A 55,984-nucleotide genomic window follows, 5' to 3' on the forward strand; every position below is an offset into this window, starting at 1 on the left:
CGAGCTCGCCTGGCTACTCGCTGCCCATCTGAGGCTCTTAACTCGCCGCTTGGCCAGACCTTGAAGACGTCTACGCTTTTTGAGTCAGGCTCTCAGGATGAGGAGTTAAAGCCGTTACCGCTTCGAGGGCATCGCCACGTTCCGACCGATCCCCTCGGGCCGCGGCACGACGCTATGAGCTTTGACCACCGCCGCGATGCGCTCGCTTATGTCTGGCGGAAAAGCCGCCACCTTTCGTGAGCCCATGTCGATATGCAGCGACATGTTCTCCGACGTGGCGGACACCCACCCCTCGGTGGCGTGTCGCAGCTCCTGGAACGTGTGGAGGCGCCTGTCGTCGGCCTCCAGCAGCCAGACCGAGACCTGCACGGGATCGCCGAGGTGGATTTCGCGCAAATACCGCACGTGGCATTCGGCGGTGAAGGTCGAGCCGCCCCGCTCCTTCATGTAGCCCGGCCCGATCCCGAGCGTCAGCCACATCTGGTCGACCGCGCGGTCGAACATCACGTTGTAATAGGCCATGTTGAGGTGGCCGTTGTAGTCGATCCATTGCGGCTCGATCTGCATGATCGAGGCGCTGAATGGCACGGCGTTGGTCGCTGTGGCGGCAGTGTCCGGCATGTATCCTTCCCCAGCTATGCGCCCGGTCGCTTGACTTGACCGGTGAGATGTCCTTTGCCACGGTTCGTCTCGTCGGGAGGACTATCCGTGGGTACGACCATCACCAATAATCCGCCGCGGCCGGCGCCGAAAGCCCTCGCGAGCGCGCTGGAGCAGCTTGCCGCGCGGTTCGGCAACCGCCTCATCACCTCGCAGGCCGTCCGCGAGCAGCACGGCCATACCACCACATGGATCGTCAACCAGCCGCCGGACGGCGTGGTGATGGCGCAGGAGACCGCCGACATCCAGGACGTGGTGCGGATCTGCGCGAAAAACGGCGTGCCCGTCATCGCCTTCGGCACCGGCACCTCGCTCGAGGGCCAGGTCAACGCACCCGCGGGCGGCATCTGCATCGACCTGCGCGACATGAACAAGGTGCTCGCGGTGCATTCCGAGGATCTCGACTGCGTGATCCAGCCCGGGGTCACCCGCAAGGCGCTCAACGAGCATCTGCGCGACCAGGGCCTGTTCTTCCCGATCGACCCCGGCGCGGACGCCTCCCTCGGTGGCATGGCCTCGACCCGCGCCTCCGGCACCAACGCGGTGCGCTACGGCACCATGCGTGACAGTGTGCTGGCGCTGAAAGTGGTCCGCGGCGACGGCGAGATCATCACGACCGGCACGCGTGCGAAGAAATCATCCGCCGGCTACGACCTGACGCATCTGTTCGTCGGCGCCGAGGGCACGCTCGGCATCATCTCGGAACTGACCATCCGCCTGCGCGGCATCCCCGATACGATCGCGGCCGGCGCGGTGTCGTTCGAGACCGTGCATGGGGCGTGTCAGGCCGTGATCCTGGCGATCCAGACCGGCATTCCCGTGGCGCGCATCGAACTGCTCAACGCTGCGCAGGTGCGGGCCTGCAACGCCTATTCGAAGCTGACGCTGCCGGAAACGCCGCTCCTGCTGATGGAATTCCACGGCAGCGAGATCGAGGTCGCCGAGCAGTCCAAGGCCTTCGGCGAGATCGCAAAGGACTGCGGCGGCGGCGATTTCTCCTGGACCACCAAGCCGGAAGATCGCACAAAACTGTGGCAGGCGCGGCACGACGCTTATTGGTCGGTGAAGGCGCTGCGGCCCGGTGATAGCATCGGCGTGGTCGCGACCGACGTCTGCGTGCCGATCTCGCGGCTTGCCGAATGCGTCAGCGAGACCGAGGAAGATCGCAAGCGCCTCAACCTGTTGTCGCCGATCGTCGGTCATGTCGGCGACGGCAATTTCCACTGCTCGCTGGTCTGCGACACCAACGATGCCGACGAGATGGCGCGCGGCGAGGAGTTCATGCATCGGCTGGTCGAGCGCGCGCAGGCGATGGACGGCACCTGCACCGGCGAGCACGGCATCGGCCAGGGCAAGCAGAAATACCTCAAGGCGGAACTCGGCCCCGAGGCGATCGACGCGATGCGGGCGCTGAAAAAGGCGCTCGATCCGCAGAACATCTTCAATCCCGGGAAGATCGTACCGGAGGCGTAGCGCGCGGCGTGGCCGCCGTTTATGCTCGCTCCCTCACCACGGAGCAGGCAATGCAGTGGTTCGCGCGCAAGACGCGCCAGGACATCTGGGACGAAGCGATCGAACGGCCGCTCGGCGACATCGAGGCCGCCGAGCGCATCCGTGCGATCTGTGAGGCCGCTGCGGCGAGTGCGGCAGGGTCCGCGCGCAACGATAAGCGCGACAGCGAGCGCTACGAGCGCGCGGCCAAGGTCGCAATGGAAATCGCGATGAAGATCTTGGATGGACTGATGCGCGATGACGCAGTCCGTCGCATCGTCGATCTCTGCATGACAGCGAACGACCTCAAGACGGCGCAGATCCTGTTTCGCGCGATCCATGCCAGCTGGATCCGCGAAACGATCCAGCGCGATCACCCGACATTGGCGCAGTGAAGGCGGTTCGCTCCCTCCCCCGCTTGCGGGGGAGGGCTGGGGAGAGGGTATCTCCGCAACGGGGCAATCCCCTAGAGGAAAGAACCCTCACCCGGTGCGCGGGACGATGCTTCGCATCGCCCGGGACGCGCCGACCTCTCCCGCAAGCGGGCGAGGTGCACCGAGACCGCGGCATGTCGGTTCAACTCAAAACCCGCATGACTCTATGTCGCCAGCTTGCGCACGGCCTCGTCGACGCTGTGGAAGACGTGCTCCTGGGGCAGCGCCTCGAACAGTTTGAACCGCTCGAACGCGTCCTGCGCGCGCACCGATTCCAGCCGGGCCAATGCGACCGTGACGCCCTGTTCGCTGCACGCCCTGAACATGTCGAGCAGGATCTGCGCGGCGGTGAAGTCGATCTCGACCATGCCGCTCGCCTCCAGCACCAGCAACTGCGGGGGCGTCGCGCCGAGCACCTTGGTCACGTCGCTGCGAAAGCCGGGCGCGTTGAGGAACGACAGCGGCGCCTGCAGCCCGATCACGGCGACGCCGGCGATGCGCTCGCCGGCGATGTGCGGATGCGCCGGCCACCAGATCGTGGTGCCCGGCACGCGCTCGAACTCGACCAGCCGTGCGCGCGTCGTGCTCCAGATGCCGTGCAGCAGCGACAGCACGATGCCGAGGAATGCACCCTGCTGGATCGGCAGCACGATGATCAGCGCGGCGGTGGCGGCGATCAGCAGGAATTCGCTCGGGGATTGGCGATAGATCGTGACGATCTGCTTCACGCGGATGATGCGCAGCGCGACGAACAGCAGGATGCCGCCGAGGGCTGCGTCCGGAACGTGCTGCAGCAACCCCGTTCCAAACGCGAGCAGCGCCAGCACGATTGTCCCCGCGGCGAGGCCCGCGAGCTGCGATTGTCCGCCGGTCTCGGCGACAATGCCCGTCCGCGGCGGGCTGGCATTGACCGGAAACGCGCCGAACAGGCCCGACAGCACGCTGCCGGCGCCCGCGCCGAGGAAATCGCGATCGACATCGGCCGGCTTGTCGGGATCCGACGGGAACGAGCGCGTCGTCGCCGCGGTCTGCACCATCACCACGACGGTGATGACAAAGGCGAGCGGCACGAGGCGGACCCATTGCTCCGGCGCAAGCTCGGGGAAGGTCGGCCGCGGCAGCGTGCCCGGCACGAGGCCTACGACATTGACGCCCTTGCTCTCGAGGCCGAGGGCGATCGTGGCCAGGGTCGCTGCGACGAGCCCGATCAGCGCGCCGGGAATTTTTGCGCTGACCTTCTCGGAGAGAAAGACCACGGCCAGCACACCGAAGCCGATGCACAGCGTGAAGGGATTGCTGCGGCCGAGCTCGCTTGCGAGCACACCGATGCGATCGAGCGTCGGTCCGCCCGGCGATTCCAGACCCAGCACGCCCGGCAATTGCGATACGATGATGTGGACGGAGATGCCGGCGAGGAAGCCGACCATGACGGGCACCGACAAGAGATTGGCGATGCCGCCGAGGCGAAAGGCGCCGCCGGCCAGCATCATTGCGCCGACCATCAGCGCCAGCGCGATCGCGAGCCCCTGATACTCAGGCGAGCCGGCGACGGCCAACGCCGCCAGTCCGCCGGCGAAGATCGGCGTGATCGTGGAATCGGCGCCGCAGGACAGGAAGCGGTTGCCGCCGAGCATCGCAAAGCCGAGCGACCCTGCCATGAAGGCGAAGAAGCCGATCTGCGGCGCGAAGCCCCCGAGCCGCGCCGTGGCCATCTGCTCGGGAATCGCGATTGCCGCCAGCGTCAGCCCCGCCATCAGGTCGCCCGGCAGCGAGTAGGAAGCGAGCGAGCGGAATAGCGGCCATGATGTTGCGGTGTGAGCGTCCTGCGCCATCAGCAGCGAATCCCCGAAGCGTTCCGTTGGCCGACCAGACCACAGCTGCCGGTCGTCGGCAAACATGCGGTTGCCGGCCTCGCCTGTATATCGTGCGACACCGCAGGGCTCGCAGGCACTTATCGCGTCTGCGAGCCCCACGCGCACTCTCGCGAGACTGCGCCCTATGGCTTCGACGCCTGCGCCTGTTTCAGCGCGCTCTTGCAGCCATCCGACAGCTGGTTGAAATGCTCGATCATGCACTGCTTGACGCGGCCGCCTCCCGGCATGATGCCGGAGCACAGCGCGCGCATGTCCGCGGTGCACGCTTGGCGTACCTCCTGTCGCGGTTGCTCGGCGGACGCGGCGCCCGCGGACGATACCGCGACCAACGCGGCGATGATGGCCGCGATCGCGCGTCGCAGCTCCCGCAGCTGTACAGGTCTCACCATGCGCAGACCCTCCGCGCGCCGAATGGCGTGCTGGTCCACCAACAGGCCCCCGGATAGGGAGGCGCCGCATAGGCATAGGGTGGATGGGCATAAGGCATGATGTTCCGCCGGCACAGGCCGTTGGCGGTCAGGTGCCAGCCGGGCCCGCAGCCGCCGCTGACTTCGGTGGGCCCGTCGGACATGGCGGGGTGAGGGCTGGGGGTGAAGGCTAGCGCGGCCGAACCTGCGGCCAGTGCGGCTGCCGCGGCCGACGCCAAGATCGTCAATCGTCGCATTCGAGATATCCATGTTTCAGGTTGGAGAGAAGGCAGTCCGCGCCACTGTTCTGACCCTGGGCCGGATTTCCACGGTCGCGCGGCGCGACGGTCAGTACCGGTATCCGTAATAGGGATGGGTCACGACCGTGCCGCTGCGCGTCACGCTATTGCCGTTTGGCCCCGTGGTGGTGCGCGTGTAGTCGAATGCATGCGGACCCACGCGCGTGATGCTGCCGCCGCGTGCGATCGTGCCGCCATAGGGCCCCGTCACCGAAGCCGAACGCGAGCAGGTACCGCCGGCGCATCCGCCGCTGGCGCTGCCGTAGTAGGTGCCGCGCCAAGTCGTGACGCTGCTGCTGCGAACCCAGGCGTTTGCATCGGAGGCGCTCGTGAGGGCCAGCACCGTTGCGAGTGATAGCGAAGCCAGAATGGGTTTCATCGGATACTCCCGTTTGCGAGGACGCTCCGGAACGAGACCGGTCGCCGCATGGGGGCCAATCTCGCCTCGATCTTTTGCCGTGATGTTGCCGGCGAGGCCGGATATGTAACGTTTTGTAACGAGTGATGGGCTCGCCACATTCCCGCCGGCGGGTTGCTCGATAGAGGCCGCGATGGACACTCGGACGATCATGATCGTGGAGGACGACCGCGAGATCCGCGCGCTCCTGGCGGACCTGCTGGCGCGGGAGGGCTATGCGCCGGTTTGCGTCGAGAGCGGCGCGGCGATGGACCGGGCGCTGACGCAGGCATGCCCGGATCTCATCGTGCTTGACATCATGCTGCCCGGCGAGGACGGACTGTCGATCTGCCGGCGCCTGCGCAGCAAGGGCCGCACGCCGATCCTGATGCTGACGGCCAAGGCCGACGATGTCGACCGCATCATCGGCCTGGAGCTCGGCGCCGACGATTATCTGCCGAAGCCCTTCAATCCCCGGGAATTACTGGCGCGCATCAAGGCCGTTTTGCGGCGTGTGGACGGCCCGCTGCAGATGCAGCCGTCGCGGCGCATTGCTTTCGGCAGGCTGGTGGCCGATCTCGACGGGCGCAGCCTGACCAACGACCAGGACTGCATCGTCGAGTTGACGTCAGCGGAGTTTGATCTGCTGGCATGTTTCCTCGAACGGCCCAAACGGGTGCTGTCACGCGACCAGTTGCTCGACTGGACGCGCGGCCGGACCGCGGATCCGTTCGACCGCGTCATCGACGTGTCGGTCAGCCGGCTGCGCCGCAAGCTCGTCGCCGCGGATCCCAAGGCTGAGCTCTCGATCAGGACCGTGCGCAATGGCGGCTATCTCTTCAGTGCTGACGTCCGCTCGCTCTGAGCACGGAGCCTGTGCGGGATGAGCAGGCTTCACATTGCCGCCCGCCTCGGCCTTATCGTCGTCGGCGCCATCATTCTCGTGCAGTTGCTGTCGGTCGCCATCTATTTCGTGGAGCAGCGCGGCCGCGGCGAGCCGTCCGGATTTACCGCTTTGTTCGCGCAGGTCGCGGCCTTGGCGGAGGCGATCGACAGGGTCCCGCGCGACGATCGTGACCTGGTGCTGCGCGCGGCCACGACGGCGCGATTCAAGCCGGTCGTGCGTCAGGACGTGCCGCCGAACCCGTTGCATGGCCGTTTCCTGGGCAGCGCGGAGCAACGGCTGCGCGCGCTGAGCGGTGTGCCGGCGGAGCGGCTGGTCGCATTGTCCTTCGTCAACGTCAGGGACGGCCAGCAGGTGGCCCGCTTGCGTGATCTCGTCACCTCGCGCCTGCAAGCCGTCATTGAACTTGCTGGCGGCGGCTATCTGGTGATCGAGACCGCAGGCGAGCTCAGCCTTCGCCTGCTCGGCATTCCTGTCGGCCTGCTGGCCGGAATTCTCGGCTTCGTGGTCGCTTTGGCGGCCTTGCTCGCGGTCCGCCACGAGACCAGGCCGCTGTCCGAGTTGACCGTCGCCATCGAGCGCTTCGGCGCTGCCATGGAGACCATGCCGGTCAGCGAGCGGGGTGCTCCCGACGTCCGGGCGCTGATCCGCGCCGTCAACGCCATGCAGGCGAACATCGCCGAACTGCTGCGCAGCCGCACCCTCGTGCTCGGCGCGATCAGCCATGATCTGCGCACCTATGTCACGCGGCTGCGGCTACGTCTCGAGCTGCTGCCCGAAAGCGTGCAGCGGGACAAGGCAACCGCCGATCTGGACGACATGCAATCGCTGATGGATGATGCGCTCGCCTTTGTCCGCGCCTCGTTCGCGGGCCCGTCAGCGGAGACCGTCGATCTAGCTCGTGTCGCGCGGACCGAGTACGAAGCGCGCAGGGGCGCCTGCGCAGCGGTGACGCTCACCTGCGAAGATCCGGCTCTCCTCATCCGCGGCTCGGCTGCGGGCATGGCTCGGGTCGTTGCCAATCTGGTCAACAACGCCATCCTCTATGGCGGCGCCGCGGACATCTCCTTGCATGCCGAGACCGGTGTGATCGAACTCCTGGTCGAGGACCGCGGGCCGGGAATCCCGGTCGACGAACGCACCCGCGTCTTCGATCCATTCTATCGGCGGGAGACCTCGCGCAGCCGCGACAGCGGCGGCGCAGGATTGGGACTCACAATCGTGAGGCAAGTTGTCGAAAGCAACGGCGGCACGGTCGCCATCGAGGATCGTCCCGGTGGCGGCACGCGTGTCCGCGTCCGGCTGCCACGCGAGCGGTCTCAGTAACGGCTGCGATAGCCGTCGCCGCGTCCCGGGCCGCCGTAGTTGCCGCCTCGGCCGCCCATGCCCATGCCAATTCCGATGCCTATTCCGACACCGACGGCTTCCGGCGGCGGGCCGGGGGGCGGCGCGCGCTCGTAGATCACTTCATCAGGCGGCGGCCGGCGCTGCCTGGGTGGCGTGTCGACCACTTTGCGCTTCGGCGGCGTGTCGTCGACGCGCTTCTTGATGACCGGAGCAACGATTGGCCTGACCGGTGTGGCCGGTGTCGACGGCGTCGAGCACGGGCAGGTTGGCGCCATCGCAACGGCGACCGGGGCGGGAGCGGCCGCGACCGCGGCAGGCAAGGCATAGTTGCGGTTCTGCACGCGGAGCAGCAGCCTGCGTGCGGTCGCAGCCAGATCGCTGTTGTCCCAGTTCGCCAGATAAGCCTCGAACGAGGCGCGGGTGTTGATCGCGGTGGCGCGCTCCCAGGCCAGCATCTGGCGCCGGCGCTCCAGCACCGTGCGAAGCCGCGGCGTACGGGTGTCCTGAGCGTACAACTCTATGTAAGCCTGATACGCCGGCACGGTGTCGTCGGTAATCACGATCTCATAGGCGACCATGGCCGGCTTGCCCTGCAAATCCTTGCGCCAGTCCTCGAGGCTGCGCGTGCCGCTCGCGAGTGCCATGGAGGATGCGCCAGGAAGCGCGGTCTGAGCGCTGCTGCTATCGCCGCCGAAGAACTTGAAGTCGGTCGTCAGCGACGAGCTTTCCCAGGGGATCTGGCGTCCGTCGGTCGATTGCGCCACGGCGACGCGAATGCGCTTGAAGACTTCCTCGATCGGCAGATTGGGCTGCTTGGCGACGGTCAAAGCTGCGGTGGTGTAGGGGCTGTCGATGCCGGTGCCGTCCTCGGCCTCCGCGCCGGGCGAGGTCGAATAGGAAATGAAGGTGCCCTGCGCGCCCGCCTTGGTGTCGACGATCGCAAGCCCGTGGCCGGTGCCGCTGAGCGCGGGGAAAGGATTGTTGCGGCAGGCATCGAGCATGAAGATGCGCGCCCGCGTCGGCAACGCGCCGAGCGTGTTGAGCAAATCGTTCAGCCGCACGCCCTGCAGCGGGATGTCGGCCTCGCGCTTGGGATCGAGATCGACCGGAACCAGATAGTTCTCGCCGTCGATCTGGAGGCCGTGGCCGGCATAGAACACCAGTGCGACGGTGTCGGCGCCGCTGGCGCTGACCTTGCCGGCGAAATCCGAGATCGCCTGACGCATGTCGTTCTGCGCCAGATTGGATGCCGTGGTGACGGTGAAGCCTGCATTGCCGAGCAGCTCCGTCATGCCCTTGGCGTCGTTGGCTGCGTTGGGAAGTTCCGGCACGGTGCGATAGGCCGATTGACCGATCACGAGCGCGAGCCGCGCTTCGGCCGCGGCCTCCGTCGGCATCGTCAATTGCGTGAGCGCTAGAAGACCGGATGCAAGAAACAAATTGCGAAGAACTGGACGGCGCATGGTGTCACCTCCATCGGCAATGCGCGCGATGATGTCACCTTTTCTAGGTGGTCGCCATGCGTCTGTCTGTGCACTGGATCACGTTGAGCTGCGGCAAAATGGGGCAGGGGGTCTGCCAGAGGTGGTGCAGCATAGTTCTGGCGCAATCCATGTGAATTGCGCATTGATCCATGCGCCAATTGGATTGATCCCCAATGCTGCGCGAAAGCATCTTCTCGCGCATCGGCCCCATGCCGATCTGAGCGAGAATCCCGCAAGAAACATGGCTGTTTCGCCGCGCGCTGATGCCCTCGATCTTCGCGACGCGCCGCTTTGCGACGACCGGCCGCAAGCCTTGCCTGCGCCGTCGCTTTGGCCATACAGTCCGCGCAACGGGCTGCGGCAACGTCCGCGGCGCGAAAAACAATAATCGGGGAGAGACCGCACCATGCCCATCGTGCCCGTGAACCGTCGCGCGTTCATCAAGTCGTCGACGGGACTTGCCGCCGGCCTCGTGTTCTCCCCCGCACTCATCGGCCGTGCCGAAGCCGCGACGCTGAAGCTGAAATGCTCCTCCTCGCTGCCGAACGACCCCAAATTCGCCAACGGCCGCGTCTATTACGACAATCTCGTCAAGAACCTGAAGGCGAACGGCCTCGGTGAGCAGGTCGAGGTCGCGTTCTTTCCCGACAACCAATTGGGTCAGGAAATCGATGTTATCAACTCCGTGAAGCTTGGCGTCATCGACCTCATGGTGTCGGGCTCGTCGATCTCGGCCAATCTGGTGCCGCTGGTCGGCACCTTTGATCTCGGCTTTCTGTTCTCGAGCTTCCCGCAGCAAACCAAGGCGTTCGACGCCGGAGCCGCCAAGCCGATCGAGGACGCGCTGCTCAAGGGTAGCAACATCCGCATCATCGCCTGGGCCTATAATTTCGGCTCGCGCAGCGTACTGGCGCGGAAGCCCGTGAAGACGCCGGAAGATCTCGCCGGTCTCAAGATCCGCACGCTGCCAAATCCGGTCATCACGGAATGCCTGCGCCTGATGGGCGCCGCCGCGACGCCGCTGGCGTTCGGCGAAATCTACACGGCATTGCAGGCCGGCGTGCTGGACGGGCTGGAGCACGATCCGCCGACCATCCTGGCCAGCAAGTTCTTCGAAACCGCCAAATTCTATGCGCTGACGCAGCACAATTTCTCGCCGCTCGCGATCTATTTCAGCGACATGACCTACAACCGCATGGATCCGAAGCTGCGCGAGGGCTTCCTCGATGCCGCGAAAAAGGCCGCGGCCGACACGCGCACCCACGGGCTCGCGGTCGAGAAGGAGGCGCTGTCGGCTTTGACCGAAAAGGGCGTGACGGTCGCCGAATGCGACCGCGAGGCGTTCAAAAAGCGCGTCGCGCCGCAGCACGAGAACTTCATCAAGGCGCGGCCGGACTCCAAGGCCGTCATCGACATCATCCGCGCCACGCAGGCCTGACGTGGCAATGACAGCTGCCGTATCTCTCTCGGGCGGCCGCCACGGGAGCATCGCCCTGCTGCTTCGCGTCAGCGACGCGATCGCGGCCTTCCTGCTGGCCGCGGATCTCGTCGTCGTCTGCGGTTCCGTGCTGCTGCGCTTCTGCTTCAACGCGCCGGTGGAGTGGTCCGACGACGTCGCGCGCGGCCTGATGGTCGGCTCGGCCTTCTTCGGCGCGGCGAGTGCGCTCGCGCGCGGCGAGAATGTCGGCGTCTCCTTCTTCCGCGACCTGGCTCCGGTACGGCTGCGCGCGCTGGTCGACGCGGCCAGCGCGCTGCTCGTGGTGCTGATCTCGGCCTATGTCGCCTACAATGCCATCAAGCTCGGCTCGCTGACGGCGGGTCAGACCACCGGATCGGGTCTGCCGCTGGAGCTGACCTTCTACCCGATGGGCGTTGGCGCGCTGTTCATGACGGTGTTCGCGATCGACCAGCTCTGCGCCAGGCCGCTCCCCGACATCGTCAGAGGCCTCGTTGCGGTCGCCGTCGTGACAGGCCTCTATCTCGCATGGGATTATCTGTCGCCCGCCACGGTGCCGTCGGCGGGCACGCTGATGCTGATCGGCTTCTTCGCGACGCTGGTCGGCGGCTTGCCGATCGGCTTTGCGCTGGCGCTGGCCGCGCTGATTTTCATCTGGGTCGAGGGCGCGCTGCCCGGCGTGATCTTCGCCCAGCAGATGGCGCGCGGCATCGACAATTTCGTGTTGCTCGCGATTCCCTTCTTCATCCTCGTCGGCTACCTCATGGAAGCCAACGGCATGTCGGTGCGCCTGATTGAGCTGTTGCAGCGCGGGGTCGGCCGTATGCGCGGCGGCTTGAACGTCGTGATGGTGGCCTCGATGGTGCTGTTCTCCGGCATCTCCGGTTCGAAGATGGCCGACGTCGCTGCCGTCGGCTCCGTGCTGATCCCGGCGGCGCGCCGCTCCAAGCAGAATCCGGGCGGCGCGGTGGCGCTGCTCGCGGCCTCCGCCGTGATGGCGGAAACCATTCCGCCCTGCATCAACCTGATCATCCTGGGTTTCGTCGCGAATTTGTCGATCGGCGGCCTGTTCGTCGCAGGGCTGTTGCCGGCCGCGCTGATGGCGCTAGTCCTGATCGCCGTCTCCATCATCTTCGGCAAGACTCCAGCTGAAACTCCAGCTGATGCCGAGAACATCGAGCCGCAGATTCCGGTGTCGGGTCTGTGGAGCGGCGCGATCGCCTCGTTCGGCCTGATCTTCATGATCTTCTTCGGCTTCAAGAGCGGCTTTGCCACGGCGACAGAAATTTCCGCCTTTGCCGTGGCCTACGCGCTCATCGTCGGCAGTGTCGTGTTTCGCGAGCTCAGCTTCACATCGGCCGCGCACAGCTTCGTCCAGGGCGCAACGCGCGCGGGGCTCGTGCTGTTCATCGTCGCGGCGGCGCAGTCGCTGGCGTTCACGCTGACCTTGCAGCAGGTGCCGCATGCGGTCGGCGATTTCATGCTGGGATTGTCCAAGACCAGCGGCACCTGGCTGTTCATCCTGCTCGCGATTGGCGTGCTGATCGTGATGGGCTCGGTGCTGGAGGGCGCGGCCGCGCTGATCATCTTCGGGCCGTTGCTGCTGCCGGTGGCTGTGCAGCTCGGTATCGATCCCCTGCATTTCGGCGTCGTGCTCGTGATCGCGATGGGCATCGGCCTGTTCGCGCCGCCGCTCGGGCTCGGGCTCTACGGCGCCTGCCTGATCGGCAATGTGCCGATCGAGCAGACCGTGAAGCCGATCATGGGCTATCTCGGCCTGTTGTTCCTTTGCCTGCTCGTGATCGCGTTCGTGCCGTGGCTCAGCACGGCATTGCCGCGTGCGTTCGGCTATTGAGGGAGTGTTGCCGTGAAAGTCCTGCTGGCCCACACGCCGGAGATGCGCCGCAATTACTACGGCGATCGCAGCCTGAACGGTTTGCGCGCGACCGCCGAGGTGATCCTGCACGAGAGCGATGAGACGCTGGTCTCAGCCAGCCTCGTGCGCGCTGCGCAAGATGTCGACATCATCGTGGCCGATCGCATGACCGAGGGACGCGGCGAGATCTTTGCGCAACTGCCGCGCCTGCGCGCCTTCGTCCGCTGCGCCGTCGACATCCGCAACGTCGACGTCGAGGCCGCCTCGAACGCCGGCGTGCTCGTGACCCGCGCCGGACCTGGCTTCGTGCAAGCCGTTGCCGAGCTCGCGCTCGGCTTCATGGTCGATCTCTCCCGAGGCGTATCCCGGGCGACGGCCGACTACCAGGCCGGCCGCAAGCCGGAAGCTCGGATGGGACGTCAGCTCGCCGGCAGCAGGATCGGCATCATCGGCTATGGCAGCATCGGGCGTTACCTCGCCGACATCGCCAAGGTGATGCGCATGGAGGTGCTGGTCGCAGATCCCTTTGCGACCGTGAGCGACAGCGCCATCCGGCAGGTCAGCCTCGACGAGCTCCTCGCCGCGTCCGACTATGTCGTCTGCCTTGCCGTCGCCAACGAGCAGACCGAAAATCTGATCGGCGAGGCGGCGCTGGCGCGCATGCAGAGGCATGCCGTCTTCATCAATCTCTCGCGCGGCAACCTCGTCGACGAAGCGGCGTTGGCCAAGGCGCTGCTCGAGAATCGTATCGCCGGTGCCGCGATGGATGTCGGCCGCGCGCCCGACCAGATGCCAAGTCCGGAGCTTGCGAAGCTTTCCAACGTCATCGCGACCCCCCATGTCGGCGGCCTGACGCCGCAGGCGATCGAATATCAGTCGCTGGAAACCGTGCGCCAGGTCGAAGCGATCGTCAAAGGCGAGGCCCCGCAAGGCGCCGTCAACGCCGACCGCTGGACACGTCGGCCGTGAACGACCGCGAGCGTGATCTGTTGAGGTCGAATTAGACGCACGCTTTTTCCGTTCCCTCCCCCCTTGTGGGGGAGGGGCAGGGAGGGGGGCCGACTCGGGGACTCTCTCCATCGAGCAGACTCACCGATGCGCCTAGTCTACAACGGAGACGCCTTTTGCTGGGCTACCCCCCTCCCTAGCCCTCCCCCACAAGGGGGGAGGGAACGCATCTCCTTCGAAGCGCTCAGTCGAGTCTCGTCAAATCCGCTCTAAAGCCGGTCCACCGCTTTGAACGTCCCGTCCTTCTGGATCACTGTCAAAAACACCCGCGGCGGCGCGTCGATCATGCGCACGCCGACCGTGACGGTGCTGCCGCTGATGTCGAAGCGGCCGACATCGTTGATGGCGCGCAGCAGGCTCGCGCGCGTCGGTTGCGGTCCGGCTTGTTCCAGCGCCGCGGCCGCGAGGCGGCCGGAGAGGTAGCCTTCGAGTGAAACGAAGTCCGGCGTCAGGGCCGGGTCGAAGGCCGTCTGCGCCGCCTGGTAGTCGGCGACCAGTTTGAGCGATCGGTCCCAGGGAAACGGCACGACCTGCGAGACGATGACGCCTTCGCCCTCGGGACCAAGCTCCCGGGCGAGCGCATTGGCGCCGACGAAGGAGATGTTGACGAAGGTCGGATGAGCGCCGCTGCGATGCGCGAGCTTGATGAACTCCGCGCAGGGACCGTAGGTCCCGACCATGACGATCGCCTCGGGTTCGACGCGCTTGATCGTGCGCCAGGCCGAGGCGACCGCGCGGGTGTTGCGCTCGAAGGTGCCTTCGGCGGCGAGTTCGAGCCCGCGCCTGGCAAGCGCGCGTTTCACGCCGGAAAGACCGTCGCGCCCGAAGGAATCGTCCTGGTAGAAAATGGCGATGCGGGTGAAATGGCGATCTTCCGTGAGGTGCTTGACCCACGCCTCGGCCTCGGCGCCATAGCTCGCACGGATGTTGACCACGTTCGCAAGCTGGAGGTCGCGCAAGAATTCGGCGCCGCTGAACGGACCGATAAAGGGCACGTTCCTGGCGCTGGTGATTGGTATCGTCGCCACCGCGGTCGGCGTGCCCACCGCACCGATCAGCGCGAACACCTTGTCGTCCTCGATCAGCCGCACCGTCTGCGCCACCGAGCGGTCGGGATCGTAGCCGTCGTCGCGGCTGATGAGCTGGAGCTTGCGGCCGTGGACGCCGCCCTTGGCGTTGATCTCGGTGAAGGCTGCGACGATGCCCTGCCGCATCCGCTGTCCGAGTGCGGAGGAAGCGCCCTCGAGCGCGGCGGCCTGGCCAAACAGGATCGTATCCTCGCTGACGCCGATCTCGTCACCTTTCGCTGGGAGCATGGTTGCTGCCAGGAGGACGACGGTCATGACGATGCATGTCGCAGATCGAGATCGATACATCAGGAAAAGTCTTGCCGGTGCGCGGAGTAGTTTCGGGAAAGCTATCTCCGCAGGATGAATCGGCGATGTATCGGCGGCTCCGTACTACACCGGGGAAAACCGGCAACTTATTTCGACAAAGTCCGCATTCTCCTGCATTTCATTAACTAAGGCGGGTAATGCGGAACAGCCGGGTTCTGAAATTGTGCAGTTCTTAACCGCGGTCCTGTTCCGATAGTGGCTCCGGCGGCTCAACCAGAGGTTCGGTTGACCGGGAGAGGGGACGGCGGTTTTTGGAATGGGCGGTCGGGGTCAGAACGATCAGGATCGGAGGCGTATGACCGGATGGTGGCGTGCCGCGCCGCTGCTCGGGCTCTATCGTCCTGCGCTCGTCGCGGTCGGCGTCGGTCTTCTGTTTTCGGTCGCGGGCGCGGCTGCCGTGGCGCGATGGGAAGGCCGCGTCAACAAGATCGAGTTCGAGAAGGCGGCCGAGACCGAAGTGATCGTCATGCAGAACGGCATGAGCGAGTACATCTCCAGGCTCATCGCGCTGCGCACGCTGTTCGAATCGACCAACCAGGAGATCACCCGCAGCGAATTCGAGACCTTCAGCGCCCGCCTGTTCGAGCGCCATCCCGGCATGCTGCGCATCTCCTGGGTGCCGCGCGTGAACCGCAAGGAGCGCGCCGAATACGAGGCCGCGGCGATCACGGACGGCGTGTCCGGCTATCGCATCAAGTCACTCCAGGGCGATGCGTTCGCGACCGCGCCGCAGAGCGACGAATATTTTCCGGTGCTCTACTCGACCCAGCCGAAGACATCTCCGGTCTACGGCATGGACTACGCGACCGTTCCGGAGCGCCGTGCGGTCCTCGAGCGCGCGCGCGACAACGACCGGGTCGCGGCCATTCGCACCCGCCTCTACGAGCCCAAGGAGGGCGGCCGGCTGCCCGACGTTCTCGTCGCCATTCCCGTCTACGCCAAGGGAACGTCGCGCGACATGGTCGTGGACCGGCGCCGCAATCTCGCCGGCTTCGTCGTCGGCGTCTTCGACCTGCCGCTGCTGATCCAGTCCATTCGCGTGACCACTGGGGCAAGCCCCGCGGTCAGTGTGAACGTCTATCCGCCGGTCCCGGGGCAGATGGTCGGCCTGGAGGACATGCTGCCGGATTATTCGTCGGCCGCCACGGCGCCGCAGTCGATGCGGGACGTCGCGCGCACCCTGCACTGGTCGGGCAATCTCAGGATCGGCGACATGGATTGGCAGGTGCGGGCGGTGCCGGCTGCCGGCGGTCCGCTGGAGACGACTTACGATCGCGCGGGCGCCGTGCTGATCGTCGGCATGCTGCTGACGCTGTCGCTTTCGACCTATCTCATGCTCGCAAGCCGCAATTCTCAGCGGCTGTCGCTGGCGAACCGGCGGGTGCTCGAACTCGCCCAGACCGACATCCTGACCGGATTGCCGAACCGCGCCTTCTTCCTCGCCCGGCTCGACGAGCTCAATGGCCGTTTGAAGGACGGCGGTCCGACCTTCTCGATCCTGATGCTCGACCTCGACCGCTTCAAGAACGTCAACGACTCGCTCGGTCACGCTGCCGGCGATGCGCTGCTGCGTCAGGTCGCCCAGCGGCTGAAATCCGCGGTGCGCGTCAGCGACGTGCTGGCCCGGCTCGGCGGCGACGAATTCGCCATCATCCAGGAAGCTTGCGAGGATCAGCGCGCCTGCTCGACCGAACTGGCGGGGCGGATCGCCAAGCTCGTGGCCGAGCCGTTTCTTCTTCCCGGACACCGGGTCGAGATCGGCACCAGCATCGGCATTGCGATCGCGCCCGATCACGGCACCGATCAGGAGCAGCTGCTGAAGAAGGCCGACCTTGCGCTCTACCGCTCGAAATCGTCGGGCCGCAACTGCTTCACCATCTACGACAAGGCGATGTCGGCCGAGCTCGAGGCGCGCAGCACGCTGGAAGGCGATTTGCGCGACGCCATCGCGCGGTGCCAGCTCGAGGTGCATTACCAGCCGTTCGTCGACGCCCTCAGCGGCGCGCGGCGCGGCTTCGAGGCGTTGGTGCGCTGGCGGCATCCGACGCGCGGCTTGATTGCGCCGGACCAGTTCATTCCGCTTGCGGAGGAGACCGGGCTGATCGTGCCGCTCGGCGAGTTCGTGCTGCGACGCGCCTGCGCGGACGCGACAGGCTGGCCGTCCGACCTCGCGGTCGCCGTCAACCTGTCGCCGATCCAGTTCAAGGAGGCCGAGCTGTTCGAGATGATCAGCGCGGCGCTCGCGGATTCCGGGCTGCCGCCCCAGCGGCTGGAGATCGAGATCACGGAATCCGTGCTACTGGAACGTGGCGTCGAGAACCATGCCTTCATGGAGCGGCTGAAGAGCATCGGCATCGCGCTCGCGCTCGACGATTTCGGCACCGGCTATTCGTCGCTCAGCTATCTGACCGCGTTCCCGTTCGACAAGATCAAGATCGACAAGTCGTTCATCCGCAACCTCACGCATCAGCCGCGCAGCTCCGCCATCATCTCCTCGATCGTGACGCTGGCGCGCGGGCTGGACATGTCGGTCACCGCCGAAGGCGTCGAGACCCGCGAGGAATACGAACGGCTGAAGGCGCTCGGCGTCAATTTCGCGCAGGGCTATCTGTTCGGCCGCCCGCAACCCATCGAACGGATCCTGTTCGACGTCCCCGTCAAACCGTCGCAACGCGACGCGGCCTGAGCGCGCGTCTCGTCCTTCGAGACGACCGCTTCGCGGTCTCCGCAGGATGAGGCTAAGCGGCATCGCGGCCTGTTGAATTGCCGCCAAATACTCCGTCCTCATCCTGAGGAGCCCGCCCGAGCGGGCGTCTCGAAGGATGGGCCGCAGGCGAGGTGTTTGCCGGTACGCCTTCTGATGCGATCACGTTACTCAATGGGGCATGCACGAAAAGCGCTTGACCCGGGCAGTCCCGGATGGTCGGAAGGACCGTCCAGGGATGAAACACACAATGCGGCTTCCGTTCTTCTACGGCTGGGTCGTGGTCGCGGTGACCTTCGTCACCATGGCCATCGGCGTCAACGCGCGCACCGCCTTCTCCCTCTTCTTTCCTCCGATCATCTCCGAATTCGGCTGGGAGCGCGGCGTCACCGCGGGCGCCTTTTCCTTCGGCTTCGTCGTATCGGGCATGGTCAGCCCGCTGATCGGCAGGCTGATGGACCGCGCCGGCCCGCGCGCGGTGATGGAGCTCGGCGTGGTTCTGATGGGCGGCGGGCTGCTGCTTGCGCCGCTCACGAGCCAGCCCTGGCATCTCTATGTCACCATCGGTGTCATGGTCGGTGCCGGTTCGGTGTGTCTCGGCTATTCCGGGCAGTCGCTGTTCCTGCCGAACTGGTTCATCCGCACGCGCGGCCTCGCCATCGGCATCGCCTTCGCCGGGGTCGGCATCGGCTCGGTGACGCTGTTGCCATGGGTGCAGCACATGATCGAAGGCACCGGCTGGCGCACCGCCTGCACTGCGATGGGCCTGATGGTCCTGATCGTGCTGGCGCCGATCAATCTGTTCCTGCATCGACGCCCCGAGGATATCGGCCTGCGGCCTGACGGCGATGCCGCGCCGGCCGCAGGCGCCGCAAAACCCGCCTCCAACATTGTCGATCCGGTCTGGGCCGGGACCGAATGGACACTCCGGAAAGCGGTCGCCACGACGCGGTTCTGGTGGATTGCGCTCGGTTATTTCTGCGGCCTGTACATTTGGTACGCGGTGCAGGTGCATCAGACCAAATTCCTGCTCGACATCGGCTTCAGCCCGGGTGTCGCGGTGTGGGCGCTCGGCATAGTCAGCCTGCTCGGCATTCCCGGCCAGATCCTGCTCGGCCATGTCTCCGACCGGATCGGGCGGGAATGGGTGTGGGCGATCAGCTGCGCGGGTTTTGCGATGTCTTTCGCGGCGCTGATGGCACTGAAATTCCAGCCATCATTGTGGCTGGTCTACCTCATGGTGTTCACGCAAGGCGCGCTCGGCTACGGCCTGACCTCGATCATGGGCGCGGTGGTGTTCGAGATTTTTCAGGGCAGGCACCAGGGCAGCATTTTCGGCACGATCATGCTGGCGGCATTGGCCGGCGGGGCCGCCGGTCCCTGGATCACCGGCTTGCTTTACGATCGGGTCGGCGACTACACGCTCGCCTTTGGCGTTGGCATCATCGTGAGCGGATTGTCGGCGCTCTCAATCTGGCAAGCCGCGCCGCGCAAGGTGCGCGCCGTCGCCGGCAAGCTTCAGGCGGGAACCGGCGCTGAATAGGTTCCGTACGCACCGAATTACCTTCGCTTCGTTTGCGGAATTTTAATCATGTCGCGTCTTGGCGCGGTGCGACGGGATTGCAAAAACGTCTTGGACACTATCGCGGCGCTAGCCTCGATTGCCATATCTTCCCGATGCCTCCGGGTCCAACGATGTCCGCCTCCGATTGTGCCATGACAGAAACTCCGGAAGTGCTGTTGGCCGCGCTCGAACGCGCCGACGAAGGCATTGTCATCGTCGATAGCGCGCATCGCATCACGCATTTCAATGCCGGTGCGGAGCGGATTTGGAATCTCGCACGCGCGGATGTGCTCGGCCACGACGCCGAAATTCTCACCCTCAAATGCCTTCAGGCCGATCCGGTTGCTGAATTTCGCGACGAGATCAGCCTCGTGCGACGCGACGGCAGCCGCATCCGGGCGGCCATCTCGCTTTCTTCCATTGCAAGTGGCGGCGTGACCCATCGCATCGTGTTTGCGCGCGACGTCACCGCGGACGCCGATCGCCGCGTCAGAATCGGGCTTCTCCACGCCGTCTCCGACCAGACCAACCGCGCGGTGCTCATCACCGATACCGACCAGAACATCGTCTACGTCAATGCCGCCTTCACGACGCTGTTCGGCTACACCAGCGAGGAAGCCGAGGGCCGCCGTGCCAGGGGCCTGCTCGCCGGCCGCCACACCGATCGCAAGGCCGTTGCGAAGCTCGTCAAGCGCCTGATGGATGGTGGCCACCGCGGCGAGGTCGAGATGCTCGCCTATGACAAGGACGGCGAGGAGATCTGGGTCTGCGCCCGCATCGATGCCTTCCGCGACAAGAAGGGCCAGGTCAAACACTTCTTCGCGCTGCTTGAGGATATCACCGAGACCAAGCAGCTGCGATCGCTGCAGCAGCTCATCATGGGCGCGCTCGCCGACGAGGTTCCGATCGGCGAGATCGCCGACCGGCTGTGCCGCCGTGTCGAGCAGATCGCGCCCGACGTCGTCTGTTCGCTGCTTCACGTCGATGCCGCGGGCCTGATCCATCCGCTCGGCGGTCCAAGCCTGCCCGAAGACTATTCCCGCGCACTGGACGGCGTTGCCATCGGCCCCAATGTCGGCTCGTGCGGAACCGCGGCCTTCTATGGCGAGCCGGTGCTGGCGACCGATCTGGAGACCGATCCGCGCTGGCAGCCCTACAAGGCGATGCCGCTCGCGATTGGCCTGCGCGCATGCTGGTCGACGCCGGTCAAGGCCAAGGACGGACGGGTCATCGCCACCTTCGCCTTCTACTACCGGGAGCCGCGCGCACCGAGCAACTGGCACCGCCGCATCGTCGAGGCCTGCGTCAATCTCGGCGCCTTCGCGATCGAGCGCAAGGAGGCGCGCGCCGAGATCGCGCGGCTCGCCTATCACGATATCCTCACCGGCCTGCCGAACCGCGCGCAATTGCGGCGCCTGATCACCACCGCCATCGATGCCTGCCCGACCGGCAGCCACGTCGCGCTGGCGTTCCTCGACGTCGATCATTTCAAGGACGTCAACGACACGCTCGGTCATGCCGCCGGCGACGAGCTCCTGATCCAGCTCGCGCAGCGCCTGCGCGAGCAGATCGGACCCGAGGACATGCTGGGGCGCCTCGGCGGCGACGAGTTCGTGATCCTGCTGCCGCAACGCAACGCCGAGGGTGCCGAGCGGGTCGCGGCCGGAATCACCGAAGCGCTGGCCGCGCCGCTGCGGCTCGGCTCCAGGCAGCTGCAGATGTCGGCGAGCATCGGCGTCAGTCTCTATCCCGATCATGCCACCGACATCGACACCTTGATGCAGCAGGCGGACGCGGCCATGTACATGGCCAAGCAGGCCGGCCGCTCGACCCATCGCCTGTTCAGCGCCGAGATGAACGGGCACACTGAGCAGCGGCTGGCCTTGATTGCGGCGCTGCGCCGCGCCATCGCCGAAGGCGAGCTGACCCTCCGCTATCAGCCGCAGATCCGCAGCTGCGACGGCGCGATCCATGGCGTCGAGGCGCTGGCGCGCTGGCACGATGCCGAACTCGGCGACGTCTCGCCGGCAAAATTCATCCCGCTTGCCGAAGAGTGCGGCCTGATCGAGCAGATCGGCCTGTGGTCGGTGCGCGAAGCCTGCCGGCAGATGGCGAGCTGGCGCCGCGCGGGGCTCGACATTCCATCCGTGTCGGTGAACCTGTCGCCGATCAATTTCCGCAACGTCACGCTGGCCGCGCGGCTCAAGGGCATCCTCGCCGAATACGATCTGCCGGCGGATGCGCTCATGCTCGAGATCACCGAGGGCGCGTTCATGCAGGACAGCGTCGCCGCGCTCGAGACGATGAATGCGATCCGGGAGCTCGGCGTCGGACTTTCCGTAGACGATTTCGGCACCGGCTATTCCAGCCTCAGCCGGCTCGCCCATCTGCCGATCCGCGAGCTGAAGATCGACCGCAGCTTCATGCGCGACATCGAGCGTGACGCCGGCGCGCTCGCGATCGCCACCGCCGTGGTGCGCGTCGGGCAGGGCCTCGGCATGACCGTCGTCGGTGAAGGGGTCGAGACCGAGGCGCAGCGCAAGGTGCTGGCCGAACTCGGCTGCGACGTCGTGCAAGGGTTCCTTTACGCGCCCGCGCTCGCGCCCGTAGCTTTCGAGCGCTGGCTGATCGAGCACTGCGCCGAGCAGGCGCGGGCGATGCTGGCTCGTCTCGACATTGCACCGGCCGACGCGATTGCAGTGAAGCGGTCGGCGTAGGGCGCCTACTCTCGAAGCCGCCACAGCACGACGACCGGTTAGCGATCGAAATCAACGAAACGCGCTGCTTGGATCGTGGCTGGGTTGATTTTTTGGTCTGCATGGACGCGGCAATGCATAGTGAACGGTCAGCAGGCTTTCGTTCCGGTCATCGAAAATCAAATGATCGGTCAAGGCCATTTCCGCGCGCATCGCGTTGCAGCAGAAGATCATCCATCGATTGAACGTGGGCAGCTGGCTCATCGACCGGTAAAGCTCACCACATTCGATGGTCAGGTTCGGCCGGCCTTGCGCATTCGCCAATTCGAGCCGGGATCGAATCTCTTGCCGGAAATGATCCGTTGAAACCATGCGACTCCGATAGCCGAAAACCCTTCTGAAAGGGGGATCAGCCGGCCAGGATTGGAATTGAGCCATTGGCCCCGTCAACTCAGACGTCAGGCCGTGTGACCATAGAGCAATGCCAACACAAAGATACAGCTAATAAACCCCACCGGATCGATGCGCTCGTCTCGCTATTGGGCGACAGCGTTCCTATATGCTCGAGATCGCCGCCCGCCCTAGGCAGTTATCGGTGACTGAGAGCATTGCGCTCCCGCCTCAACCACGCAGGCGGTCGGATGTCCGATATACCAAAATGCAAATCTCCTGGACTGATTGGCATCTCCGGCGCCGCTGCGGGTGGCTGCGTCGGCCTTCATGCATCGGAATCCATCTTCAATTGATCTGCAGCAGCGATCTCGCACGCAGATCGTCAGGAGGTTTACGTGGCAAACACAGCAACGATCCGAAATTCGAACGGGCTTCCGGCCACATTCACGGGATCGAAGACCGGGCAGGACGACGCTCCGTTTGTCTTCGTCAAGGTCGGCGATGAAGAGCGCCGCATGCGAAGGGCTGAATGGGATGCGCTTCCGCCCTGGACCGGCCCGCGCCCGGCACGAACGGTCAACGACTGATCGCACAGCCTTTGGAGGGCCCGTTTGACGATCGAACATGCCATCGTGCGAACCAAGCCGAAGCCCTGGGGCAGCCTTGATCTGCGGCCCTGGAGCCTGGCGTCGACGAGCGACGGCCCGATCGGGGAATTGTGGTTCGAGCGCCCGGGTCTTGCTGCGCCGAAGACGACGTTGCTACTCAAGATGCTCTTCACCACCGAGCCGCTGTCGATTCAAGTTCATCCGGATGATGCGTTCGCGCGCTCGATCGGGCTTGCCAACGGCAAGACCGAAGCCTGGTACATCGTCTCCGCGATCCCCGGTGCCGGGGTCGCGGTGGGGCTGAACCATCCGCGCTCCGCCGCCGAGTTGCGAACCGCGATCACTGATGGCTCGATCGCCGATATCGTGGATTGGCAGCCGGTGCATCCAGGCGACGTCATCTTCATTCCTGCGGGAACCATCCATGCGATCGGCGCTGGCATCGTGCTCGTCGAAATCCAGCAGCATAGCGACGCCACGTTCAGGCTGTTCGACTATGGACGAGAGCGCGAATTGCACATCGACAATGCCGTCGCGGTGGCGACGGCGGGCCCACGCAGGATCCAGGTGCCTTCCGAACGTTTGAGCGGCGCGCGAACGGTCCTCACGGTCAATTCATATTTTGCGCTGGAGCAAACCGACCTTGCTCCGGGCTCCGTTTGGATGCTCGACGCACCGAAAGAGACCTGGCTGCTGGCGATCGAAGGCCACGCCCAGCTTGGCTCGACGAGGCTGGCGCCGGGGGAGGCGTTCTTCCTGGAAGCCGAACATGCGGAAATCGAGGTCGGTGCGAACGGGTTGAAAGCGCTACTGGCCTATCCCGGTCCGAAGATAAACCCTGATGCTTTGATAGAGCGCAGCACTGCGAGCGCCGGTCGCGCACCGCACGCTTTTCCCGGCGCCCTGGTCACGCCTCCCTTCGAGACTGCCGCGCTCAAACAATCGGAGACGCCAAATTGGCTGCCGTAAATCGTATCGCATTCATCGGAAACTCGCTCCCCCGCCGCTGCGGTATTGCGACCTTCACCACCGACTTGCAGAGCGCCATTGCGGCGTCTCGGAGTGATCTGGAGACCGTCATCGTCGCGATGACCGATCACGGCCAGGTCTACGATTATCCTCCCACCGTGGGCCTGGAGATCAACGACGATCGGCAGGATGATTATGTCCGTGCGGCCGCCTATCTGAACAGCGGCGGCTTCGAGGCCGTTTCGCTGCAACACGAGTTCGGCATTTTCGGCGGCGAAGCCGGAGGTCAGATCATGGCGCTTCTGTCGCGCCTGACCATACCGATCGTGACAACCCTGCATACGGTCCTGTCCGAGCCGACAGAGGCTCAGCGCGACGTCATCGCGCGCATCGTCGAGTGCTCGTCCAAGGTCGTCGTGATGGCGGAAAAAGGTCGGGAGTTGTTGCGCTCCGTCTATCACGTGGCTGACGAGAAGATCGAAATCATCCCGCACGGCATCCCGGAATTTGCGTTCGTCGAGCCCGACGCGGCCAAGGCTGCGCTCGGATTCAGCAACAAGTCGGTCATCCTGACCTTCGGATTGCTGTCGCCGAACAAGGGTATCGAAGTCATGATCGATGCGATGCCTTCGATTCTGAAGACCCGCCCCGACGCCGTTTACGTCGTGCTCGGTGCGACGCATCCCAACCTCGTGCGCGATCGAGGCGAAGCCTATCGTGAGGCCCTGATGGCGCATGCGCGCCAGGCCGGCGTCGAGGATCACGTCGTATTCCTCGATCAGTTCGTCGACAAGAAAACACTGCTCGATTTCATCTCGATGTCCGACGTCTACGTGACGCCGTACCTCAGTGAGGCCCAGATGACGTCGGGCACGCTGGCCTATAGTTTTGGCCTCGGCAAAGCCGTGGTGTCCACCCCGTATTGGCATGCTCGCGAACTATTGGCCGATGGCCGCGGCATCCTGGTTCCGTTTGGCGATGCGGCAGCGCTTGGCGTCGAAATCGCCAAGCTGCTCACCAATGACGTGCTTCGGCAGGCGATGCGCAAGCGCGCCTATTCGAGCAGCCGCGCGATGACGTGGGAAAGAACCGCCGAGCGCTATATGTCGGTCTTCGAGAACGCCGGTCGCCGACATCGGCTCAAGACCATTGCGCGCATGGATACCGGTACGCTGCTGCGCGACAGCCGAGCGCCGCCGGAAATGCAGCTCGGCCACTTCCTCTCGATGTGCGACGACACGGGACTGTTTCAACATGCCGTTCACAGCGTGCCGGATCGTGCCCACGGCTATTGCGTGGACGACAACGCCCGGGCGCTGCTGGTGGCCTGTGCGCTCAACAATCCGGGCGAAGAGCGGCTGCCGGAAGCCCTGACGGCGCGATTTGCCGCCTTCGTCCAGCACGCCTGGAATCCGGATACTCGACGATTTCGCAATTTCATGGGCTTCAACCGCTGCTGGTTGGAGGACAGGGGGTCGGAGGATAGCCACGGACGCACGCTCTGGGCCTTGGGCGTGTGCGCGTTGACCGATGCCAGCACGTCGCGGCGCTCATGGGCCGCGGCGCTGTTTTCCGAAGCGATGGCGACGGTGGAAGATTTTCGTTCGCCCCGTGCGTGGGCGTTCGTATTGCTAGGCCTCGATGCTTACTGCTCGGCCATCCCGGACGATGTCCAGGCGACCCGCCTGCGTGCCGTGCTTGCGGATCGGCTGATCTTGATCTTCGACACCGTGGCAACCGGCGATTGGGTCTGGTTCGAGGACGGGCTGGCCTACGATAACGCGCGCTTGCCCCAGGCGCTGATCATCACCGGCCTGGCCAGCAAGACATCGCGCTATGTCAATATCGGGCTTGAGTCGCTGCGCTGGCTTGTGAAACGGCAAACCTCGGCGAAGGGCCAATTCCGCCCGATCGGCACGGCGGGGTTTGGCGATCGACGCCAACCGTCGCAAGCCTTCGACCAGCAGCCGCTGGAGGCCGCCGCGACCATCGCGGCATGCCTCGCCGCCTGGCGGGCCGATCACGATGTCGAGTGGAAAGCCGAAGCCGCGCGGGTCTTCGCGTGGTTTCTCGGCAGCAACGATCTGTCGGCCTCGCTGGTCGATCTGGAAACCGGAAGCTGCCGGGATGGCCTGCACCCCGACCGTCCCAATGAGAACCGGGGAGGGGAATCCGTGGTGTCGTATTTGCTTGGCCTTTCCGAGATTCGGCAGATTGCCCGCCTCAGCGAAAGCCGAGCCAAACCTGCTCCGCTGGTCGCTTGACGGCGCGGATTACGATTCCTCTTCAACTCATCGAGGCCGTTTTGTCGCAATCTCCCTTCCTCAAACGCCAAGCTCTTCAGCTGCGGCCTGATCCGACCCGCGTCATCGTTCGGCCTTTCAAGCCGGCAACAGAGCCGCGTGACCTCAACCCGACGGACAAGACCCGCGCCAACCATATCGTCGAACGGGTGCTCACGCTCGATCCCGAGACGGCTGACCGGCAATTGGCCGACGTTCTGGAGAATTTCCTCGGCCGTCACCGCAATTTGTTGCAGATCTTCGAGGCGCGCGCCGCGGAAATGGAAGAGGCGCTGGCCGACCATGCTGCATTCACGAAGGTCCAGCGCCAACTCGCGGGCGCCTATTTCCTCAACGAATATTCGTTCGAGGCCTCGGCATTGTTCAATCCGAGCATCGTGCCGCATCCCGATCAGTCCGGAACGCCGGAGGGCAGCCTCCGCTTCATCCTGAGTCTTCGTGCCGTCGGCGAGGGTCATGTGTCTTCGCTGACATTTCGCTCGGGGTTTGTTGCGGCAGACGGGACCGTGACCATCGACCCGACGGCGCGTCTTGCATCCAGCCCCAATCTTGTCAGGCTGACATCGGGCGCCGGCGGCGACGAGATTGACGTGACATTCGCGGCTGGGGAAGATCTGAGCGAGCGGGTGATTTTTCCGATCACCGAAGCGCAGTCGAACGGGATCGAGGATGCCCGCTTTGTGCAATTCAGCAACGCCGGCAAGACGATCTACTACGCGACCTACACTGCCTATAGCGGACGGGCGATCCGGTCGGAGCTGATCGAGACGTCCGATTTTGTATCGTTCCGGCTATCAACCCTGAAGGGCAATGCCGCGCGCAACAAGGGCATGGCGTTGTTCCCGCGCAAGATCGAGGGCAGATATGCGATGATCGCGCGCCAGGATAACGAGAACCTCTATTTGATCTTTTCCGACGATCTCCATACGTGGGATGGCGGCCAGCCGATTCTGAAGCCGCGATACCCCTGGGAGTTCGTGCAGATCGGCAATTGCGGATCTCCGATCGAGCTCGATGAGGGGTGGCTACTGCTGACGCACGGTGTCGGCCCTGTGCGGAAATATTCGATCGGGGCCGCGCTGCTGGACAAGAAGGACCCTTCGAAGGTGCTCGGCCGCCTGCGCGAGCCGCTATTGCGCCCGGACCCTTCCGAACGGGAAGGATATGTTCCGAACGTCGTCTATACCTGCGGCGCGATGCGGCACCGCGACAAGATCATCTTCCCCTACGCGGTCTCCGACACTTTCTGCAATTTCTCGACGATTGAGATCGCGTCCCTGGTCGCGGCCATGGACAGTGGTGCATAGGAACTGCGCTGATCGTTTCTCGACATCCATCCGGTGAGATGGAAAAAGCGTGGAGCGATCGGCGCAGAGCACTGTTTCGAGCTGGTGATGGCCAGGCTCAGGCCTCCGGTTGCAGGAACGTGCCGTATTGCCTAGTCGCGGCAACCGCGGCCGCGGCCTGTCCGATCATCCGCATCGCTGCCATCATCGGCCACGGCCCGAGGCTGACCCGCCGAACGCCGACGCGAGCCAGATCCGGAAGTGCGGGAACGCCTTGTGTCACCATGATGTTGACCGGCAGAGGCGTGAGCTGAACGAATTTTTCGATGAGAGCAAGGTCGGTGAGGCCGGGTACGAAAATTCCGTCGGCGCCGGCCTCGGCACAGACTTTCGCCCGCCTTGCCGCTTCATTCAGGCACTCGTCCGGCGATCCGAATTTCAGCAGGAACGGATCCGTTCTTGCATTGATGAACAGCTGCAATCCCAGATCCTTCGCGGCGTGCCGCACGGCCTTGATCTTGGCGGCATGGAGTTCGGGATTGGCCAGCTGCCGCTTCCCCCCGAAGAGCCCATCCTCGATATTGATGCCGACAGCGCCGGCTTTCAAAATCTCGGTCGCCGATCTGGCGACGGCCTCCGGGGTGTCGCCATATCCTGCCTCCAGATCGATTGAGACTGGAACCGACACGGCCGCGGTCATCCGCGATACGAGGCCGGTCACCATGTCGAGCGGGACATTTTCTCCGTCGGCGTATCCAAGTGCGGAGGCGACCGCTCCGCTGCTGGTCGCGATGGCCGGAGAGGTCTTCGCGATGGCTTTGGCGGTGGCGGCGTCCCAGGCGTTGAACAGGACGAGCGGATGTCCCTTCTTGTGAAGGGCGTGAAAGGTCTCGGCGTATTGCTGTTGTGTCTTGGCGTCCATTGCGCGCATTCCAGATTAGAGAACTCAAAGGATGTTGTGGGCCACCGCCCTCTGCGTTTAGTCAGGCGCGTGCGTCTTGAACCAGTCCATGATCAGGCCGGTGACTTCGTCCTCACGCTCGAGGTGCGGGAAGTGCCCGACATCGGGCAGGACAATCCGCTTGTGCGGCCCCTTGAACAAAGGCTCCTCCTTGACCGAGTACCTCGCTGTCGGATCGTTGCTGCCGTAGATCGTCAGCGTCGGCGTGTGCATGTCATTGATCGGCAGCCGGCCCGCGAGCGCCGCGTCGGTCAGGCCTCCGTAATATTTCAGCGCCGCGGCCATCGTGCCGGGAGAGCTGAGCGTCTCCTTGATCGAACGGATGTGCGCGGCATTGTTGAATGTCGGCGACCACAGCTTCCAGAGATAGTCGACGAAGGGAAGTCCCTCGGTCTTGACCGCGGATTCGGCGCCGGGCAGCTGGAAGAAATAGACGTGGAAGACGGCTCGAACGAGCTCCGGATCCCGTCTGATGCTCGAAATTGTAATCGGATGTGCGGTGTTCATGACCACGGCGGCCTTGATTGCCGATGGCGCCGTGGCCAGCGCCTGAAAGGTCGAGGTGCCGCCCCAATCCATGCCGACGACGCGTGCCTGTCCGTCGTCGCTCAGCGCCGCGATGAGGGCTTCAAGATCCTTGCCCAGTGCGATGGGATCGAAGATGCCGTCCGCGGGAATCTCGGTCGGCGCATAGCCACGCAGGAACGGCGCGACCGCACGATACCCCGCATCCGCGAAGACTTGCAGCTGCTTTCGATACGACCAGGCATTGTCGGGAAAGCCGTGTAGGAACATGACCAGGGGGCCGTCGCCCTGTTCCAGATAGGCGAAGCGCACGCCGTTGGCCTGCACGTATTTCAAGGCGGGTTCAGTGCCTCCGGTGTTCGCTTGGGCATTCGCTTGTCGTGCCGCGCTCCCAGTATTCATCGTCATTCTCCATGTCATCGTGCCCCGCGAGCGAAACATGTGCGTAGCGCACATATTCGTCAAGTTGTTTTTTGTGCGCTCCGCACATATTGTCCGGCTCATGGAAAATGGAATCGCAAATTTGCTGGGGGCGCTTTCGCTCGCCGTCATGGATCGCATCGAGCAGGGCGCGCGCGAGGTCATAGGCCGCGGTGGTGAGACGCCTGCGGCACTGGTCGTCATCGGCTATGGCCAGGGCATGACCAATGACAAGCTGCGGCGGATCCTTGGCCTGTCGCATTCGGGAACGGTCCGGCTGGTGGACCGTCTGGTGTCGGACCGGCTGGTCGAACGTCGGCCCGGACAGGATGGCCGCGAGGTTGCTCTGCACCTGACGGCGAAGGGCGCCGCAACCCGCAACGATTTGATGAATTCGCGGATTTCGGCCGTCGCGTCGCTTCTGGATGTGCTGTCGCCGGCCGAAACGAAACGACTCGAAACGCTGCTCCATGAGTTGTTGGCTCGGCAGAATACGTCCGAGATGGATCGCTTCACGATCTGCCGCATGTGCGACGACAGCGTTTGTACGAATTGCCCCTTGCCCACGGACAAGGCCAAACGCGATCGCTAGCGGGCGGGATCGCGATCGCCACATCGAGCATTGTGCCAGTAGGCGAGGACAGTGCTGGGGCATCTGGACATGGCAGCGACGCCGCGCGGCGCCCTACAAGGCTTTCGGTCGGCGGATCGCTCGCAAACAACCTCCTGTTAATGCTCTGGTGATCAGTTGATTGACTGGTGATGTGATCCGCCCTGTTCACTGGCCGCACCCAGCCCCGGAGCCCCCGTCAATGGACCCCATCCTGCACGCCCCCAAGCCGCTCGATCGGATCATGCTTTCCGAACTGCTGGGTGCACTCAGCCACGCGCTCGATCTCTCGGAGGGGCAGCCGGCCGGACATTGCGTGAGGTGCAGCCGTATCGGAGTCATGGTCGGCAGGGAGATCGGCCTCGGCAAGGACGAACTGGTCGAACTCTATTACGCGCTGTTGCTGAAGGATCTCGGCTGCAGCAGTAACGCTGCGCGCATCTGCGAGCTGTATCTGACCGACGATCTCTCCTTCAAACAGGACTTCAAGCTCATTAATGGCAGCCTGCCGCAGGCGCTGCGTTTCGTGTTGAGCCATACCGGGCTAAAAGCAGGCCTGGCCGAACGGTTTCGCGCCATCGTCAACATCTTCCAGAACGGCGGCGAGATTGCTCGTGAACTGATCGAGACGCGCTGCCATCGCGGCGCCGACATCGCCCGCAAGATGCGCTTCTCCGAACCGGTCGCAGAGGGCATCAAGAATCTCGATGAGCATTGGGATGGCGGCGGCAAGCCGCTCGGCCTTCGCGGCACGGCAATCCCGATCTATTCCCGCCTCGCATTGTTGGCCCAGGTGGTCGATGTGTTCTATATCGCGAACGGTCCCGAAGCCGCCCTTCGAGAGGCCCGGAATCGTGCGGGCACCTGGTTCGATCCAGACCTGGTTGCCGCTTTTGAGCGCATCGCGGCGCAGCCTGGGTTCTGGGACACGATTGGTACTGAAGATGGGTCCGAGACTGTTCCTCTGCTGCCGCAGCAGGCGAGCGTTCCGGTAGATGACGACTATTTGGATGATATCGCGGCTGCCTTTGCCCAAGTGGTCGATTCCAAGAGTCCCTACACCAGCGGCCACAGCGAGCGCGTCACGCTCTTTACCGACATGATCGCGGAGCAGCTGGAGTTCACGGCCGAGCGGCGACGCTGGCTCAAGCGTGCCGCGCTGTTGCATGACATTGGCAAGCTCGGTGTCAGCAACGCAATCCTGGACAAGCCGGATAAGCTTGACGACTTCGAATGGGAGATCATGCGCAAGCATTCCGCGCATTCCGAAGCGATCCTGTCGCGCATCGGCGCGTTTGGCGATCTTGCTCCGATCGCCGGGGCGCATCACGAGCGGCTGGACGGCAAAGGCTATCCCCGTGGGCTTGCGGGAGACCAGATCTGTCTGGACACCCGCATCATCACGACCGCGGATATCTTCGATGCGTTGACCGCGGACCGGCCATATCGGGCTGCCATGCCAGTGACGAAAGCTCTTGCGATCATGTCGGGGATGATCGACACCCAGATCGACGCGGACTGCTTTGCGGCCCTTCGCCGGGCTCTTGGACGCGTCGACGAGACGCTGGCGGCTTGACGAGGGTCCGAGGTCGTCATCTGGCTCGCAACGTCTGGTGAGCCAACAAGGGCGCGTTCACGTCGTGGATAGGAACGTCCGGCGTTTCTCCACGTTGTCGGCCGTCCAGCACAAACCGGGCCATACGATGAAGAAGATCGCCACCATCCTTGTGATGCTCTGTAGCTTGCCGGCTGCCGCCCGCGCGGAGAGTTGGAGTGGCTATCGCATTCCCGAGACCGGGACCAATGTCGACATTCCCTCGTCGATCTTCACCGAGCAGGCCGGCCGGCCCGACGGCTATGGCATGCAGTACCGGACCAGCGACGGCCGGGCGGATTTGACTGTGCAGGCCGTTCCCAACGACGGCAGCTCACCGGCCGCCTTCCTGGCTCGGAAGAATCCGCCGTCCGGCATCACCTACAAGCGCATCACGCCGCGCTTCTTCGTGGTGTCCAGCACCCGGGGCGGCAAGATCTGGTACGACCGCTGTAACTTTGGCCGCCGCTACGTGCATTGCGTGCTGATCAACTATCCGGCCGCCGAGAAGCGGCAGTGGGATGCAGTCGTGACCCGCGTCAGCCGCACGCTGAGCGGCGGTTGATCGGTTCACAAAGAAAAGTCTGCTCTCAAAGAAAAAACTGCCCGCAAGGTGCGGGCAGCAGTCTCGTGAGGATGGTTTCAGCGCACATTGGTCGATGTCGTCGACATGGTCGGCTTGGAGCCTGGCACGTGCGACATGGTCTTGGTGGTCGACCCGACCTGCTCGCCCGCCTTCACTTGCGTGCGGGTGTGGGAGCGGCTGAACGTGCCCCCCTCATGCGCCTGCGCGCGCGCATTGGAATTGAGCACCGGACCGTTGCCCTTGTTCATGCTGGTGCCGGACTGCGCCTTGCCGTTGGCGGATGCGGCGCTGCCGCCCGCTGCGATCGACGAGCCGGTCTGTCCGGTGGCCGACGTCGACGTGCCGCCGGTGCCGAGCGTGCTGGCGGAGGTGCCGCCGGCGGCGGCCGAGCCGCCGGTGCCGCCGGTCATGCTGGTTTGCGCCGACAACGGCGAGGCGGCGGCGAGCAGGAGTGCGAAAGACGAGGTCGCGATCAACATTCTCATCTGTGAAATTCCTTTTGCTATGGTGACGATGTCGAGATGGTGCAGCCGTTGACGGTGACGGTGCTCGCGCTGGTCGAACCGGGGCCGCCGGCCGTCGAGGACGAACTCGACACGTTGCCTCCCGCGGCCTGGACGTGCACCGACGATCCGCCGGCCGAGCTCGAGCTCGACAGCGAGCCGCTCGATGAGGTCGAGCCGGTCGTGCCTGAACCTGATGAGCCCAGCGCGGTGATGCTGCCGTCGGGATGTTTTTCGACCGTGACCCGGCAGGTCTCGCCGGATGCGGTCTTGCCGGTTTTCTGCATGGTTTCCGCCGCAGCGGCGCTGCCTATCAAAGTCAACGCTGCAATCGCAACGATTGATCTGTTCATGCCAGTCCTCCTCAGGAAGGACGAAGGAGCGGCATTGCTGCCGCTCCGCCGGCCGGGATGTCAGTCCTTGTCCTTCTTCATCTCGTCCTTGTGGTGGCCTTTGCCCTTGTCCATGCCGGTGTCGCTGGCATGACCGGCGGAGGAGCCTGCCGCTCCCACGGTCGAGCCGCTCTTGCCGTCGCCCGCGGACGAGCCGCCGGTGCCGACCGTCGATGCGGAATTGGAGCCGGAGCCTGCCGCAGAGCCGCCCGTGCCGACACTGGACGAGCTCTTGCCGCCGCCCGCCGACGAACCGCCCGTGCCGAGCGTCGAGGCCGAGCCTGAGCCGCTGCCGGAGCCCGCTGCGGAGCCGCCGGTGCCGACGGACGAACTGCTGGTGCCGCCGCCGGCCGACGAGCCGCCGGTGCCAAGCGTCGAGGCCGAGCCCGAGCCGCTGCCCGAACCCGCCGATGAACCGCCGGTGCCGACGGTCGAGTTGCTGGTGCCGCCGCCGGCTGACGAGCCGCCAGTGCCGACCGTCGAGCTCGACTGCGCCATGGCGAGCGCCGTACCGGCCAGCAGCGCAGCTGCGGCCGCAGACAATTTCAGAATCCTCATCGTTGTCTCCTCCAATGATCAAATTGCCAAAACAGGCTCGGGATAAAGTGGCAAGCTGCAGAAACGTTCCTTGGATGGATATGCCGATGTGGAAAATGCGCGCGTATGATCGTGGCCGGGTTCCAGCGGCGAAACGCGGCGCGTTGATGGTGAGCGGGAACAGCGAAGCTCGACGATCTGAAGACAACAGACGCTAGTCCGACGACAATCCCGTCCTGCGCCGCAGATCCGTGATCGCGCGCAAGAAGCTGTCGGCCGGCGTCGTCTCCGGATCGATCAGGCGATGCAGGCGAAAGCCGTCTTCCAATGCCAGCACGACGGAGGCCATCCAGGGCGGGTTCAGCGTGTCGCCCTTCGCGCTGCTCTTCAGCGTCGCCTCGACGATGTCGGCGACCAGCTTGCGCCGCGCGCGCAGGCGCTTTGCAAGTTCAGGCCGGCGCTTCTCGGCGCGCGCGACAAACAGGATCATCTCCATGTGCAGCAGCGGCGAGCGGCCGAGCGGGTCTTGCCTTGTGCGATCCATCGCCTTCAGCGCCGCGATGAAGTCGTCGAGATTGTCGTGCTGCGCGAGGATGTCCATGTTGCGCCGGATCGACTGCGCGACATGGTCCTCGAGCATGGCGATGATCAGCTCGTCCTTGCTCTTGAAGTTGGAATAGAACGCGCCGCGGCTGAAGCCGGCCGCCGCCGCGATCGCCTCGATGCTGGCGCCGCCGATGCCGTCCTCCTCGAACACGCGCGCGGCCGCCTCGAACAGCTTGTCGCGCGTGTCGTCCCTGGTTGGCCTGGTTCTCACCCTTGACATCGGAGCAGTTTAGGGCAGAATGCAACTCGATACAATAATGTATCGAGTTGATAATTCAGGGACGGTTACGCTGCGCAAGAGGGGCTGCCCGGCGTATTCGATTCATGCGGCAACCGATATGAGGTCACCATGAACGAGCACGTGCAAGGCACCGGCGGTCCGCTGTTCAATCCGCTATCGCCGGACTTCATCCGCGATCCCTATCCGCATTATGACCGGCTCCGCGCGATCTTTCCGATCCACGTGACGCCGTTCGGCCAGTTCGTCACCAGCCGCCATGCCGATGTCAGCCTCGTGATGCGCGACAAGCGCTTCGGCAAGGATTTCGTCGAGCGTTCCAAGCGCCGCTATAGCGAGAAGATCATGGAGGAGCCGGTCTTCCGCAGCATGAGCCACTGGATGCTGCAGGCCGATCCGCCCGACCACACCCGCCTGCGCGGCCTCGTCGTGAAGGCCTTCACCGCCCGCCGCGTCGAGGACATGCGGCCGCGCATCCAGGCGATCGTCGACCAGACCATCGATGCCGTGATCGACCGCGGCCACATGGACCTGATCGAGGATTTCGCGTTCCGCCTGCCTGTCACCATCATCTGCGACATGCTCGGCATCCCCGAGGACCATCGCGAGACTTTCTATAACAGCTCGCGCGACGGCGGCCGGCTGCTCGACCCCGTGCCGCTCTCGCCGGAGGAGATCGCCAAGGGCAACGCCGGCAACATGATGGCGCAGATGTATTTCCAGCAGCTGTTCGAGCTGCGCCGCCGCAGCCCCGGCGACGATCTCATCACCCAGCTTGTGCAGGCCGAGGAAGACGGCAACAAGCTCACCAACGAGGAACTGACCGCCAACATCATCCTGTTGTTCGGCGCCGGCCACGAGACCACGGTCAATCTGATCGGCAACGGCCTGCTTGCGCTGCATCGCAATCCGGATCAGCTCGCGCTGTTGAAGGCGCGGCCGGAGCTGATGGTGGGTGCGATCGAGGAATTTTTGCGCTACGATTCGTCAGTGCAGATGACCGGGCGGGTTGCGCTGGAGGATATCGACGATCTCGGCGGCGCGAAGATCCCCAAGGGCGAGACCGTGCTCTGCCTGCTGGGCTCGGCCAACCGTGACCCGGCGGTCTATCCTGACCGCCCCGACCGGCTCGACGTCACCCGCCAGAATGTGAGGCCGCTGTCGTTCGGCGGCGGCATCCATTTCTGCCTGGGGGCCCAATTGGCCCGCCTCGAGGCCGAGATCGCCATCGCCACGCTGTTGCGTCGGCTGCCGGACCTGCGCATCGACGACGTCGAAAACCCGGAATGGCGGCCGACCTTCGTGCTGCGCGGCCTGAAGCGGCTGCCGGCGAGCTGGTGATAGCCGCCCGCACTGGTCCTGCGAGCACTGGCCCTCATCCTGAGGAGCCCGCAAAGCGGGCGTCTCGAAGGATGGCCGCGGGCGAGAGCGGGGCCTCTATGGTTCGAGACGGCGCTTCGCGCCTCCTCACCATGAGGGTCTCACACCGGCGTTAACCTCCGCGCGCAACAGTCGCTGTGACTTCGCCACACTTCCCCCTATATAAGGGGCTGTTCCGGTACGTCTGAGGCCCTGCGGCTCAGGCAAGGCCCGCATCCGGTTTGGCCGAGGGGAGACCCGTGCAGACGACGCTGCTCGGATTGGCGATTGCCTTTATCTTAGCGCTGCTGGCCGCGCTGATCGGACCTTACTTCGTCGACTGGAACCAGTTCAGGCCCCAGTTCGAAGCAGAGGCCGGCAGGATCATCGGCGTGCCGGTGCGGGTGGCGGGCGAGCTGGACGCGCGGCTGTTGCCGGCGCCGACGTTGCGGCTGCGCGCGGTCACCTTCGGCGGCAACAACGATCTCGGCCGCCTGCGCGCCGACAAGCTCGACGTCGAGTTCAGCCTGAGCTCGCTGATGCGCGGTGAATGGCGCGCCACCGAGCTTTCGGTCAACGGCATGGCGGTCGATCTCGGCCTCGACGCGCGCGGGCGGGTCGATTTGCCGTCCACCGCGAGCGGCAGCTTCAATCTGGCGTCGCTGGCGATCGAGCGGCTGAACCTCACCGGCCGCATCGCCCTGCATGATGCCGCCAGCCGTTCGACACTGGAGCTCAACGACATCGCCTTCTCCGGCGACGTGCGCTCGCTGGCCGGCTCGGTCCGGGGCGACGGCCGTTTCACCGCCGCTGGCGTCCGCTATCCGTTCCGCGTCTCCTCCGGCCCGAGCGCCGACGGCAACGCCACCCGCCTCCACCTCAACATCGATCCCGGCGAGCGCGCGATCCTGGCCGATCTCGAAGGTGTGCTTGCCTTTGACAACCGCCTGCCGAAATTCGACGGCGCACTGACGCTCGCGGTGCCTCCGAGCAAGAAGGCGGGCGAGGCGGGGCCGATGCCCTGGAAGCTCACCACGAAACTCAAGGCCGATCCGGCCGGCGCCAAGTTCGAGCAGGTCGATGCCAGCTTCGGCAGCGAAGATACCGCGCTGAAGCTCGGCGGCGTCGGCGATATCAGGTTCGGTGCTTCGCCGCTGCTGCGTGCCGTGCTGTCGGCGCGACAGGTCGATGCCGACAAGCTGGCCGGCAAAGACGAGCCACAGCGCATCCTGCCGGCGCTCCGTGCGGGCCTCGCCGCAATCCCGCAGGCCCCGATCCCGGCGCAGATCGAGTTTAACTCCGACCAGATCATGCTCGGCGGCCGGCCGCTCCAGAACATCACGGCCGAGCTTGCGACCGACGGACGGTCCTGGACCTTCCAGCGGCTCGAGCTGCGTGCACCGGGCCAGACGCAGCTCTCGCTCAACGGCGCCACGCCCGGCGCCGACAGTTTCAGCGGCCGTCTCAGCGTCGATTCCTCCGATCCCGATACGCTGGTGGCCTGGCTCCAGGGCCGCAACGAGGTCAACCGCCGCAGCACGCGGCCGCTGCGCCTTGCCGGCGACGTGACCATCGCCGCCAACCATTTCGCCATCGACAGGCTGAAGGCCGACATCGAGGGCGGCGCGGTCGAAGGCCGCATCGCTTTCGTCCAGACCGGCGCGAGCAAGGGCTCGCGGATCGACGCGGAGCTCAAGGCCGACCGCCTCGACCTCGATGCCGCCGCAAGCTTTGTGCGCGCGCTTTCGGGGCCGCAGGGCGAATGGCCGGAGGAAGCGAAGCTTTCGCTCGATATCGGCCGTGCGATCTCGGCCGGGCAGGAGCTGCGGCCGTTTGCGGCAAAGCTCGGCTACGGCCCGGCATCGCTCTCGCTGGAGCAGTTACGGTTCGGCCAGGCCAGTGGCGTGACCACGGAAGCAAGCGGCAGCTTCGACCGCGCCAAGGCCATTGGCAAGCTCGCGCTGAAATCCTCCGCCAATTCGCTGCGCGATCTCACCGCGCTGCTCGAACCGTTTGCGCCATCTGTGCGCACGCGCTTCGACGCCATCCCGTCGCTGCCAGGCGCGACCCGCCTGAAGCTCGACCTCACCCTCGACAAGAACGCCGAGTATGCCGATCGCAACGACGCGCGCGCCGTATTCGAGCTCGACGCGCCGCAGCTCAAGGCCAGCGCGACGCTGGCCGCGCAGACGCCGGTGGCCGCGGTCAACGGCATCGACATCGAGCGCTTGCGCAACAGCGACTTCACGCTGGATTCGAAAGTCTCGACACCGCAGGCCAGCGCACTGCTGGCGTTGCTCGGGCTCGACCGCGTGGTGGCCGCAGGCGAGGGCGCTTCGCAGCTCGAAGGCCATCTGAGCGGCGCGTGGCGCCATCAGCTGCAATTGACTGCAAAGCTCAGCGGCGGCGGGCTGGACGCGGACGCACAAGGCACAGTTGAATTGTCGGAGCCGAAAGGCAGTGTGAATTTGCGCGTGCGCAATGCCAATCTGGCCCCGCTGTTCGGGACCAGCCCGGCCGATAAATCGGTGCAGAGCGTCAATCTGTCCTCGCGCGTCGCCCTCTCCGGCAACCGCCTGACCTTCAACGATCTCGAGAGCACCGTGGCGGGTTCGCATCTGCGCGGTCACCTGGCGGTGACGCTCGATCAGGAGAAGACCGTCGAGGGCGAAGTCGGCCTCGATACGCTCGACCTCGTGCCCGCGCTCGCGATGGCCATCGGCGCGGCCGGACACGATGCCAATGCGCCGTTGAGTGCCGGGCTTCTCGGCGCCTGGCGCGGCCGCGTCGCCTTCCAGGCGTTGCACGGCACGTTGCCCGGCGGCATCGAGCTGCGCCCCTTCGGCGGCACGGTCCGGAGCGACGGTCAGTCGCTCGCGCTCGACGCGCTGAAGGGCGGCGTCGGCGGCGGCGGGATGTCGGCGAGCTTTGACGCGCGCAATGGCGCCAATGGCCTGACGCTGAACGCGCGCATCGAGCTCGGCAATGTCGATGCGGCGGCGCTGCGCTATCGCGACCTCGCGCTGCCGAAGGGACGGGCTTCGGCGCAGATGGCGCTGACCAGCCAGGGCCGCAGCGTCGCGGCGCTCACCGGCGCGCTCGCCGGCAACGGCACGGTGACGCTCGATTCCGCTGAAATCTCCGGCCTCAATCCGCGCGCCTTCGAGATCGCAATCCGCGCCAGCGACGGCGGCCAGGTGGCCGACGACAACCGGTTGCGGCAGCTGGTCGAGCCCGCGCTGTCGGCGGGTCCGATTGCAGTGGCCTCGGCGCAGATCCCGTTCACGATCCGCGACGGGCGCCTGCGCGTCGGCGCAACGTCGTTGGAGGCCAAGAACGCGCGCGCCATCGTCTCCGGCGGCTACGACATCCCCGCCGACCAGGCCGACATCCGCGCCAGCCTGACGCCGATCATGACGGGCCTCTCCGGCGCGCCGCCGGAGATCCAGCTGTTCGCGGCCGGTCCCCCCGACAGGCTCAATCGCACCGTCGATCTGGCGCCGCTGTCGTCGTGGCTTGCGGTGCGCACGATCGATCGCGAGACGCGCCGGCTGGACGCCATCGAGCGCGGCGAGCCGCCGCCGGCCACCGCCGCGCTGCCGACACTGGTCTCGCCAGACCCGGTGCCGGAGCCGTCGCTCACGGATGTGCCGATGCCCGGCCGCGATCCGCGCCGTTCGCCGCCGCCGAAGCCCAAGGCTGACATCAGGGTTGCGCCGACACCGAAGGCGCCGCAGGCCGCTCCCGCAGCGCCAAGTCCGCCACTTACAAGTCCGCCACTTACAAACCCGCCGCTTGCAAGCACGCAGATCGCGCCGCTGCCCCCGCCGATCGACGTGAGGCCGGCCCCCGGCCCGCCGCCCGCAAAGCCCAAGCCAAAGCCGCCGCTGGTGCTGACGCCACAGAATCCGTGATTGGTTTGCAGGTCGGGCCGCGGGCCTTCTTAGCCTCTCCCGCTTGCGTGCAGGGCTATTGCATATGACGTCTCGGCGGCGCCTGAGCGAGCGCCTCGTCCTTCGAGACGACCGCTTCGCGGTCTCCTCAGGATGAGGCTTAGCTGAATCGGCTGCGTTGAAATGCTGCCGCATACTCATCCCTCATCCTGAGGGCCGGCCGCAGGCGGGCGTCTCGAAGGATGGCTGCAGATTCACCGGTAAACTCATTCCCTCGCTTTTTAACGAATTTTGCTCGGCAAAACTGATCTGCCGACTTTACCGGATTCTCGCGTTTGTTCCCTAGTCTCTGTTCCCAGAGGAACTCGGCGTCCTGCCGGCACAAGCAGGATGGCTGGCCAAGAACTGGGGTCATCGGGATGAACGGCGCGACAACACTTCTGCAGGATCTGGACGACGCGATCGCACGCGGCACCGACGAAAGCCGGACCAAGGCGTTGTGGCACGCGACCGACATTCTGATCACAGGCCGCTACAGCGACGACGAGATCAGCACGTTCGGCGAAGTCATCGGCCGGCTCGCCGACGAGATCGAGGTCGCCGCACGGGTGCAGCTCTCCGAAGTCATGGCGGCCTGCGATCACGCACCGCTCAATGTCATCGCGCAACTCGCGATAGCCGACGAGATCGAGGTCGCCGGTCCCGTGCTGCGCGACTCCAATCGTATCGACGAGAAGCTGCTGGTCGAGAGCGCCATGACCAAGGGCCAGTCGCATCTGCTCGCGATCGCCCAGCGCAAGTCGATCGGCGAGGCCGTCACCGACGTATTGGTCAAGCGCGGCGACCACGAGGTCGTGACGTCGGTTGCCAGGAACGAGGGCGCGCGCTTCTCCGGCTCGGGCCTCCTGCATATGGTCCGCCGCGCCGAGGGTGACTCGATTCTTGCCGAGCAGCTTGGCCTGCGCAAGGACGTGCCGCGCCACATCTTCCAGCAGCTGATCTCGAAGGCGTCGGAGGACGTCCGCCGCCGGCTCGAGCACGAGCGCCCCGAGATGATGGCGCAGATCCAAAGCTCGGTAAGCGACGTCACCGGCGATCTGCAGTCCAAGTTCGGCCCGTCCTCGCGCAGCTATTTCGTCGCCAAGCGCGTGGTGACGACGCAGTACCGGCAGGGCAACCTCAACCAGGACTCGATCTCGAACTATGCGCGCCAGCACCGCTTCGACGAGGTGCAGATCGGCCTGTCGCTGCTGTCGTCGCTGCCGGTCGACGTGATCGAGCGTGCGATGATGGACCGCAATCGCGAGATGATCCTGGTGCTGTGCAAGGCGCTCGACTTCTCCTGGGACACCACCATGTCGCTGCTGTTCCTCGGCGCCAAGGATCATCTGATCACGGCGCGCGAGCTCCACGACAACGAGCGCGATTTCGGCAAGCTCAAGATCGAGACCTCGCGCAGCGTCTTGAAATTCTACCAGTCGCGCAAGACCGGCACCGATCCTGTCACGGGTCGTCAGCCCGAGCTCCAGGTGCACTGAGCGGTACACCGAGCATCATCCGGGAATTGGCAGGGAGTATTTGCAATGTTGCCTCAATTCGGCACCGCCGTTCGCAAGAAGAACCTCAACAAGGCCGCAGCCGGCGAGATCGGCGGCGGAGCAGCGGACCAGGCCTCGGTCGATGCCGCCTGGCTCGTGCTGGAAGCCGCCAACGATCTCGGTGACCATGCCGCGATCGAGGCTTGCCGTCGCGTCATCGACGCCGAGCTGAACGGCACGGTGGCCGGCAGCGCGGATGTAGATCTCGTGCTGGGATATTTCAGGTAAGGCCCCGCAGGCGTCCGCTGCATCCGCCTACGCGGCCGTTTCCACAACGTCATTGCGAGCGCAGCGAAGCACTCCAGTCTGCCGCCGCGGAAAGATTCTGGATTTCTTTCGCGGAGCCTGTCATCGGGCCGCGCTTCGCGCGGACCCGGTGTCTAACAATGATGAAGCGCAGGGCACCGCCGCCGACCGGCGAATTTCTGTTCAAGGACATCGTCCTGCTGTGCGTCTGCGTGGTGTTGTTTCTGGCCTCCCTGCCGAAATCGGTTGTCCGGCTGCGCACCGAATGATCGTCAGGTCGTCTCTCACCGCCGGATCCGGTAGAGGACGCCATTCTCGCCGTGACGGAACGTGCTTCGCTCGAGGAGATAGTTGGTCTTCTCCAGAACGCGGCGCGATGCGCCATTGCCCACATAGACCAGGCCGATGAGGGACGGCAGCTCGTGGTGTAACAGTCCGATGTCGGTCAGCGCGGTCGCGGTCTCGCTTGCAAGGCCGCGGCCCCAGAACTCGCGCTTGAACGCGTAGGCTATCTCGATCTCGTCGATATCGTCCACCAGGATGTGCCGGATGCCCGCCCGCCCGGCGAATGCCCCGTCGTTCGCTCGCAACACCCACAGCCCGAAGCCATGCTGGTCCCAATGGGAGATATTTGCGTCCAGATAGGTCTTCGTCCTCTCAGCCGGGCGGACGCCGCCGAGATAGCGCGAAACGTCCGCATCGAGATGCAAGGCGACGAGGTCGGCGAGATGATTTTCGTTCAGCCTCTCGGCCGTCAGGTTCTCGGTGCTGAAATGATCCATGGACCCGGATAGCCACTTTCGGAGCAGGTCAAGATGACGCGCCTTCGCCGTCCCTCATGATTTCTAACACATCCTAACGGGCAATTTTGGCGGCATCCGGTCAATGTTCCAATGGAAAAGCGGCCGGCATTTCCAAATCAGCACGATTGTCGACGGAGATCGCATGACGTCCAAATCGCAAATCGAATCACCGCAACGGCCCGCGAGCGTCTCCCGCCGTGGTTTTGTGGGAGGTCTGTCGGCGGGCGTTCTAGGGGCGGTTGCGACCGAAGCGGCGGCCGCGCAAACGCTGGCTGACGTTCCTGATCGCGGGCCCGGCGCCGATCTCGGTGCGCACAGCGAACGATCGCGCTTCGTCAAGATCGATCGCATTCCCGAAGCAGGACCGGGCAAGCGCAACGTCGACCCCAATGATGCCATCAACTCCAAGACGCCGCATCAGAAGCTGGTAGGCAACATCACGCCGACCGATCTGCATTACGAGCGCAGCCATTCCGGGGTGCCGGACATCGATCCCGCGCAGCACCGTCTGCTGATCCATGGCCTGGTTCAGAAGCCTCTGGTGTTCAGCGTCGATGATCTCAAGCGGATGCCGTCGGTCACGCGCGTGGTCTTCATCGAATGCACGGGAAACGGATGGGAAAACTGGAAGAAGGCAGACCCTGATCTGACGGTGCAGAACACGCACGGCCTCGTCAGCACCAATGAGTGGACCGGCGTTCCGCTGAAGTTCCTGATTGGTCTCGCGGGCAAGGAGAAGAACTCGAACTGGATGCTCGCCGAGGGAGGCGATGGCGCGGGCGTCGACCGCAGCATTCCGCTGACCGACGAAATCGTGAACGAGGCCTTTGTCGCCTACGGTCAGAACGGCGAACCACTGCGCCCCGCGCACGGCTTTCCGATGCGGCTGGTAATGCCGGGCTTCGAGGGCAACCTCAACATCAAATGGCTGCGTCGTCTCAAGTTCGGCACTGAGCCTTGGATGACCCGCTGGGAAACGGCGCGCTATACGCAGCTGCTTGCCAACGGCAAGGCCCGCCAGTTCCAGCTGAGGATGGAAACCAACTCCGTCATCACGCAGCCCTCGGGCACGATGCAGATCCAGCCCGGCTACAACCGTATCTCCGGTCTCGCCTGGAGCGGCCATGGCAAGATCGCCAAGGTCGAGATATCGACCGACGGCGCGAACATCTGGAAACAGGCGCAGCTGAATCAGCCGGTGCTGTCCAAGGCCCAGGTTCGATTCCAGATGGACTGGGTCTGGGACGGCAAGCCGACACGGATCGTGAGCCGCGCGACCGACGAGCAAGGCAATGTTCAGCCGGACCGGCAGTCCTTCATCGCCGCGATGGGGAGCAATGCGCTGTTCCATTACAACGCCCAGCAGACCTGGAGCATCGACGAGGCCGGGAGGGTCCGTAATGTCCTCGCTTGACAATCGGCTTGTCGCAGCGGCTCTCACGCTCGGCCTGCTCGCAGCGCCCGCATTTGCGTCCGATTTCGGCCGTCCCGCAACCCCGGCGGAGATCAAGCTCTGGGACATCGACGTCGCCCCCGATGGCAAGGGTCTGCCTGTCGGCGGCGGCACGGTTGCACAGGGGAAGCAGGTCTTCGCCGACAATTGCGCGGCCTGTCATGGCGACAACGGCCAGGGCGGGATCAAGGATCGGCTGGCCGGGGGGCAGGGCACACTCGCTTCCGGCGCGCCGGTCAAGACCGTGGGCAGCTTCTGGCCCTACGCGACGACCTTGTACGACTACATTCACCGCGCGATGCCATATCCCACGCCGGGTTCGCTCAGCACCGACGACACCTATGCCGTCACCGCCTATATCCTGAGTCTGAACGGCATCGTTCCCCCCGACGGCAAGGTTGATAAGGACAGCTTGCCGAAGATCAAGATGCCCAACCGCGACGGCTTCATTCCGGAGCCGGAATTCGATCCGGCAAAACTATTCCGCAAGAAATGAGCGTGTGATCATGAGGGTTTCGGCGCTGGTCAAGATCCTCGCTTTGGTTGCTGCGACATGTTTATGGGAGACCCAAGCCATGGCCGTCGACGGACTCATCACGATCAAGAGCAGTTTCGGGCCCGAAGAGACGATGAAGCGGCTGGAAGCGGAAGTGACGGCCAAGGGCCTCACAATATTCGCCCATGTCGACCATGCCGCGGCCGCCGCCGCTGCCGGTCTGCCGTTGCGCCCGACCGATCTCATCATCTTCGGGAACGCCAGGGGTGGCACGCCCTTGATGCAGCAGTCGCAGACCAGCGGCATCGATCTGCCGCTGAAGGCGCTGGTCTGGCAGGACGAGCAAGGCGCGACGTGGCTGTCCTACAACGATCCGGCGTATCTCGCCGGGCGTCACGGCATCGGTGAGCCGGCCAAGGCTGCAATCGTCGCCATGACGGCGGCCCTGCACGCGATTACGACCAAGGTCACCGCACCCTAGCGCAACGGGACGGCCGCGCGACGCGTGCGCCTTGAGGAGAGATCCATGACCAGCACCAACGGGCAACCGGACTCACCTGCTCCCGGCGACGGCAAGATCGCCAGATGGGCGGTCATCGCGGTGTTATGCGCCTTCCTCGTCGGTGCCGGCGTCCTCGGCTATCTCGGCTGGTCCAGCACGACGACGGAGGTGCCGGCATCGGGTTATGTCGCACTGGTGCTCGGTGTCGTGTTTTCGCTGGTTGTCGGCATCGGCTTGATGGCGCTGGTGTTCTACAGCAGCCGCAAGGGTTACGACGAACCGGCGGTGCTGATCCGGGAGCCGGAGAGCGATGCGGACGAAGATGTCGTCAGCTCACGCTCCGGTACACCGCCCACTGAGCGAGTACACTGAGCCGGATGATCGCATCGAGATGCAATGTGGCGAGGTCGGCGAGGTGATCTTCGCGAAGCCTTGGTGCGCTTAGCCTCGCAAGATCGGGCTCAGCTTCCTGAATCTTTCAACCAGGAGGCAATCGTCTGATTAAGGTCATCAGGCACTTCATGCTGAATAAAGTGGCCAACGTCAGGCACGATCTTGACCGTGAGATTGTCCGGATTTTCAATCCATGACTTTTCCAGATCAATCGTGCTTAGCAAGGCGTGGGTCTCCTCGATTCCGTGCACATGCAAGACCGGGCATTTGATCACGGCACCGGTGAGTTTCTTCATGGTTGGATCGAAAAGATTGAGCGCAAGCTGGGAAAACGCGTAATTGGCTTTGTAATAATTCATCATGGACGAGATGGAAGATTTCGCGAAAGCCTCGACGTATCGACTCCTCACCTGTGGATCGACAACCCAGTATGCCAAATCCTGCGCAGTCAAATTGTCGCCTTTGCCTCGAGCGAAGAACCGTGTGGCGTAGGCGCTGGCCTTGGCCTGCGCGATAGGATGGTTCCAAGGGAGCAATTCCCTCGTGATGGCGCCGGGATGAGGAACGCTGAGGACGACAAGTCTTTCGATCAGGTCCGGATTTTGCCCGGCGAATAGCCACGACAAAGCGGCGCCCCAGTCGTGCCCGATCAGGATGGCCTTGCGACCGTTTCTCTCTGCATTGATCACGGCACGGATGTCATCGAGGAGAACCGGAAACTTATAGTTCTCGACGCCTTCCGGCCGATCGCTCAAATCGTATCCGCGCAGATCGAGAGCGACCACCTGATAATTTGCTGAAAATGCCTGGATCTGATTTCGCCAGGAATACCAAAAGTCGGGAAACCCGTGCACGAACACCATCAGCGGTTTTTGATTGGAGCCCATGGTGACGTAGTGGATTTTCGTTCCTGCATTTTCCGCATATCGGTGCAGAAGGTTCGGATCCTTATCGATATCAACGGCGGGCTCGCTCAAAGCGACAGGGATCTTGTTGTGCCAGATGGCATCGCTTGACGTTTCTCCGCAAACGACGCGAGTGGACATCGCAGTGAACATGGCAGCTCCTAAAAGCATCATCGCGCAGGATCTAGAGGCCATCTCAGTGGTCCCATTCGCTAGAACAATTGCCGAAACCGAAATTGCTTGAGCTCATTTGAGTATGTCCTGCGCAGCAATCTGTAAAAGTGTAGTTCCATCTATTGCAACTTCTGGAAGTAAATTTGATAAAGATGATATGGCGGGCACATTTACTATGGTGATCGCCATAGTATGGCGATCACCATAGCGGTGTCAAGCCATGCGTGTTATGCTGACGGGATGCCCCGTAAGACTGACGCCCGCGATCGCGCGATTGCCACTGCCGAGCGACTGTTTCGCATCCAAGGCTACACTGCGACGGGATTGAGCCAGATCATCGAAGAAAGCGGCTCGCCCAAAGGATCGTTCTATTTTCATTTTCCGCGCGGTAAGGCACAGCTCGCAGAAGAAGCAATCGATCATTACGTTGCGACCAGAATGGCTGTGTTGCGGGCTATCTCGGCGAATACGACCGGCGATGCCCTGAGTTTTGTTCGCCAGATTTTCGGCGCGTTCGCGGCCGAGATGGTCGCCTCTGATTTCCAGTATGGATGTCTCATGCAGAATCTGGCGAATGAGCTTCCTGCACTCGACGCTGAACTGACCATACGGGTCGCGCGCGGATTTGCTGATTCAACCGAGATCGTCGCGGAGCATTTCAGGGGGTGCGGTTTCACGTCCGCGCGCGCATCTTCGACCGCTTCCGCATTGGTCGCTGCCGTCGAAGGCGCACGTACGATCGCCCGCCTGCAACGCACAGCGGCTATATTCGACGCGCTGGCGGATGTGAGTGTCCAGGGGTGGGCGGCCCCCGAGGGGAAGCCCGAGGTCAGCTCCCGGCGGCGCGGACGATAGCTGCAACGGCGAACTTCCTTGCCGTTGCAATTGGGATGAAGCGATGTTCACCGCGTCGTTCCAGACGCGCGGCATCGAATGACATTGACGCGGAATAACGGGCAGTGCTTCTTACCATTGCAAGGACGCGCTTTCGTTGGGGGTGACGGCCGTCCAGCGAATGTTCCGACGCGGAGTGGCAATGGATTTCGAGCGCGACATAGCCAAGGTCAGCGGAATCGCTGCGGTCTCGACCATCCTCGACGTGGTCAGCCGGACTACCGGCATGGGGTTTACGGCCGTTGCCCGCGTTACGGAGGACAGATGGATCACCTGTGCCTCGCGTGACCAACTTGCGTTCGGGCTGAAGCCCGGTGACGAGCTCAAGGTCGAGACCACGATCTGCCATGAGATCCGGCAGAGCCGTGAGGCGGTCGTCATCGACAACGTCAGCGAAGATGCCGCGTTCTGCAACCATCACACGCCTACGCAATATGGCTTCCAAAGCTACATCTCCGTGCCGATCATTCTTCCCGACGGTTCGTTCTTTGGAACTCTTTGCGCGATCGATCCGAAGCCGCGCAAGCTCCGGACTCCCGAAGTTATCGGCATGTTCAAGCTTTTTGCTGAGCTGATCGCGTCTCACCTCGATGCGGCCGAGCGCGTCGAGCTGATCGAGAGCAGGCTCGCGCTGGAACAACGCAATGCCGAACTGCGCGAGCAGTTCATCGCCGTGCTCGGTCACGACCTCCGAAACCCTCTTGCCTCGATCCAGGGCGGCCTGCGGCTTCTGAACAAGAAGGTCGATGACGAGGGGAAGAACTGGATCAACCTTCTGCAGGGAAGCGTGGCCCGGATGGCGGGCCTGATCGACAATGTGATGGACTTCGCCCGCGCGCGACTCGGCGCCGGGATGCAGCTCAAGCTGAGAGAGCAGCCACTCGAACCTGTCATCAAGCAGATCGTTGCGGAGTTCGAGAACGTGCATCCGGATCGCGTCATCGAAACCGTCGTCAGCGTTCCCCGGAGCGTGAGGATCGACGCCGACCGCATAGGTCAGATGCTGTCCAATCTTCTCGGCAACGCGATTTCCTATGGAGCCGCCAACGAGCCGATCAGGGTGCTGGCCCGGGCGACCGGAGCTGGCTTCGACATCAGCGTTGTCAACAAAGGTGCGCCAATTCCGGAGGAAGCGATGCCGCGCCTTTTCACTGCGTTCGACCGCGGCGACGTTCTGCCGAACCAGAAAGGGCTTGGGCTCGGATTATACATCGCCCAGGAGATCGCGCGCGCCCATGGTGGGTTGATCGTCGCGTCGTCGATGCGGGATGAAACAGTGTTCACCGCGACGTTTCCGGCGAGCCCGGCCCGCGCCTGAGAAGGCGTGCTACGCCGGCCTAGCTTGCCGTCACGAAGCGTCGCGCCAATTCTCCGACAATACCATCATGCGCCTGTTTTGCCCGACGGTGCAACCGGCGAACAGCTGGTAGCGCGGATTGTGCGAGGCTCTTCCCGGATGCGGTCCGGCGATTTTCTTGCGGACAAGGCATTGTGCCTCTTCCGAGAGAGCTGCACGAAAACTTCCAGAGGATGTGAATGGGTTCACACACACGTAGTCGCTCCGGATTTACGGTACCCGCTGATTCCGCGTAGAGCGGCCCGTTCGAACTATCTCGCTCAAGAGGGAGTTCAGGCTATGGCTAGCATCGTGTTGGGAATTGTCATTTCCATTTTGCTATCGACACAAGCCTCCGCAGATCAGGTCGGCGACGCCGCGTCCGACCTGGTTCCTTCGCTGGTGCGCTGGTCCATCACGTTGTTGGGCCTGGTCGTGGCAGGCCGGTTGGCCTGGCAGGCTTTTGGCCGCGCGGTCAACATTGCCGAAGTCCCGACTTTCCCGCGATACATGACGACCCGGCAGCAGTATCGATTGGGTGGGTTCATCTTTGTCATATTCTCATGCGGCTTCTTCCTTCTTCTCATCCATGAGAACCGCGACGTCATTGCCCTGGCGCCGCTGGTTCCTGCAATCCCGGAGACCGTCATAGAGGCAGCGAAAAGTCAGTCTGCTCCGTACCTGACCGTCGTCGCCGCAATGGGGGCCGTGTATCTGTTCCTTCTGACGAAGGAGGCTCAATGGAACGTCCTGCTGATGGTGCGCGATGTGATCCAGAGCTGGATCAGCGTGCCTCAACTCGCGAAGCAGATCATGGCGCAAATCCGCTTTTCGCTGCGTGTGCCGCCGGATGTGCTCTCGAAAGTCATCGCGAATTCGCCGGATGTCGTCGATCAGGACTTCCGCAAGGATCCGAACACCCCGGATCGCATGTGGGCGGAAATCTGTTACATGAAATGGTGGCTGGCGCAGGGACGCGACACCGGTGATGACGCCACCTTCTTCACCGAGGACAGCTTTGGTTTCGACAAGCTGATGGCAGACTTCCAGCAGGCTGCGCCGACGATGAGCCAGTGGAAGGCCGGGACGTTGACGGGCCTTGCTGCGCCCCCGGCCACGCAATTGATCAAGGACCTCTACAATCGATTTGCCCGGCTTGTCGCGTGCTACCTGATCTATCGCAACGGCTCCCGCATCGACCTGCGCAACGAGGCCAGCAAATTCGGCATCGAAATCGATGCGCCCATTCACGACAATCCGCTACGGTACTGGATCGTCTATATCATTGCCTTGATCTGCTCCGTTTATCTGGGCGTGACCATTTCGGCCGTGATTTATGACATGCTGCAAGGCAGAGGCGTCGTCTGGGCGCAGGACCCCAATCGCTCGATTGCATGGGTCATGTATTCGCTTTGCAATTATGGATTGGCAATCGTCGTCGTTCTCTTGCTTCGATTTGCGATGTCGTCTCTGGGAAGCGATTCAGATCAGTCCCACCTCACCACTTATTGCTGGAGCTTCCTGGTCGCGCTCGCCGTAGGGCCTGCTGGTCTGACGGTGGCCGTGCATAACTTTGGCGAGGGCAACCTGCGGGAAATGTCTCTTGCCAGCCTTTACTTTGCGATGTTGCGGTGGGGCTTCGGGCCGGCGCTCGTGACAGTCTATATTTCGTACTATCTCGACCGGCAGAGCTGCTCAGATCTGCCGGACATCGACAGTTCGGTGCGAACGGTCGCGTGGCGACTGTTCAATTGCTTCGGCTTTGCGGCAACCAACGTGTTCCTGCTTCTGCCCCAACTGCTATCGATGGTGGCACAGGAGGGGGCAATCTGGGAAACCAATAAGCTGCGCTTCATTGCGGCTGGGACGACGTTCTGTCTGGCATTCGGCCTCGCATTGGCCGCGCAGTTCGCGCTCAAGAAGGAGCGGATCGGAACGGTGCTGGCGCATAAACCGGCTTGACGCCAGATATGGTCGATCGTGGCGATGATGCCATCATGCTCCTGTTTTGCCCGACGGAGCAACTGGCGCGGCCCTGCGGCCGGACGATTTTCGCACGAGTGTAAGTCATTGATTTCACAACACCCGTCTACTGTGCATGGGGTTGTTTTCGCAGTTTTTGTTTTGGGACCTACCCCGCCCCGAACGCGACCGCGACATTGTAGGTCAGAAGGCTCGCGGCATAGGCCAGCACCAGCATGTAGAAGAAGGTGACGGCCATCCAGGTCCAGCTTCCGGTCTCGCGCCGGATCACGGCCAGCGTGGATGCGCATTGCGGAGCGAAGATGTACCAGGCCAGCATCGACAGCGCGGTCGCGAGCGACCATTTCGTCGCCAGCACCTGGCCGATCTGCTCGGCCGCTTCCTTGCCGCCTTCTATCGCATAGACGGTGCCGAGTGCCGCGACCGCGACCTCGCGCGCCGCCATGCCCGGGATCAGCGCGACCGCGATCTGCCAGTTGAAGCCGACGGGCGCGAGCAGCGGCTCGAGCGCCTTGCCGATGATCGCGGCGAGGCTGAAGTCGATCGCCGGTTCGGTGGCGCCCGCGGGCGGCTGCGGGAACGAGGCCAGGAACCAGATCAGCACCATCATCGAAAAGATCGTGGTGCCGGCGCGGTGCAGGAACATCTTGGCCCGCGTATAGACGCCGATCGCGATCGATTTCAGGCGCGGCATCTTGTAGTCCGGCAGCTCCAGCATGAACGGCGCCGGCGCATAATCTCGCAGCATGAAGAACTTGATGAGGAACGAGACGGCAAGCGCGCTGGTGATGCCGGCAGCGTAGAGGCCGAACATCACGAGGCCCTGGAGGTTGATGAAGCCCCAGACGTCCTTTGCCGGAATGAAGGCGGAGATGATCAGCGTGTAGACGGGAATGCGCGCCGAGCAGGTCATCAGCGGCGCGATCAGGATCGTGGTCAGCCGGTCGCGCTTGTTGTCGATCACGCGCGTCGCCATGATGCCGGGGATGGCGCAGGCGAAGCTCGACAGCAGCGGAATGAAGGCGCGGCCGTGCAGGCCGGCGCCGCCCATGATGCGGTCCATCAGGAACGCGGCGCGCGCCATGTAGCCGAAATCTTCCAGCAGCAGGATGAACAGGAAGATGATGATGATCTGCGGCAGGAACACGATGACGCTGCCGACGCCTGATATCACGCCGTTCTGCAGGAAGCTCTGCAGCAGGCCGGCGGGCAGGGTGGCGTGCACGAACTCGCCGAGGGAGTCGAAGCCCGAGTTGAGCAGCTCCATCAGCGGCTGCGCCCAGGCGAACACCGCCTGGAACATCACGAACAGGATAGCCGCGAGCACGATCAGGCCGCCGACGGGATGCAGCACGATTGCGTCGATCCGCGCCGTCCAGGTGTCGGGCCTGCTGGGCAGGCTGACGCAGTCGCCGATGATGCGGTCGGCTTCGCGCTGGGTGGCGCGCAGATCGGCCACGCTGAGCGCCCGCCAATTGTTCTCTCCCGGCTCGGCGGCGAGCTTTGCCGAAATCTCGTCGGTCAGCGACAGCAGGTCGGCCGTGCCGCCCTTGCGCACCGCGATCGAGGTGACCACGGGCACGCCGAGTTCCTTGGCGAGCCGCTCGACGTCGACAGTGATGCCGCGGCGGGTCGCGATGTCGAACATGTTGAGCACGAGGATCATCGGCCGGCCGGTACGCTTGAGCTCCAGCAACAGGCGGATGGTCAGGCGCAGATTGGTCGAATCCGCCACGCACAGCACGAGGTCGGGCACGATCTCGCCGGTGGCCTTGCCGAGCACGAAGTCGCGGGTGATCTCCTCGTCCGGGCTGCGGCCGCGCAGCGAATAGGTGCCGGGCAGGTCGACCACGGAGACCTGGCGGCCCAACGGTGTGACGAAGAAGCCTTCCTTGCGCTCGACGGTGACGCCGGGATAGTTCGCGACCTTCTGCCGGCTGCCGGTCAGCGCATTGAACAGCGAGGTCTTGCCGCTGTTTGGCGTGCCGACCAGGGCGAGATGAAGTAGGGGCAATTCCATGGAATTGGGGTCCGGTCGCTTCAGGCGACAATGATGGCCATGGCTTCGCGACGGCGGACCGCGATGGTGATGCTGTCGACCCGCACCGCGATCGGGTCGCGCCCGACCAGCCCCTCGTGCAGGATCTCGACCCGGGCGCCCTCGACGAAGCCGAGCTCGATCAGCCGGCTCTCGAGCTCGATGTCCGAGAGCGCCGAACCCGCGTCCTTGGGAGAAAGGTGCTGGATGACGCCGGTATAGCCGCGCTGGGCCAGGCCCAACGGCATCTGCGGACGCGTATCATGGATGTCGGTCATGCCCTGTATTTTCAACGCAGGGCATCGAGGTCAAGCGCGCTCGGTCGCTGAAACTGCACCTTAGAGTGATTTTAAAGTACCAGCTTCGTGACGGAGGCGATTGGCGCCAGGATCAGCGTCAGGATCGCGGCTCCTAGGCCGGGACCTTTTCCGCCTGGATGGCGGCCATGGCGCGGCTCTTGAAGTAATCGAGCACGAACAGACGGATCGCCGAGGACAGATTGCCCTGCTGGCGGTTGCCGTCGATCTCGCCGACCAGCTCGGACAGCGTCATGTTGCGCAGGCCCGAGATCTCCTTCATGCCGTTCCAGAACGCCTCTTCCAGGCTGACGCTGGTCTTGTGACCGGCGACGACGATCGACCGTTTGACGACGGGCGACTTCATGGCTGCTCCTCGCGATCGATCTGGTGCTGGTCCAGGTGCGCCTTCGCCTGGTCCGCGCGCGTCTCCTCCGCCGACCGCTCCGCCTTGGTGCGGCCGAACTTCGTTCGGTTGGCGTCCGCCTGCTTCGCCGTGGCTTGCCGCTCGGCGCGCTTCCGGAAACGATTCAGGTTGATGACGTTCCCCATGTCGCGTCTCCATCATCCGATCCTCCGTGGGCAGGATGAAACATTCAGAAACTGTGCGCCGCACTGCGCCCAATGAGACTTGATCGCCATTCGCTTGTCCTCGTCAATCGACCCTTGGGCCATCAAACGATGAATTCCGCCCCGTGGGGGTGGAGGGGTTGCGTAACACGCAATCCCGCCGCGACATTGACGGTAATCAAATCCCGTCCTTTAAGCCCTACTTTAATAGAGCTTGGGGCTCCGTATCATTACGGATGGCTATCGGAATTCGGAATTTATCCCGGGCTGGTCATCTTCTCGGGGCGCACCAGGCGGTCGAACTCGTCCGCCGAGACGAAGCCGAGCCGCAGCGCCTCCTCCTTCAGCGTGGTGCCGTTGGCATGCGCCGTCTTGGCCACCTTGGCCGCGTTGTCGTAGCCGATCTTGGGGGCGAGCGCCGTCACCAGCATCAGTGAACGCTGCATCAGCTCCTTGATGCGCTTCTCGTCGGCGCGGATGCCGCTGACGCAATGCTCGGTGAAGGAGCGCGCGGCGTCCGCCATCAGCCGGATCGAGTGCAGCATGTTGTAGGCCAGCACGGGCTTGTAGACGTTGAGCTCGAAATGGCCCTGGCTGCCGGCGACCGTGATCGCGGTGTGATTGCCGAACACCTGGCAGCACACCATCGTCATCGCCTCGCACTGCGTCGGATTGACCTTGCCCGGCATGATCGAGGAGCCCGGCTCGTTCTCCGGCAGCATCAGTTCGCCGAGGCCCGAACGCGGACCCGATCCGAGCAGGCGGATGTCGTTGGCGATCTTGAACAGGCCTGTCGCGACCGAATTGATGGCGCCGTGCGCCAGCACATAGGCGTCGTTCGAGGCTAGCGCCTCGAATTTATTGGCCGCGCTGGTGAAGGGCAGCTTCGTGATCCCGGCAACGTGCTTTGCGAACAGTTTTGCAAAGCGCGGCTTCGAATTGAGGCCGGTGCCGACGGCGGTGCCGCCCTGCGCCAGCGGATAGAGCTCCTTCACCGCAACCTTGAGCCGGGCGATGCCGCTCTCGACCTGGGCGGCATAGCCGGAAAATTCCTGGCCGAGCGTCAGCGGCGTCGCGTCCTGGGTGTGGGTGCGGCCGATCTTGACGATCTTTGCGAACTCCTTCTCCTTCTTGCGTAGCGCGCGCAGCAATTCGCCGAGGGCAGGGACGAGATCGGCGGTGATGCGGCTTGCCGCCGCGATATGCATCGCGGTTGGGAACGAGTCGTTCGACGACTGGCTCATGTTGACGTGATCGTTGGGATGCACCGGCTTCTTGGCGCCGAGCTCGCCGCCGAGCATCTCATTGGCGCGGTTGGCGATGACCTCGTTGAGATTCATGTTGCTCTGCGTGCCCGAGCCGGTCTGCCACACCACCAGCGGAAAATGGTCGTCCAGCTTACCCTCGATCACCTCGCGCGCGGCGCGGATGATGGCGTTGGCGCGGCGCTGGTCGAGCAGGCCGAGCTCCTGGTTGGTCTGCGCCGCGGCGAGCTTGACGATGCCGAGCGCATGCACGAGCGAGATCGGCATGCGATCGGTGCCGATGCGAAAATTCTGGCGCGAGCGTTCGGTCTGCGCCCCCCAATAGCGATCGGCGAGGACCTCGATCGGACCGAAGCTGTCGGTCTCGGTGCGGGTCGCCGGGCGCGAGGAGCGGTCGGTCTTCGCGGGAGAAGTCTTCGAGCTGGAGGTCTTCGAGCTGGAGGTCTTGGCCATGAGCACATCCATTCCGCCGCACGAAATGCCGCGCGGCCTCTTCATGTGCCTCTATATAGGGAGTTTGGCCGCCTGCGACGGGCTCCGGCCCGATCTAGATCATTTCTTGCGGAAACGATCCAATCGCACGACTTCGGCGCCGCCCTGGTTCGGAGCCGCCGGCTCTTCGGAGCTGTCCGCAGGTTCAGTTGCAGGCGTCGGCACCGCCACCGCGGACGGGGCGGGAGCGGCCGGCAATGTCTCGGCCGAGACGTCGGCGACATCGGAGGTGTCGAACTGGAGGCCGAATTTCACGGATGGATCGAGGAAGCTCTTGATGGCGCTGTACGGCACGATCAGCCGCTCCGGAATGCCCCCGAAGGACAGGCCGACCTCGAAGCGGTCCTCGAGCACGGTCAGATCCCAGAACTGGTGCTGCAGGATGATCGTCATCTCTTCCGGATATTGGGCCAGCAGCCGCGACGACAGCTTCACGCCCTCGGCCTTCGACACGAAGGTGATGAAGAAATGGTGCTCGCCCGGCAGGCCATGAGCCGCGGCATCGGTCAGCACCTTGCGCAACACGCCGCGCAGCGCGTCGCGGGCCAGCACATCGTATCGGATATGATCGGTCGCCATGGTGGTCCTGTTGCATTCCAGGAGCTGGGCCCTGCCGGCCCGACTCGCCAAGCCGCAATAGTACCGCGCCTGACGGGTCAACAGGAGTCCCCGCGGGGTAGGAAATAAGAGGTAAGTGGAGGCTTCTGTTGCCAGGTGCCTCCGAACCCCGCCTAACGGAGCTTAACCCGTTAGGACTTC

The 55,984-nt window shown here is 64.2% G+C and carries 52 protein-coding genes and 1 other RNA gene (1 of these 53 cut by a window edge); 29 read left to right on the forward strand and 24 right to left on the reverse strand.

Annotated features, from left to right (window positions below; translation table 11 throughout):
* Window positions 1–114: 114 nt before the first annotated feature.
* The gene (locus C7G41_RS30890) at window positions 115–621 is read right to left on the reverse strand and encodes a thioesterase family protein (protein WP_106946076.1); all 507 of its coding nucleotides are present in this window, start codon (window positions 619–621) and stop codon (window positions 115–117) included.
* 87 nt (window positions 622–708) lie between these two features.
* On the opposite strand from C7G41_RS30890, the gene C7G41_RS30895 reads away from it, so the two are divergent.
* Complete coding sequence (locus C7G41_RS30895) at window positions 709–2,133, forward strand: FAD-binding oxidoreductase (RefSeq protein WP_106946077.1); 1,425 nt, start codon at window positions 709–711, stop codon at window positions 2,131–2,133.
* 50 nt (window positions 2,134–2,183) lie between these two features.
* Window positions 2,184–2,546: a hypothetical protein gene (locus tag C7G41_RS30900; protein WP_106946147.1), complete on the forward strand. Its 363-nt coding sequence runs from the start codon at window positions 2,184–2,186 to the stop codon at window positions 2,544–2,546.
* Window positions 2,547–2,749: 203 nt separating this feature from the next.
* On the opposite strand, the gene C7G41_RS30910 is transcribed toward C7G41_RS30900, so the two are convergent.
* The 4 genes from C7G41_RS30910 to C7G41_RS30920 form a co-directional block, all read right to left on the reverse strand.
* Complete coding sequence (locus tag C7G41_RS30910) at window positions 2,750–4,417, reverse strand: SulP family inorganic anion transporter (RefSeq protein ID WP_106946148.1); 1,668 nt, start codon at window positions 4,415–4,417, stop codon at window positions 2,750–2,752.
* A gap of 164 nt (window positions 4,418–4,581) precedes the next feature.
* Window positions 4,582–4,848 carry a hypothetical protein gene (locus C7G41_RS30915; protein ID WP_106946079.1) on the reverse strand — a complete coding sequence of 89 codons (267 nt, stop codon included), beginning with the start codon at window positions 4,846–4,848 and terminating at the stop codon, window positions 4,582–4,584.
* Window positions 4,842–5,123, reverse strand: a complete 282-nt coding sequence (locus C7G41_RS39105) for a GCG_CRPN prefix-to-repeats domain-containing protein (protein WP_373681175.1) — start codon at window positions 5,121–5,123, stop codon at window positions 4,842–4,844. The genes C7G41_RS30915 and C7G41_RS39105 overlap by 7 nt, the downstream gene beginning before the upstream one ends.
* 91 nt (window positions 5,124–5,214) lie before the next feature.
* Complete coding sequence (locus C7G41_RS30920; RefSeq protein ID WP_106946080.1) at window positions 5,215–5,544, reverse strand: hypothetical protein; 330 nt, start codon at window positions 5,542–5,544, stop codon at window positions 5,215–5,217.
* A gap of 172 nt (window positions 5,545–5,716) precedes the next feature.
* On the opposite strand from C7G41_RS30920, the gene C7G41_RS30925 reads away from it, so the two are divergent.
* Window positions 5,717–6,427 carry a response regulator gene (locus C7G41_RS30925; RefSeq protein ID WP_106946081.1) on the forward strand — a complete coding sequence of 237 codons (711 nt, stop codon included), beginning with the start codon at window positions 5,717–5,719 and terminating at the stop codon, window positions 6,425–6,427.
* Between the two features lie 18 nt (window positions 6,428–6,445).
* A complete protein-coding gene (locus C7G41_RS30930) occupies window positions 6,446–7,792 on the forward strand; it encodes a cell wall metabolism sensor histidine kinase WalK (RefSeq protein WP_106946082.1) in 1,347 nt (448 codons plus the stop codon).
* Here C7G41_RS30930 and C7G41_RS30935 read toward each other — a convergent pair.
* Window positions 7,786–9,276, reverse strand: a complete 1,491-nt coding sequence (locus C7G41_RS30935; RefSeq protein WP_106946083.1) for a caspase family protein — start codon at window positions 9,274–9,276, stop codon at window positions 7,786–7,788. The genes C7G41_RS30930 and C7G41_RS30935 overlap by 7 nt on opposite strands.
* 43 nt (window positions 9,277–9,319) lie before the next feature.
* Entirely contained in the window at window positions 9,320–9,607 is a 288-nt protein-coding gene (locus C7G41_RS37490) for a hypothetical protein (RefSeq protein ID WP_106946084.1), read from the reverse strand.
* A 96-nt stretch (window positions 9,608–9,703) separates the two neighbouring features.
* Between C7G41_RS37490 and C7G41_RS30945 the strand changes: the two genes are divergently transcribed.
* Genes C7G41_RS30945 through C7G41_RS30955 form a run of 3 tightly spaced genes read left to right on the forward strand, consistent with a single transcriptional unit; the run spans window position 9,704 to window position 13,598 of the window.
* Window positions 9,704–10,735 (forward strand): TRAP transporter substrate-binding protein, encoded by a 1,032-nt coding sequence (locus tag C7G41_RS30945; RefSeq protein ID WP_106946085.1) that lies wholly within the window; start codon window positions 9,704–9,706, stop codon window positions 10,733–10,735.
* Between the two features lie 7 nt (window positions 10,736–10,742).
* Window positions 10,743–12,608 (forward strand): TRAP transporter large permease subunit, encoded by a 1,866-nt coding sequence (locus C7G41_RS30950; RefSeq protein ID WP_199198701.1) that lies wholly within the window; start codon window positions 10,743–10,745, stop codon window positions 12,606–12,608.
* 12 nt (window positions 12,609–12,620) lie between these two features.
* Window positions 12,621–13,598: a hydroxyacid dehydrogenase gene (locus tag C7G41_RS30955; protein ID WP_106946087.1), complete on the forward strand. Its 978-nt coding sequence runs from the start codon at window positions 12,621–12,623 to the stop codon at window positions 13,596–13,598.
* A gap of 248 nt (window positions 13,599–13,846) precedes the next feature.
* Here C7G41_RS30955 and C7G41_RS30960 read toward each other — a convergent pair whose 3' ends face one another.
* Entirely contained in the window at window positions 13,847–15,013 is a 1,167-nt protein-coding gene (locus C7G41_RS30960) for an ABC transporter substrate-binding protein (protein WP_106946088.1), read from the reverse strand.
* A gap of 316 nt (window positions 15,014–15,329) precedes the next feature.
* On the opposite strand from C7G41_RS30960, the gene C7G41_RS30965 reads away from it, so the two are divergent.
* From C7G41_RS30965 to C7G41_RS30975, 3 genes are all read left to right on the forward strand, one after another.
* Window positions 15,330–17,720 carry an EAL domain-containing protein gene (locus C7G41_RS30965; RefSeq protein ID WP_106946089.1) on the forward strand — a complete coding sequence of 797 codons (2,391 nt, stop codon included), beginning with the start codon at window positions 15,330–15,332 and terminating at the stop codon, window positions 17,718–17,720.
* A 268-nt stretch (window positions 17,721–17,988) separates the two neighbouring features.
* A complete protein-coding gene (locus C7G41_RS30970; RefSeq protein ID WP_106946090.1) occupies window positions 17,989–19,281 on the forward strand; it encodes an MFS transporter in 1,293 nt (430 codons plus the stop codon).
* 152 nt (window positions 19,282–19,433) lie between these two features.
* Window positions 19,434–22,019, forward strand: a complete 2,586-nt coding sequence (locus tag C7G41_RS30975) for an EAL domain-containing protein (protein ID WP_106946091.1) — start codon at window positions 19,434–19,436, stop codon at window positions 22,017–22,019.
* Between the two features lie 51 nt (window positions 22,020–22,070).
* Here the strand turns inward: C7G41_RS30975 and C7G41_RS30980 are convergent, their stop codons facing one another.
* Complete coding sequence (locus C7G41_RS30980) at window positions 22,071–22,370, reverse strand: hypothetical protein (RefSeq protein ID WP_146159834.1); 300 nt, start codon at window positions 22,368–22,370, stop codon at window positions 22,071–22,073.
* Between the two features lie 416 nt (window positions 22,371–22,786).
* On the opposite strand from C7G41_RS30980, the gene C7G41_RS30985 reads away from it, so the two are divergent.
* The 4 genes from C7G41_RS30985 to C7G41_RS31000 all read left to right on the forward strand — a co-directional run bounded on the left by C7G41_RS30985 (window position 22,787) and on the right by C7G41_RS31000 (window position 27,578).
* Window positions 22,787–22,978: a hypothetical protein gene (locus tag C7G41_RS30985; protein WP_035974339.1), complete on the forward strand. Its 192-nt coding sequence runs from the start codon at window positions 22,787–22,789 to the stop codon at window positions 22,976–22,978.
* Window positions 22,979–23,161: 183 nt separating this feature from the next.
* On the forward strand, window positions 23,162–23,968 hold the full coding sequence (locus C7G41_RS30990) for a class I mannose-6-phosphate isomerase (RefSeq protein ID WP_245446806.1): 807 nt from the start codon (window positions 23,162–23,164) through the stop codon (window positions 23,966–23,968).
* Complete coding sequence (locus C7G41_RS30995) at window positions 23,956–26,232, forward strand: glycosyltransferase family 4 protein (protein ID WP_106946094.1); 2,277 nt, start codon at window positions 23,956–23,958, stop codon at window positions 26,230–26,232. The genes C7G41_RS30990 and C7G41_RS30995 overlap by 13 nt, the downstream gene beginning before the upstream one ends.
* A gap of 41 nt (window positions 26,233–26,273) precedes the next feature.
* Window positions 26,274–27,578 (forward strand): glycoside hydrolase family 130 protein, encoded by a 1,305-nt coding sequence (locus tag C7G41_RS31000; protein WP_106946095.1) that lies wholly within the window; start codon window positions 26,274–26,276, stop codon window positions 27,576–27,578.
* Between the two features lie 97 nt (window positions 27,579–27,675).
* Here the strand turns inward: C7G41_RS31000 and C7G41_RS31005 are convergent, their stop codons facing one another.
* Entirely contained in the window at window positions 27,676–28,479 is an 804-nt protein-coding gene (locus C7G41_RS31005) for an isocitrate lyase/phosphoenolpyruvate mutase family protein (protein WP_106946096.1), read from the reverse strand.
* Between the two features lie 57 nt (window positions 28,480–28,536).
* Complete coding sequence (locus C7G41_RS31010; RefSeq protein WP_106946149.1) at window positions 28,537–29,445, reverse strand: alpha/beta fold hydrolase; 909 nt, start codon at window positions 29,443–29,445, stop codon at window positions 28,537–28,539.
* Window positions 29,446–29,482: 37 nt separating this feature from the next.
* On the opposite strand from C7G41_RS31010, the gene C7G41_RS31015 reads away from it, so the two are divergent.
* The 3 genes from C7G41_RS31015 to C7G41_RS31025 all read left to right on the forward strand — a co-directional run bounded on the left by C7G41_RS31015 (window position 29,483) and on the right by C7G41_RS31025 (window position 32,232).
* Entirely contained in the window at window positions 29,483–30,055 is a 573-nt protein-coding gene (locus tag C7G41_RS31015; RefSeq protein WP_245446808.1) for a MarR family winged helix-turn-helix transcriptional regulator, read from the forward strand.
* A gap of 220 nt (window positions 30,056–30,275) precedes the next feature.
* Window positions 30,276–31,649, forward strand: a complete 1,374-nt coding sequence (locus C7G41_RS31020; protein WP_106946097.1) for an HD-GYP domain-containing protein — start codon at window positions 30,276–30,278, stop codon at window positions 31,647–31,649.
* A 127-nt stretch (window positions 31,650–31,776) separates the two neighbouring features.
* On the forward strand, window positions 31,777–32,232 hold the full coding sequence (locus C7G41_RS31025; protein ID WP_106946098.1) for a hypothetical protein: 456 nt from the start codon (window positions 31,777–31,779) through the stop codon (window positions 32,230–32,232).
* 77 nt (window positions 32,233–32,309) lie between these two features.
* On the opposite strand, the gene C7G41_RS31030 is transcribed toward C7G41_RS31025, so the two are convergent.
* The 4 genes from C7G41_RS31030 to C7G41_RS31045 form a co-directional block, all read right to left on the reverse strand.
* A complete protein-coding gene (locus C7G41_RS31030) occupies window positions 32,310–32,738 on the reverse strand; it encodes a hypothetical protein (protein ID WP_106946099.1) in 429 nt (142 codons plus the stop codon).
* A gap of 17 nt (window positions 32,739–32,755) precedes the next feature.
* Entirely contained in the window at window positions 32,756–33,109 is a 354-nt protein-coding gene (locus C7G41_RS31035; RefSeq protein ID WP_106946100.1) for a hypothetical protein, read from the reverse strand.
* Window positions 33,110–33,169: 60 nt separating this feature from the next.
* Window positions 33,170–33,706: a hypothetical protein gene (locus tag C7G41_RS31040; protein WP_106946101.1), complete on the reverse strand. Its 537-nt coding sequence runs from the start codon at window positions 33,704–33,706 to the stop codon at window positions 33,170–33,172.
* Between the two features lie 193 nt (window positions 33,707–33,899).
* Complete coding sequence (locus C7G41_RS31045) at window positions 33,900–34,511, reverse strand: TetR/AcrR family transcriptional regulator (protein WP_106946102.1); 612 nt, start codon at window positions 34,509–34,511, stop codon at window positions 33,900–33,902.
* A gap of 129 nt (window positions 34,512–34,640) precedes the next feature.
* Here C7G41_RS31045 and C7G41_RS31050 point away from each other — a divergent pair, with 129 nt between their 5' ends.
* The 5 genes from C7G41_RS31050 to C7G41_RS38875 all read left to right on the forward strand — a co-directional run bounded on the left by C7G41_RS31050 (window position 34,641) and on the right by C7G41_RS38875 (window position 41,894).
* Window positions 34,641–35,870, forward strand: a complete 1,230-nt coding sequence (locus C7G41_RS31050; protein ID WP_199198703.1) for a cytochrome P450 — start codon at window positions 34,641–34,643, stop codon at window positions 35,868–35,870.
* Between the two features lie 278 nt (window positions 35,871–36,148).
* Window positions 36,149–39,802, forward strand: a complete 3,654-nt coding sequence (locus tag C7G41_RS31055; protein ID WP_106946104.1) for an AsmA-like C-terminal region-containing protein — start codon at window positions 36,149–36,151, stop codon at window positions 39,800–39,802.
* 398 nt (window positions 39,803–40,200) lie between these two features.
* Window positions 40,201–41,319, forward strand: coding sequence for a DUF2336 domain-containing protein (locus C7G41_RS31060; protein WP_106946105.1), 1,119 nt, complete (start codon window positions 40,201–40,203; stop codon window positions 41,317–41,319).
* A 45-nt stretch (window positions 41,320–41,364) separates the two neighbouring features.
* Complete coding sequence (locus tag C7G41_RS31065; RefSeq protein WP_027519553.1) at window positions 41,365–41,607, forward strand: hypothetical protein; 243 nt, start codon at window positions 41,365–41,367, stop codon at window positions 41,605–41,607.
* A gap of 158 nt (window positions 41,608–41,765) precedes the next feature.
* Window positions 41,766–41,894 carry a hypothetical protein gene (locus tag C7G41_RS38875; protein ID WP_306768072.1) on the forward strand — a complete coding sequence of 43 codons (129 nt, stop codon included), beginning with the start codon at window positions 41,766–41,768 and terminating at the stop codon, window positions 41,892–41,894.
* 15 nt (window positions 41,895–41,909) lie between these two features.
* Here C7G41_RS38875 and C7G41_RS31070 read toward each other — a convergent pair whose 3' ends face one another.
* A complete protein-coding gene (locus C7G41_RS31070) occupies window positions 41,910–42,407 on the reverse strand; it encodes a GNAT family N-acetyltransferase (protein WP_199198704.1) in 498 nt (165 codons plus the stop codon).
* Between the two features lie 163 nt (window positions 42,408–42,570).
* On the opposite strand from C7G41_RS31070, the gene soxC reads away from it, so the two are divergent.
* The 4 genes from soxC to C7G41_RS31090 are packed head-to-tail and all read left to right on the forward strand — an operon-like array spanning window position 42,571 to window position 45,251.
* Window positions 42,571–43,842, forward strand: a complete 1,272-nt coding sequence (gene soxC / locus C7G41_RS31075) for a sulfite dehydrogenase (RefSeq protein WP_106946152.1) — start codon at window positions 42,571–42,573, stop codon at window positions 43,840–43,842.
* A complete protein-coding gene (locus C7G41_RS31080; RefSeq protein WP_106946106.1) occupies window positions 43,829–44,377 on the forward strand; it encodes a c-type cytochrome in 549 nt (182 codons plus the stop codon). Before soxC ends, C7G41_RS31080 begins: the two co-directional genes overlap by 14 nt.
* Before the next feature lie 10 nt (window positions 44,378–44,387).
* On the forward strand, window positions 44,388–44,858 hold the full coding sequence (locus C7G41_RS31085) for a DUF302 domain-containing protein (RefSeq protein ID WP_106946153.1): 471 nt from the start codon (window positions 44,388–44,390) through the stop codon (window positions 44,856–44,858).
* A 45-nt stretch (window positions 44,859–44,903) separates the two neighbouring features.
* Window positions 44,904–45,251 (forward strand): hypothetical protein, encoded by a 348-nt coding sequence (locus C7G41_RS31090; RefSeq protein ID WP_106946107.1) that lies wholly within the window; start codon window positions 44,904–44,906, stop codon window positions 45,249–45,251.
* 89 nt (window positions 45,252–45,340) lie between these two features.
* On the opposite strand, the gene C7G41_RS31095 is transcribed toward C7G41_RS31090, so the two are convergent.
* Entirely contained in the window at window positions 45,341–46,330 is a 990-nt protein-coding gene (locus C7G41_RS31095; RefSeq protein ID WP_106946108.1) for an alpha/beta fold hydrolase, read from the reverse strand.
* 261 nt (window positions 46,331–46,591) lie between these two features.
* Here C7G41_RS31095 and C7G41_RS31100 point away from each other — a divergent pair, with 261 nt between their 5' ends.
* The 3 genes from C7G41_RS31100 to C7G41_RS31110 all read left to right on the forward strand — a co-directional run bounded on the left by C7G41_RS31100 (window position 46,592) and on the right by C7G41_RS31110 (window position 50,543).
* Window positions 46,592–47,206 (forward strand): TetR/AcrR family transcriptional regulator, encoded by a 615-nt coding sequence (locus C7G41_RS31100; protein ID WP_106946154.1) that lies wholly within the window; start codon window positions 46,592–46,594, stop codon window positions 47,204–47,206.
* A gap of 181 nt (window positions 47,207–47,387) precedes the next feature.
* On the forward strand, window positions 47,388–48,563 hold the full coding sequence (locus C7G41_RS31105; RefSeq protein WP_106946109.1) for a GAF domain-containing sensor histidine kinase: 1,176 nt from the start codon (window positions 47,388–47,390) through the stop codon (window positions 48,561–48,563).
* Window positions 48,564–48,881: 318 nt separating this feature from the next.
* A complete protein-coding gene (locus tag C7G41_RS31110; RefSeq protein WP_106946110.1) occupies window positions 48,882–50,543 on the forward strand; it encodes a hypothetical protein in 1,662 nt (553 codons plus the stop codon).
* Window positions 50,544–50,712: 169 nt separating this feature from the next.
* Here C7G41_RS31110 and C7G41_RS31115 read toward each other — a convergent pair whose 3' ends face one another.
* The 7 genes from C7G41_RS31115 to ssrA all read right to left on the reverse strand — a co-directional run.
* The gene (locus tag C7G41_RS31115) at window positions 50,713–52,584 is read right to left on the reverse strand and encodes a ferrous iron transporter B (protein ID WP_106946111.1); all 1,872 of its coding nucleotides are present in this window, start codon (window positions 52,582–52,584) and stop codon (window positions 50,713–50,715) included.
* Between the two features lie 20 nt (window positions 52,585–52,604).
* A complete protein-coding gene (locus C7G41_RS31120; protein WP_018454325.1) occupies window positions 52,605–52,880 on the reverse strand; it encodes a FeoA family protein in 276 nt (91 codons plus the stop codon).
* Between the two features lie 133 nt (window positions 52,881–53,013).
* Window positions 53,014–53,265, reverse strand: a complete 252-nt coding sequence (locus C7G41_RS31125) for a ribbon-helix-helix domain-containing protein (protein ID WP_007613372.1) — start codon at window positions 53,263–53,265, stop codon at window positions 53,014–53,016.
* Window positions 53,262–53,450, reverse strand: a complete 189-nt coding sequence (locus tag C7G41_RS31130; protein ID WP_027570789.1) for a DUF4169 family protein — start codon at window positions 53,448–53,450, stop codon at window positions 53,262–53,264. Before C7G41_RS31130 ends, C7G41_RS31125 begins: the two co-directional genes overlap by 4 nt.
* Before the next feature lie 275 nt (window positions 53,451–53,725).
* Window positions 53,726–55,198 (reverse strand): class II fumarate hydratase, encoded by a 1,473-nt coding sequence (gene fumC / locus C7G41_RS31135; RefSeq protein WP_106946112.1) that lies wholly within the window; start codon window positions 55,196–55,198, stop codon window positions 53,726–53,728.
* An 87-nt stretch (window positions 55,199–55,285) separates the two neighbouring features.
* The gene (locus tag C7G41_RS31140) at window positions 55,286–55,804 is read right to left on the reverse strand and encodes an SspB family protein (protein ID WP_106946113.1); all 519 of its coding nucleotides are present in this window, start codon (window positions 55,802–55,804) and stop codon (window positions 55,286–55,288) included.
* A 114-nt stretch (window positions 55,805–55,918) separates the two neighbouring features.
* Window positions 55,919–55,984: a transfer-messenger RNA gene (gene ssrA, locus C7G41_RS31145) on the reverse strand; it runs 301 nt beyond the window's last position.

It is taken from the genome of Bradyrhizobium sp. MOS002 (genome assembly GCF_003020115.1).
Classification (GTDB): Bacteria; Pseudomonadota; Alphaproteobacteria; order Rhizobiales; family Xanthobacteraceae; genus Bradyrhizobium.

What these genes read in the sequence shown, in the direction of transcription:
- C7G41_RS30890 (WP_106946076.1), bottom strand. Translation starts at nt 621, where the DNA reads ATGCCGGACACTGCCGCCACAGCGACCAACGCCGTGCCATTCAGCGCC.
- C7G41_RS31035 (WP_106946100.1), bottom strand. Translation starts at nt 33,109, where the DNA reads ATGAACAGATCAATCGTTGCGATTGCAGCGTTGACTTTGATAGGCAGC.
- C7G41_RS30930 (WP_106946082.1), top strand. Translation starts at nt 6,446, where the DNA reads ATGAGCAGGCTTCACATTGCCGCCCGCCTCGGCCTTATCGTCGTCGGC.
- C7G41_RS31070 (WP_199198704.1), bottom strand. Translation starts at nt 42,407, where the DNA reads ATGGATCATTTCAGCACCGAGAACCTGACGGCCGAGAGGCTGAACGAA.
- C7G41_RS30975 (WP_106946091.1), top strand. Translation starts at nt 19,434, where the DNA reads ATGTCCGCCTCCGATTGTGCCATGACAGAAACTCCGGAAGTGCTGTTG.
- C7G41_RS31060 (WP_106946105.1), top strand. Translation starts at nt 40,201, where the DNA reads ATGAACGGCGCGACAACACTTCTGCAGGATCTGGACGACGCGATCGCA.
- C7G41_RS31120 (WP_018454325.1), bottom strand. Translation starts at nt 52,880, where the DNA reads ATGACCGACATCCATGATACGCGTCCGCAGATGCCGTTGGGCCTGGCC.
- C7G41_RS31030 (WP_106946099.1), bottom strand. Translation starts at nt 32,738, where the DNA reads ATGAGAATGTTGATCGCGACCTCGTCTTTCGCACTCCTGCTCGCCGCC.
- C7G41_RS31040 (WP_106946101.1), bottom strand. Translation starts at nt 33,706, where the DNA reads ATGAGGATTCTGAAATTGTCTGCGGCCGCAGCTGCGCTGCTGGCCGGT.
- C7G41_RS31110 (WP_106946110.1), top strand. Translation starts at nt 48,882, where the DNA reads ATGGCTAGCATCGTGTTGGGAATTGTCATTTCCATTTTGCTATCGACA.
- C7G41_RS30910 (WP_106946148.1), bottom strand. Translation starts at nt 4,417, where the DNA reads ATGGCGCAGGACGCTCACACCGCAACATCATGGCCGCTATTCCGCTCG.
- C7G41_RS30900 (WP_106946147.1), top strand. Translation starts at nt 2,184, where the DNA reads ATGCAGTGGTTCGCGCGCAAGACGCGCCAGGACATCTGGGACGAAGCG.
- soxC (WP_106946152.1), top strand. Translation starts at nt 42,571, where the DNA reads ATGACGTCCAAATCGCAAATCGAATCACCGCAACGGCCCGCGAGCGTC.
- C7G41_RS31090 (WP_106946107.1), top strand. Translation starts at nt 44,904, where the DNA reads ATGACCAGCACCAACGGGCAACCGGACTCACCTGCTCCCGGCGACGGC.
- C7G41_RS30965 (WP_106946089.1), top strand. Translation starts at nt 15,330, where the DNA reads ATGACCGGATGGTGGCGTGCCGCGCCGCTGCTCGGGCTCTATCGTCCT.
- C7G41_RS31130 (WP_027570789.1), bottom strand. Translation starts at nt 53,450, where the DNA reads ATGGGGAACGTCATCAACCTGAATCGTTTCCGGAAGCGCGCCGAGCGG.
- C7G41_RS30945 (WP_106946085.1), top strand. Translation starts at nt 9,704, where the DNA reads ATGCCCATCGTGCCCGTGAACCGTCGCGCGTTCATCAAGTCGTCGACG.
- C7G41_RS30990 (WP_245446806.1), top strand. Translation starts at nt 23,162, where the DNA reads ATGCTCTTCACCACCGAGCCGCTGTCGATTCAAGTTCATCCGGATGAT.
- C7G41_RS31085 (WP_106946153.1), top strand. Translation starts at nt 44,388, where the DNA reads ATGAGGGTTTCGGCGCTGGTCAAGATCCTCGCTTTGGTTGCTGCGACA.
- C7G41_RS39105 (WP_373681175.1), bottom strand. Translation starts at nt 5,123, where the DNA reads ATGCGACGATTGACGATCTTGGCGTCGGCCGCGGCAGCCGCACTGGCC.
- C7G41_RS31025 (WP_106946098.1), top strand. Translation starts at nt 31,777, where the DNA reads ATGAAGAAGATCGCCACCATCCTTGTGATGCTCTGTAGCTTGCCGGCT.
- C7G41_RS30950 (WP_199198701.1), top strand. Translation starts at nt 10,743, where the DNA reads ATGACAGCTGCCGTATCTCTCTCGGGCGGCCGCCACGGGAGCATCGCC.
- C7G41_RS31100 (WP_106946154.1), top strand. Translation starts at nt 46,592, where the DNA reads ATGCCCCGTAAGACTGACGCCCGCGATCGCGCGATTGCCACTGCCGAG.
- C7G41_RS31050 (WP_199198703.1), top strand. Translation starts at nt 34,641, where the DNA reads ATGAACGAGCACGTGCAAGGCACCGGCGGTCCGCTGTTCAATCCGCTA.
- C7G41_RS31020 (WP_106946097.1), top strand. Translation starts at nt 30,276, where the DNA reads ATGGACCCCATCCTGCACGCCCCCAAGCCGCTCGATCGGATCATGCTT.
- C7G41_RS30935 (WP_106946083.1), bottom strand. Translation starts at nt 9,276, where the DNA reads ATGCGCCGTCCAGTTCTTCGCAATTTGTTTCTTGCATCCGGTCTTCTA.
- C7G41_RS31140 (WP_106946113.1), bottom strand. Translation starts at nt 55,804, where the DNA reads ATGGCGACCGATCATATCCGATACGATGTGCTGGCCCGCGACGCGCTG.
- C7G41_RS30920 (WP_106946080.1), bottom strand. Translation starts at nt 5,544, where the DNA reads ATGAAACCCATTCTGGCTTCGCTATCACTCGCAACGGTGCTGGCCCTC.
- C7G41_RS31125 (WP_007613372.1), bottom strand. Translation starts at nt 53,265, where the DNA reads ATGAAGTCGCCCGTCGTCAAACGGTCGATCGTCGTCGCCGGTCACAAG.
- C7G41_RS31095 (WP_106946108.1), bottom strand. Translation starts at nt 46,330, where the DNA reads ATGTTCACTGCGATGTCCACTCGCGTCGTTTGCGGAGAAACGTCAAGC.
- C7G41_RS31115 (WP_106946111.1), bottom strand. Translation starts at nt 52,584, where the DNA reads ATGGAATTGCCCCTACTTCATCTCGCCCTGGTCGGCACGCCAAACAGC.
- C7G41_RS31105 (WP_106946109.1), top strand. Translation starts at nt 47,388, where the DNA reads ATGGATTTCGAGCGCGACATAGCCAAGGTCAGCGGAATCGCTGCGGTC.
- C7G41_RS30915 (WP_106946079.1), bottom strand. Translation starts at nt 4,848, where the DNA reads ATGGTGAGACCTGTACAGCTGCGGGAGCTGCGACGCGCGATCGCGGCC.
- C7G41_RS30970 (WP_106946090.1), top strand. Translation starts at nt 17,989, where the DNA reads ATGCGGCTTCCGTTCTTCTACGGCTGGGTCGTGGTCGCGGTGACCTTC.
- C7G41_RS38875 (WP_306768072.1), top strand. Translation starts at nt 41,766, where the DNA reads ATGATGAAGCGCAGGGCACCGCCGCCGACCGGCGAATTTCTGTTCAAG.
- C7G41_RS30925 (WP_106946081.1), top strand. Translation starts at nt 5,717, where the DNA reads ATGGACACTCGGACGATCATGATCGTGGAGGACGACCGCGAGATCCGC.
- C7G41_RS31080 (WP_106946106.1), top strand. Translation starts at nt 43,829, where the DNA reads ATGTCCTCGCTTGACAATCGGCTTGTCGCAGCGGCTCTCACGCTCGGC.
- C7G41_RS31065 (WP_027519553.1), top strand. Translation starts at nt 41,365, where the DNA reads ATGTTGCCTCAATTCGGCACCGCCGTTCGCAAGAAGAACCTCAACAAG.
- C7G41_RS30980 (WP_146159834.1), bottom strand. Translation starts at nt 22,370, where the DNA reads ATGGTTTCAACGGATCATTTCCGGCAAGAGATTCGATCCCGGCTCGAA.
- C7G41_RS30960 (WP_106946088.1), bottom strand. Translation starts at nt 15,013, where the DNA reads ATGTATCGATCTCGATCTGCGACATGCATCGTCATGACCGTCGTCCTC.
- C7G41_RS31015 (WP_245446808.1), top strand. Translation starts at nt 29,483, where the DNA reads ATGTGCGTAGCGCACATATTCGTCAAGTTGTTTTTTGTGCGCTCCGCA.
- C7G41_RS31045 (WP_106946102.1), bottom strand. Translation starts at nt 34,511, where the DNA reads ATGTCAAGGGTGAGAACCAGGCCAACCAGGGACGACACGCGCGACAAG.
- C7G41_RS31005 (WP_106946096.1), bottom strand. Translation starts at nt 28,479, where the DNA reads ATGGACGCCAAGACACAACAGCAATACGCCGAGACCTTTCACGCCCTT.
- fumC (WP_106946112.1), bottom strand. Translation starts at nt 55,198, where the DNA reads ATGGATGTGCTCATGGCCAAGACCTCCAGCTCGAAGACCTCCAGCTCG.
- C7G41_RS31010 (WP_106946149.1), bottom strand. Translation starts at nt 29,445, where the DNA reads ATGAATACTGGGAGCGCGGCACGACAAGCGAATGCCCAAGCGAACACC.